Annotated in this window: 59 protein-coding genes and 1 tRNA gene (2 of these 60 cut by a window edge); 26 read left to right on the top strand and 34 right to left on the bottom strand. The window is 70.3% G+C overall.

Going from position 1 to position 56,389, the window contains the following annotated elements:
* From mfd to U5K29_07885, 5 genes are all read right to left on the bottom strand, one after another.
* On the bottom strand, window positions 1-1,288 hold the 5' end (the start) of the coding sequence (mfd, locus tag U5K29_07905; protein MDZ7678462.1) for a transcription-repair coupling factor. Its footprint begins 2,180 nt before the window's first position; 1,288 of the gene's 3,468 nt are visible here — the first part of the coding sequence; its start codon is at window positions 1,286-1,288; its stop codon lies beyond the left edge, outside the window.
* 3 nt (window positions 1,289-1,291) lie between these two features.
* Entirely contained in the window at window positions 1,292-1,924 is a 633-nt protein-coding gene (gene pth / locus U5K29_07900) for an aminoacyl-tRNA hydrolase (GenBank protein ID MDZ7678461.1), read from the bottom strand.
* Window positions 1,925-1,933: 9 nt separating this feature from the next.
* Window positions 1,934-2,596: a 50S ribosomal protein L25 gene (locus U5K29_07895; GenBank protein MDZ7678460.1), complete on the bottom strand. Its 663-nt coding sequence runs from the start codon at window positions 2,594-2,596 to the stop codon at window positions 1,934-1,936.
* 121 nt (window positions 2,597-2,717) lie between these two features.
* Window positions 2,718-3,698 carry a ribose-phosphate diphosphokinase gene (locus U5K29_07890; protein MDZ7678459.1) on the bottom strand — a complete coding sequence of 327 codons (981 nt, stop codon included), beginning with the start codon at window positions 3,696-3,698 and terminating at the stop codon, window positions 2,718-2,720.
* 18 nt (window positions 3,699-3,716) lie between these two features.
* Complete coding sequence (locus U5K29_07885) at window positions 3,717-4,844, bottom strand: NTP transferase domain-containing protein (GenBank protein MDZ7678458.1); 1,128 nt, start codon at window positions 4,842-4,844, stop codon at window positions 3,717-3,719.
* A gap of 92 nt (window positions 4,845-4,936) precedes the next feature.
* Between U5K29_07885 and U5K29_07880 the strand changes: the two genes are divergently transcribed.
* On the top strand, window positions 4,937-5,980 hold the full coding sequence (locus U5K29_07880) for a zinc-dependent alcohol dehydrogenase family protein (GenBank protein MDZ7678457.1): 1,044 nt from the start codon (window positions 4,937-4,939) through the stop codon (window positions 5,978-5,980).
* Window positions 5,981-6,038: 58 nt separating this feature from the next.
* Window positions 6,039-7,160 carry a sensor domain-containing diguanylate cyclase gene (locus U5K29_07875; GenBank protein MDZ7678456.1) on the top strand — a complete coding sequence of 374 codons (1,122 nt, stop codon included), beginning with the start codon at window positions 6,039-6,041 and terminating at the stop codon, window positions 7,158-7,160.
* 224 nt (window positions 7,161-7,384) lie between these two features.
* Here U5K29_07875 and U5K29_07870 read toward each other — a convergent pair.
* Window positions 7,385-7,457: transfer RNA gene (locus U5K29_07870), tRNA-Gln, on the bottom strand.
* Window positions 7,458-7,533: 76 nt separating this feature from the next.
* Here U5K29_07870 and U5K29_07865 point away from each other — a divergent pair.
* Complete coding sequence (locus U5K29_07865; GenBank protein ID MDZ7678455.1) at window positions 7,534-7,635, top strand: AURKAIP1/COX24 domain-containing protein; 102 nt, start codon at window positions 7,534-7,536, stop codon at window positions 7,633-7,635.
* Between the two features lie 24 nt (window positions 7,636-7,659).
* Here U5K29_07865 and U5K29_07860 read toward each other — a convergent pair whose 3' ends face one another.
* Complete coding sequence (locus U5K29_07860; protein ID MDZ7678454.1) at window positions 7,660-8,388, bottom strand: 4-(cytidine 5'-diphospho)-2-C-methyl-D-erythritol kinase; 729 nt, start codon at window positions 8,386-8,388, stop codon at window positions 7,660-7,662.
* A 50-nt stretch (window positions 8,389-8,438) separates the two neighbouring features.
* On the opposite strand from U5K29_07860, the gene U5K29_07855 reads away from it, so the two are divergent.
* Window positions 8,439-9,419, top strand: a complete 981-nt coding sequence (locus tag U5K29_07855) for an MBL fold metallo-hydrolase (GenBank protein ID MDZ7678453.1) — start codon at window positions 8,439-8,441, stop codon at window positions 9,417-9,419.
* A gap of 90 nt (window positions 9,420-9,509) precedes the next feature.
* Here the strand turns inward: U5K29_07855 and rsmA are convergent, their stop codons facing one another.
* The 4 genes from rsmA to metG form a co-directional block, all read right to left on the bottom strand.
* Complete coding sequence (rsmA, locus tag U5K29_07850; GenBank protein ID MDZ7678452.1) at window positions 9,510-10,343, bottom strand: 16S rRNA (adenine(1518)-N(6)/adenine(1519)-N(6))-dimethyltransferase RsmA; 834 nt, start codon at window positions 10,341-10,343, stop codon at window positions 9,510-9,512.
* A complete protein-coding gene (locus U5K29_07845) occupies window positions 10,313-11,107 on the bottom strand; it encodes a transglycosylase family protein (GenBank protein MDZ7678451.1) in 795 nt (264 codons plus the stop codon). Before U5K29_07845 ends, rsmA begins: the two co-directional genes overlap by 31 nt.
* A gap of 253 nt (window positions 11,108-11,360) precedes the next feature.
* Entirely contained in the window at window positions 11,361-12,125 is a 765-nt protein-coding gene (locus U5K29_07840) for a TatD family hydrolase (protein ID MDZ7678450.1), read from the bottom strand.
* Window positions 12,126-12,128: 3 nt separating this feature from the next.
* A complete protein-coding gene (gene metG / locus U5K29_07835; GenBank protein ID MDZ7678449.1) occupies window positions 12,129-13,658 on the bottom strand; it encodes a methionine--tRNA ligase in 1,530 nt (509 codons plus the stop codon).
* Between the two features lie 91 nt (window positions 13,659-13,749).
* On the opposite strand from metG, the gene gluQRS reads away from it, so the two are divergent.
* A complete protein-coding gene (gene gluQRS / locus U5K29_07830) occupies window positions 13,750-14,658 on the top strand; it encodes a tRNA glutamyl-Q(34) synthetase GluQRS (protein ID MDZ7678448.1) in 909 nt (302 codons plus the stop codon).
* Here gluQRS and murJ read toward each other — a convergent pair whose 3' ends face one another.
* From murJ to ychF, 4 genes are read right to left on the bottom strand one after another with little or no spacing between them, the layout of a single operon-like run.
* Window positions 14,659-16,308, bottom strand: coding sequence for a murein biosynthesis integral membrane protein MurJ (gene murJ / locus U5K29_07825; protein MDZ7678447.1), 1,650 nt, complete (start codon window positions 16,306-16,308; stop codon window positions 14,659-14,661). It lies immediately after the preceding gene.
* Between the two features lie 23 nt (window positions 16,309-16,331).
* Window positions 16,332-17,162 carry a 16S rRNA (cytidine(1402)-2'-O)-methyltransferase gene (gene rsmI / locus U5K29_07820; GenBank protein ID MDZ7678446.1) on the bottom strand — a complete coding sequence of 277 codons (831 nt, stop codon included), beginning with the start codon at window positions 17,160-17,162 and terminating at the stop codon, window positions 16,332-16,334.
* Window positions 17,159-17,488, bottom strand: a complete 330-nt coding sequence (locus U5K29_07815) for a DUF192 domain-containing protein (GenBank protein ID MDZ7678445.1) — start codon at window positions 17,486-17,488, stop codon at window positions 17,159-17,161. The genes rsmI and U5K29_07815 overlap by 4 nt, the downstream gene beginning before the upstream one ends.
* Window positions 17,489-17,533: 45 nt before the next feature.
* Entirely contained in the window at window positions 17,534-18,610 is a 1,077-nt protein-coding gene (gene ychF, locus U5K29_07810) for a redox-regulated ATPase YchF (GenBank protein MDZ7678444.1), read from the bottom strand.
* Window positions 18,611-18,782: 172 nt separating this feature from the next.
* Here ychF and U5K29_07805 point away from each other — a divergent pair, with 172 nt between their 5' ends.
* The 7 genes from U5K29_07805 to U5K29_07775 all read left to right on the top strand — a co-directional run bounded on the left by U5K29_07805 (window position 18,783) and on the right by U5K29_07775 (window position 26,099).
* Window positions 18,783-19,148 carry a DUF393 domain-containing protein gene (locus U5K29_07805; protein MDZ7678443.1) on the top strand — a complete coding sequence of 122 codons (366 nt, stop codon included), beginning with the start codon at window positions 18,783-18,785 and terminating at the stop codon, window positions 19,146-19,148.
* A gap of 125 nt (window positions 19,149-19,273) precedes the next feature.
* Entirely contained in the window at window positions 19,274-20,332 is a 1,059-nt protein-coding gene (locus tag U5K29_07800) for a BMP family ABC transporter substrate-binding protein (protein MDZ7678442.1), read from the top strand.
* 113 nt (window positions 20,333-20,445) lie between these two features.
* Window positions 20,446-21,969 (top strand): ABC transporter ATP-binding protein, encoded by a 1,524-nt coding sequence (locus U5K29_07795; GenBank protein MDZ7678441.1) that lies wholly within the window; start codon window positions 20,446-20,448, stop codon window positions 21,967-21,969.
* Window positions 21,966-23,099, top strand: a complete 1,134-nt coding sequence (locus tag U5K29_07790) for an ABC transporter permease (GenBank protein MDZ7678440.1) — start codon at window positions 21,966-21,968, stop codon at window positions 23,097-23,099. Before U5K29_07795 ends, U5K29_07790 begins: the two co-directional genes overlap by 4 nt.
* Window positions 23,096-24,424 (top strand): ABC transporter permease, encoded by a 1,329-nt coding sequence (locus U5K29_07785; protein MDZ7678439.1) that lies wholly within the window; start codon window positions 23,096-23,098, stop codon window positions 24,422-24,424. The genes U5K29_07790 and U5K29_07785 overlap by 4 nt, the downstream gene beginning before the upstream one ends.
* Window positions 24,425-24,426: 2 nt before the next feature.
* A complete protein-coding gene (locus tag U5K29_07780; GenBank protein MDZ7678438.1) occupies window positions 24,427-25,698 on the top strand; it encodes a thymidine phosphorylase in 1,272 nt (423 codons plus the stop codon).
* Complete coding sequence (locus tag U5K29_07775) at window positions 25,695-26,099, top strand: cytidine deaminase (protein MDZ7678437.1); 405 nt, start codon at window positions 25,695-25,697, stop codon at window positions 26,097-26,099. Before U5K29_07780 ends, U5K29_07775 begins: the two co-directional genes overlap by 4 nt.
* Window positions 26,100-26,118: 19 nt before the next feature.
* On the opposite strand, the gene U5K29_07770 is transcribed toward U5K29_07775, so the two are convergent.
* Window positions 26,119-26,754, bottom strand: a complete 636-nt coding sequence (locus U5K29_07770; GenBank protein ID MDZ7678436.1) for a DsbA family oxidoreductase — start codon at window positions 26,752-26,754, stop codon at window positions 26,119-26,121.
* 64 nt (window positions 26,755-26,818) lie between these two features.
* A complete protein-coding gene (locus tag U5K29_07765) occupies window positions 26,819-27,517 on the bottom strand; it encodes a maleylpyruvate isomerase family mycothiol-dependent enzyme (GenBank protein MDZ7678435.1) in 699 nt (232 codons plus the stop codon).
* A 48-nt stretch (window positions 27,518-27,565) separates the two neighbouring features.
* Between U5K29_07765 and U5K29_07760 the strand changes: the two genes are divergently transcribed.
* Complete coding sequence (locus tag U5K29_07760; GenBank protein ID MDZ7678434.1) at window positions 27,566-28,414, top strand: phytanoyl-CoA dioxygenase family protein; 849 nt, start codon at window positions 27,566-27,568, stop codon at window positions 28,412-28,414.
* Between the two features lie 16 nt (window positions 28,415-28,430).
* On the opposite strand, the gene U5K29_07755 is transcribed toward U5K29_07760, so the two are convergent.
* A complete protein-coding gene (locus tag U5K29_07755) occupies window positions 28,431-29,006 on the bottom strand; it encodes a YqgE/AlgH family protein (protein ID MDZ7678433.1) in 576 nt (191 codons plus the stop codon).
* Window positions 29,007-29,071: 65 nt separating this feature from the next.
* Here U5K29_07755 and U5K29_07750 point away from each other — a divergent pair, with 65 nt between their 5' ends.
* Window positions 29,072-30,145, top strand: a complete 1,074-nt coding sequence (locus tag U5K29_07750; GenBank protein MDZ7678432.1) for an adenosine deaminase — start codon at window positions 29,072-29,074, stop codon at window positions 30,143-30,145.
* A 9-nt stretch (window positions 30,146-30,154) separates the two neighbouring features.
* Window positions 30,155-30,613: an NAD(P)H-dependent oxidoreductase gene (locus U5K29_07745; protein MDZ7678431.1), complete on the top strand. Its 459-nt coding sequence runs from the start codon at window positions 30,155-30,157 to the stop codon at window positions 30,611-30,613.
* Between the two features lie 28 nt (window positions 30,614-30,641).
* On the opposite strand, the gene U5K29_07740 is transcribed toward U5K29_07745, so the two are convergent.
* The 5 genes from U5K29_07740 to deoC all read right to left on the bottom strand — a co-directional run bounded on the left by U5K29_07740 (window position 30,642) and on the right by deoC (window position 36,771).
* Entirely contained in the window at window positions 30,642-32,081 is a 1,440-nt protein-coding gene (locus tag U5K29_07740; protein MDZ7678430.1) for a M20/M25/M40 family metallo-hydrolase, read from the bottom strand.
* Window positions 32,082-32,101: 20 nt separating this feature from the next.
* Complete coding sequence (locus tag U5K29_07735; protein ID MDZ7678429.1) at window positions 32,102-33,331, bottom strand: peptidoglycan DD-metalloendopeptidase family protein; 1,230 nt, start codon at window positions 33,329-33,331, stop codon at window positions 32,102-32,104.
* 81 nt (window positions 33,332-33,412) lie between these two features.
* The gene (locus U5K29_07730) at window positions 33,413-34,288 is read right to left on the bottom strand and encodes an aldehyde dehydrogenase family protein (GenBank protein MDZ7678428.1); all 876 of its coding nucleotides are present in this window, start codon (window positions 34,286-34,288) and stop codon (window positions 33,413-33,415) included.
* Window positions 34,289-34,312: 24 nt separating this feature from the next.
* Entirely contained in the window at window positions 34,313-35,794 is a 1,482-nt protein-coding gene (locus tag U5K29_07725) for an aldehyde dehydrogenase family protein (GenBank protein ID MDZ7678427.1), read from the bottom strand.
* 8 nt (window positions 35,795-35,802) lie between these two features.
* Complete coding sequence (deoC, locus tag U5K29_07720; protein MDZ7678426.1) at window positions 35,803-36,771, bottom strand: deoxyribose-phosphate aldolase; 969 nt, start codon at window positions 36,769-36,771, stop codon at window positions 35,803-35,805.
* Between deoC and upp the strand changes: the two genes are divergently transcribed.
* From upp to U5K29_07695, 5 genes are all read left to right on the top strand, one after another.
* Window positions 36,761-37,453, top strand: coding sequence for a uracil phosphoribosyltransferase (upp, locus tag U5K29_07715; protein ID MDZ7678425.1), 693 nt, complete (start codon window positions 36,761-36,763; stop codon window positions 37,451-37,453). The two genes, deoC and upp, sit on opposite strands and share 11 nt — an antisense overlap.
* Window positions 37,454-37,525: 72 nt before the next feature.
* Window positions 37,526-38,224: a phosphoadenylyl-sulfate reductase gene (locus tag U5K29_07710; protein ID MDZ7678424.1), complete on the top strand. Its 699-nt coding sequence runs from the start codon at window positions 37,526-37,528 to the stop codon at window positions 38,222-38,224.
* A 31-nt stretch (window positions 38,225-38,255) separates the two neighbouring features.
* Window positions 38,256-39,185 (top strand): sulfate adenylyltransferase subunit CysD, encoded by a 930-nt coding sequence (gene cysD / locus U5K29_07705; protein ID MDZ7678423.1) that lies wholly within the window; start codon window positions 38,256-38,258, stop codon window positions 39,183-39,185.
* 2 nt (window positions 39,186-39,187) lie between these two features.
* Complete coding sequence (locus U5K29_07700; protein ID MDZ7678422.1) at window positions 39,188-40,507, top strand: GTP-binding protein; 1,320 nt, start codon at window positions 39,188-39,190, stop codon at window positions 40,505-40,507.
* Between the two features lie 172 nt (window positions 40,508-40,679).
* On the top strand, window positions 40,680-41,522 hold the full coding sequence (locus tag U5K29_07695) for an SDR family oxidoreductase (protein MDZ7678421.1): 843 nt from the start codon (window positions 40,680-40,682) through the stop codon (window positions 41,520-41,522).
* 18 nt (window positions 41,523-41,540) lie between these two features.
* Here U5K29_07695 and U5K29_07690 read toward each other — a convergent pair whose 3' ends face one another.
* The 4 genes from U5K29_07690 to U5K29_07675 all read right to left on the bottom strand — a co-directional run bounded on the left by U5K29_07690 (window position 41,541) and on the right by U5K29_07675 (window position 45,619).
* Entirely contained in the window at window positions 41,541-43,211 is a 1,671-nt protein-coding gene (locus tag U5K29_07690) for an LCP family protein (protein MDZ7678420.1), read from the bottom strand.
* Between the two features lie 99 nt (window positions 43,212-43,310).
* Window positions 43,311-44,492, bottom strand: a complete 1,182-nt coding sequence (locus U5K29_07685; protein ID MDZ7678419.1) for a Coenzyme F420 hydrogenase/dehydrogenase, beta subunit C-terminal domain — start codon at window positions 44,490-44,492, stop codon at window positions 43,311-43,313.
* Between the two features lie 73 nt (window positions 44,493-44,565).
* Complete coding sequence (locus U5K29_07680; protein ID MDZ7678418.1) at window positions 44,566-44,880, bottom strand: hypothetical protein; 315 nt, start codon at window positions 44,878-44,880, stop codon at window positions 44,566-44,568.
* Window positions 44,881-44,896: 16 nt separating this feature from the next.
* Complete coding sequence (locus U5K29_07675; protein ID MDZ7678417.1) at window positions 44,897-45,619, bottom strand: uracil-DNA glycosylase; 723 nt, start codon at window positions 45,617-45,619, stop codon at window positions 44,897-44,899.
* 50 nt (window positions 45,620-45,669) lie between these two features.
* On the opposite strand from U5K29_07675, the gene U5K29_07670 reads away from it, so the two are divergent.
* The 4 genes from U5K29_07670 to U5K29_07655 all read left to right on the top strand — a co-directional run bounded on the left by U5K29_07670 (window position 45,670) and on the right by U5K29_07655 (window position 48,167).
* Complete coding sequence (locus tag U5K29_07670) at window positions 45,670-46,314, top strand: MSMEG_4193 family putative phosphomutase (GenBank protein ID MDZ7678416.1); 645 nt, start codon at window positions 45,670-45,672, stop codon at window positions 46,312-46,314.
* A 2-nt stretch (window positions 46,315-46,316) separates the two neighbouring features.
* Window positions 46,317-46,919: a DUF3090 family protein gene (locus tag U5K29_07665; protein MDZ7678415.1), complete on the top strand. Its 603-nt coding sequence runs from the start codon at window positions 46,317-46,319 to the stop codon at window positions 46,917-46,919.
* Window positions 46,920-46,934: 15 nt separating this feature from the next.
* Complete coding sequence (locus U5K29_07660) at window positions 46,935-47,636, top strand: SCO1664 family protein (GenBank protein MDZ7678414.1); 702 nt, start codon at window positions 46,935-46,937, stop codon at window positions 47,634-47,636.
* 84 nt (window positions 47,637-47,720) lie between these two features.
* Window positions 47,721-48,167, top strand: coding sequence for a nitroreductase family deazaflavin-dependent oxidoreductase (locus U5K29_07655; GenBank protein ID MDZ7678413.1), 447 nt, complete (start codon window positions 47,721-47,723; stop codon window positions 48,165-48,167).
* A 24-nt stretch (window positions 48,168-48,191) separates the two neighbouring features.
* Here U5K29_07655 and U5K29_07650 read toward each other — a convergent pair whose 3' ends face one another.
* The 7 genes from U5K29_07650 to U5K29_07620 all read right to left on the bottom strand — a co-directional run bounded on the left by U5K29_07650 (window position 48,192) and on the right by U5K29_07620 (window position 54,474).
* Window positions 48,192-48,524 (bottom strand): hypothetical protein, encoded by a 333-nt coding sequence (locus U5K29_07650; GenBank protein MDZ7678412.1) that lies wholly within the window; start codon window positions 48,522-48,524, stop codon window positions 48,192-48,194.
* A gap of 43 nt (window positions 48,525-48,567) precedes the next feature.
* Window positions 48,568-50,142 carry a molybdopterin-dependent oxidoreductase gene (locus tag U5K29_07645; GenBank protein ID MDZ7678411.1) on the bottom strand — a complete coding sequence of 525 codons (1,575 nt, stop codon included), beginning with the start codon at window positions 50,140-50,142 and terminating at the stop codon, window positions 48,568-48,570.
* 64 nt (window positions 50,143-50,206) lie between these two features.
* A complete protein-coding gene (locus tag U5K29_07640; protein MDZ7678410.1) occupies window positions 50,207-51,454 on the bottom strand; it encodes a HAMP domain-containing sensor histidine kinase in 1,248 nt (415 codons plus the stop codon).
* A complete protein-coding gene (locus tag U5K29_07635; GenBank protein ID MDZ7678409.1) occupies window positions 51,451-52,182 on the bottom strand; it encodes a response regulator transcription factor in 732 nt (243 codons plus the stop codon). Before U5K29_07635 ends, U5K29_07640 begins: the two co-directional genes overlap by 4 nt.
* Before the next feature lie 72 nt (window positions 52,183-52,254).
* Window positions 52,255-52,596, bottom strand: coding sequence for a ferredoxin family protein (locus U5K29_07630; protein ID MDZ7678408.1), 342 nt, complete (start codon window positions 52,594-52,596; stop codon window positions 52,255-52,257).
* A gap of 117 nt (window positions 52,597-52,713) precedes the next feature.
* A complete protein-coding gene (locus U5K29_07625; protein MDZ7678407.1) occupies window positions 52,714-53,682 on the bottom strand; it encodes an electron transfer flavoprotein subunit alpha/FixB family protein in 969 nt (322 codons plus the stop codon).
* 12 nt (window positions 53,683-53,694) lie between these two features.
* The gene (locus tag U5K29_07620) at window positions 53,695-54,474 is read right to left on the bottom strand and encodes an electron transfer flavoprotein subunit beta/FixA family protein (GenBank protein MDZ7678406.1); all 780 of its coding nucleotides are present in this window, start codon (window positions 54,472-54,474) and stop codon (window positions 53,695-53,697) included.
* On the opposite strand from U5K29_07620, the gene U5K29_07615 reads away from it, so the two are divergent.
* Both U5K29_07615 and U5K29_07610 read left to right on the top strand, forming a co-directional pair.
* Window positions 54,377-55,498, top strand: coding sequence for a diacylglycerol kinase family protein (locus U5K29_07615; protein MDZ7678405.1), 1,122 nt, complete (start codon window positions 54,377-54,379; stop codon window positions 55,496-55,498). The two genes, U5K29_07620 and U5K29_07615, sit on opposite strands and share 98 nt — an antisense overlap.
* Window positions 55,499-55,553: 55 nt before the next feature.
* Window positions 55,554-56,389: the 5' portion of a nitronate monooxygenase gene (locus tag U5K29_07610; GenBank protein ID MDZ7678404.1), read on the top strand. The gene runs 619 nt beyond the window's last position; only the first 836 of its 1,455 coding nucleotides appear in the window; it begins with the start codon at window positions 55,554-55,556; its stop codon lies off the right edge, out of view.

Below are 56,389 nucleotides of genomic sequence, written 5' to 3'. Positions count from 1 at the left end.
CCGGCACCAGGCTGTCGGCCGACTCCGGGTCGACCGACGCGAGGTGCACTCCGTGGTCGGCCATGAGGTGACCGAGACGCTCGGCCGACCCGGACCCGTCGGCACACACCACCACTCGGTGGCCGCCGGCCAGCAGTTCGCTGACCTGGTCGATCAGCCGCTGCCCGTCGCCGACGACCGGGTCCCAGCCACGCGCGTCGACCGCGGGGACCTCGGGGCCCTCGGGGCTGGTGGTGAGCGTCGACACCGACGCCTCGGTGCGGCCGAGGAGCCGGTCGAAGGGCACGTGCAGGCTCGGGAAGCGGTCGTCGCCGGACTCGTCGTCGCCGATCGCGCCCCAGGTGCGCGCCAGGGTCGTCGCCAGATCGAGCTCCTCGGCCGCCAGATCGGTAGCGCGGTCACGCATCCGGCGGGGGTCGACCAGCAGGATCTGGGCATCGGCGCCCAGCAGGTCGAGCACCACCTGCTCCTCCTCGCTCAACCAGGGGAGCCACGACTCCATGCCGTCGAAGACGAGGCCCTCGGCCAGTCGCTCCCAGTGCTCGCGGCCCCACGGTTCGGAGGCCACGAGGCCCGCGGCCCGGTCGCGCACCTCGTCGGTGGGCAACAGCTCGCGGGCGGGGAAGATCGCCACCTCGGAGCGGTCGATCGTGGACCGCTGGTCGGCGACCGAGAACTCGGTGAGCCGGTCCACCTCGTCGCCCCACAGATCGATCCGGATCGGGGCCCCACCGGTGGAGGGGTAGACGTCGACGATCGAGCCCCGCACCGCCACCTCGCCCCGCAGCTCGACCTGGTACTCGCGCCGGTAGCCGGAGGCCACGAGTGCTTCGATGAGGTCGTCGGAGTCCACCCGGTCGCCGACGCCCACCACGACCGGCTCGACCTCGGCGGCGCCGGGCCCGAGGCGCTGGACCAGTGCGCGGACGGGGGCCACCAGCACCTGCGGGGCCCGTTCGGGGTCCTGGAGGTGCCACAGCACCCGCAACCGCTGGCCCATGGTCTCGACGCTGGGACTGACCCGCTCGAAGGGCAGGGTCTCCCACGCGGGGAACACCTCCACCTGGTCGGGCCCCAGGAACGTGGACAGGTCGGCGGCGAGGCGCTCGGCATCGGCGGTCGTGGGGACACACACCACGAACGGCCGGCGCTCACCGAGGGTCGCCAGGCCGCCGACGGCGAACGCCTGGGCCGCTTCGGGGACCGCGAGCACCGCGTTCGGGGTCCCCAGGGTGCGGACCACCGCCGGTTCGTCGCGAAGCTGTTCGAGCAGTGAGCGGAACGGCACGAGTCAGTCTGCCTCAGGCGCGGTGTTGTAGCGCCCCATGGCTGCCTCGATCCCTTCGACCAGGATCATCTCCACCGCGTCGGCCGCCTCCTGGACCACGATGTCGAGCTCGTCGCGCTCACGCTTGGACGGCGGCTTCAGCACGTGGTCGGCGCCACGCTCGGCCGACGGGGGTTTGCCGACACCGATGCGCACCCGGACGAAGTCGGCGGTCTTCAGATGGGCACGGATCGAGCGGAGCCCGTTGTGGCCGGCCAGCCCACCCCCGAACTTGACCTTGAGGCGCCCGACCGGAAGATCGAGCTCGTCGTGCACCACCACCAGGTGGGACAGGTCTTCGATGCCGTAGCGGCGGACGAGCAGCCCGACCGAGTCGCCCGAGTTGTTCATGTAGGTGGTCGGGAAGGCAAGCGCCACGCGGCGACCGTCGACGCGCACCTCGTCGACCAGCGCCAGCTCCTTGCCCTTGCGGAGCCGGCCGTCGTGACGCTCGGCGAGCAGCTCGACGACCTCGGCTCCCACGTTGTGGCGTGTGCGCCGGTACTGCCGGCCAGGGTTGCCGAGCCCGACCACCAACAGGTCGGCCGGGGTCCCGGTCCGAGCGGCGTCAGTGCGCCGACGCCCCACTGGGCTCATGACCGGCGATCAGGACTCGTCGTCGTCCTCGGCCGAAGCGGCCTCGCCACCCTCGGCAGCCTCGCCGCCTTCGGCAGCCTCCTCGCCCTCGGCACCCTCTTCTTCCTCCTCGATCGCGGCCCGGGTGACCGACGCCGAGACGATGGTCTCCTCGGGGTCGGCCTCGGTGCGGGCACCGGGAGGCAGCGTGATGTCAGAGACCTGGAGGGTGTCGCCGACGGTGAGGTCGGAGACGTCGAGGGTGACCTCGTTGGGGATGGCGTTGGGCTTGGAGTACACCGACAGCGTGTAGGCGACCTGGTCGACCACGCCCTGCTCGTCGAGCACCTGCTTGGCCTCGCCCTCGAGCACGATCGGCACCTCGACGAGGATCTCCTCGTCGACGTTGACCCGCACGAACTCGACGTGGACCACGTCGTGGCGCACGGGGTGACGCTGCAGGTCGCGGACGATGCACAGCTCGTCGGTGCCACCGACCTTCAAGGTGATGATGGCGTTGAGCGCGGCATCGGTGGTGAGCGCCTGGCGCAGCTCGCGGTAGTCGACGGCGAGGGTGACCGGATCCTTGCCCAGGCCATAGAGCGAGCCGGGGACCAGCCCCTCGGCCCGGAGCCGTCGCGACGGCCGGGTTCCGGTGGTGCGGCCGGTGGTGGCCGTGAGGGTGACATCCATGGTGAGAGGCGCTCCTGGGCGACACGAGAACAGGTCGGGACCGCGACACGGCCCCGAGGCAGTCGGCCAGTGTACGCGGTCGAGCGACCCGATCACCAACCCGCCGGTGGGCCAGGCCGGTTCAGCTCTGGTTCTGGCCGTCGAATATCTCGCTGACCGACGTGTCCTCGAACACCGCGTCGATGGCGTCGGCGATGATGTTGGCCACCGACACCACCTCGATCTTGTCGAGCTGCTTGTCGGCGGACAGCGGCAAGGTGTTGGTGACAACGATCCGCTCGATCGCCGAGTTCTTCAAACGGTCGATGGCCGGACCCGAGAACACGCCGTGGGTCGTGGCCGCCACGACCCGGGCCGCGCCCTTCTCGTGGAGCTGCTCGGCGGCGGCGACGATGGTGCCCGCGGTGTCGATCATGTCGTCGATGAGCACGCAGGTGCGGCCGGCGACGTCGCCGATCACGTCGCGTGCCTCGACCGCGTTCTTCGCGTCCTTGAGTCGACGCTTGTGGATGATGGCGAGGTCGGCGTGCAACGTGTTGGAGTAGCGCTCGGCGACCTTGACCCGACCGGCGTCGGGCGACACCACGACCAGGTCCTCGCCCAGGGTCTTCATGTAGTCGACCAGGACCGGCATGGCGGTGAGGTGGTCGACCGGGCCGTTGAAGAAGCCCTGGATCTGACCGGAGTGGAGGTCGACCGACATCAGCCGTTGCGCGCCGGCGACGGCGAACATGTCGGCGATCATGCGGGCGGTGATGGGCTCGCGCCCTGCCGACTTGCGGTCCTGACGGCCGTAGCCGTAGAAGGGCATGACGACGGTGATGCGCTTGGCCGAGGCCCGCCGAGCGGCGTCGACCATGATCAGGTGCTCCATGATCGTGTCGTTGACGCTCATGCCCTCGTAGCTGAGGTGGCTCTGCATGATGAACACGTCGGTTCCCCGCACCGACGATTCGATCTTGCAGTGCAGCTCTCCGTTGGCGAACTCGGAGCAGTGCGCGTCGAGCAGCGGGGTCCCCAGGTGGGCGGCCACCTCCTCGGCCAGCTCGACGTTGGCTCGGCCGGCGATCAGCGCCAGCTTCTTCTTGGTGACCAGCTCCATGGTGTTGTGCCTTGTCTGTCAGCTGTCGTCGAGCACGGCGGGGCTCGGTGCCTCGCTGTCGCCCGCAGTGTAGAACGCGCCGGTGACCGCGCCAGCCGGGATCTGTGCTCCGGGCTCGAGCACCGCGAACGGGCCGACGCGCGCCCCGTCGCCGATCTCGGCGTCGCGGGCCACCGTCTGGTCGATCGAGACGCCTGTGCCCACGACGCAGTCCACCAGGCGCGTACCGGGACCGATCTCGGAGTTGGGGCCGACCACGGTGCGTCCCTGGACCACGACACCGGGGAACAGCGTCACGTCGGCCGCCAGTTCGACGGTCGCGTCGACGTAGGTGTCAGCGGGGTCGACCATGGTGACCCCGCGCCGCAACCAGGCCCGGTTGGTGCGGGCCCGCAGCTCGGCCTCGGCGGCGGCCAGCTGCATCCGATCGTTCACACCGTGGGTCTCGGCCGCGTCGGGTGCCACGAAGGTGGCAACCGGGTGCCCCGCCTCGGCCAGCACCGACACCACGTCGGTGAGGTAGTACTCGCCCTGGGCGTTCTCGGGACTCAGCCGGCGCAGCGACGGGGCGAGCAGGCTGCGCCGGAAGCAGTAGATGCCGGTGTTGATCTCGTCGATGGCCAGCTCGTCGTCGGTCGCGTCGGACTGCTCGACGACGCGGCGGACGACGTCTTCCTTGCCCCGCACGATGCGGCCATAGCCGGTGGGATCGTCGAGACGGGCGGTGAGGATCGTGCAGGCGGCACCGCTCGAACGGTGCGCGTCGACCAGAGCGGCGAGGGTCTCGGGGCGCAGCAGCGGCGTGTCGCCCGGCAGCACGAGCAGGTCGAGGTCGTCATCGATGACCTCGTCGCCGAAGGCGGTGAGCCCAACGCTGACCGCGTCGCCGGTGCCCCGCTGCACACGCTGCTCGACGAAGTCCAACATGAGGTCGGGACCCTGCTCCTGGAGCTTCTTGGTCACCTGCTCGGCGCCGTGGCCCACCACGACCACCGCCCGGCCGATGTCGCACGCGGCCAGCGCGTCGATCACATAGAGCAGCATCGCCTTGCCACACAGCAGGTGCAGGGGTTTGGGCCGATCGGAGCGCATCCGGGTGCCCTCTCCCGCAGCGAGGATCACAGCGGACAGGCGAGGAGTGCTCATGGGTTCATCGTGTCACGGACGGTGGTGTGAAGCGAGGAGCGTTCGGGTAAGAGCAGGCGATCAGAAACCATCCCACCTCGGGGAGATCCACCATGCGAGCCATCGTCTACCACGGCCCGGGCAACAAGGCATGGGAGGAGGTCCCCGACCCTGGCCTCGAGGCCGACACCGACGCCGTGGTGAGGGTCGACGCGGTGACCATCTGCGGCACCGACCTGCACATCCTCAAAGGCGATGTTCCCGCGGTGACCGACGGCCGCGTCCTCGGCCACGAAGCGGTCGGCACGGTCGAGCAGGTCGGCTCGGCGGTGAAGAACGTCGCCGTGGGCGACCGGGTGCTGGTCTCCTGCATCACCGCCTGCGGCGCGTGCCGCTACTGCCGCGAAGGAAGCTATGGGCAGTGCATCGGCGGTGGCGGCTGGATCCTCGGCCACCTCATCGACGGCACCCAGGCCGAACGGGTGCGGGTCCCCTTCGCCGACACCTCGACCTACCCGGTGCCCGAAGGCGTCAGCGACGAAGAGGTGTTGATGCTGGCCGACATCCTTCCCACCGGCTATGAGGTCGGCGTGCTCAACGGGGCGGTCTCACCCGGCGACACCGTGGCGGTGGTCGGTGCCGGCCCCATCGGGCTGGCCGCCATCATGGGCGCTCGCCTGTTCAACCCGTCCCACATCGTCGCCATCGATCTCGCCGACAACCGCCTCGAGGCAGCCAAGCAGTTCGGGGCCGACGTGACGGTCAACAACTCGAACCAGGACCCCCACGAGGTCGTGAAGGGCCTCACCGACGGCCTCGGCGCCGACGTGGCGATCGAAGCGGTCGGCATCCCCGCGACCTTCGAGCTGTGCACCCAGCTCATCCGTCCCGGTGGCCGGGTCCCCAACATCGGAGTGCACGGCGAGCCGGCGACCCTGCACCTCGAGGAGCTGTGGATCCGCAACGTCACCATCACGACCGGCCTGGTCGACACCTACTCCACGCCGACCCTGCTGCGCCTGATCACCGGCCACCAGGTCGAACCGGGACAGTTCGTGACCCACCGCTTCGCCCTCGACGACTTCATGGAGGCCTACGACGTGTTCGAACGCGCCGGCGAGACCGGTGCATTGAAGGTCGTGCTCACCCGGTCCTGAGCGCGAAGGGTCCGAATGGCCCACGAAACTGGCAGTTGAGGAGCCGATACTGTGACCGATGGAGGATTCGTGGCCACGGCGCAGCAGTGCACCTGAGGTCGATCTGACGCTGACGGGGGTGGTGGAGACCGCCGTCGACCGGGTCTTGTCGCTACTGGCTCGTCGACTCGGGCTGGGCCTGTGGCTGGTCACCCGAACGGGTGGGGAGACGATCGCTGTCCGCATGATCGACCGGACCCAGCACGGCGAGGTTGGCGACGAGGTGTTGGGTTGGGCGGAGTCGTTCTGCGCGGCGGCGCTGTCCGATGCCGTACCGGCGGTCGCCCCCGACGTGTCAGCGGCGCCTGAGCTCGCGGCGGCGGCCACCGCGAGCGAGTTCGTGGTGGGTTCGTTCGTGGGGACCCCACTGCGGGTGCCCTCGGGCGAGGTCCTGGGTGTGCTGTGTGGGATCGACCCCGAACCCAGCGATCCGTCGCTGGTCGACGAGCTCGAGACGGTCGAGGTGTTGGGCGGATTGGTGGGATCGCTGCTGGCGTTGCAGGAGGCGAGCGACCAGGCCCAGATCCAGGTGCTGGAGGCGGTGGAACAGCGCCAGCGAGACGGCATGACCGGCGTGTTGAACCGGGCCGGATGGGACGAGGCCATCCAGCGGGAGGCGATGCGGTGTCGGACCCTGGACCAGGCGGCGTCGGTCCTGGTGATCGATCTGGACGACCTGAAGGAGACCAACGACCGGCTCGGGCACGCCTACGGGGACGAACAGATCCGGTCGTTGGCCCGCTGCATCAGCACCACCGCCCGAGCCGATGATGTTGTCGCCCGCCTGGGTGGAGACGAGTTCGCCCTGCTGGCCCCAGGTTCGGCACCCGGCACCGGCGAAGGGCTGGCTGCGCGTCTCAGGGCGAGCGTCGACCAAGCGGGGTTGGCGGCCTCGATCGGAGCGGCGGAGTGCCCTCCGGGTGGAGATCTGCACGAGGCGTGGCGGCGAGCCGACCTGGAGATGTACGCGTCGAAGCGACTGCACCGGACCGAGGCGCAGCACGCGGACCCATCCCCACCACGGCCACCCGGCGGGCTCGGCGACGAGATCGACGCGGTGGTGGACGCCGCGTGCACGCTGGCGACCGCGCCGCTGCGGGTCATCAGCCGTGTGACCCGTCGACACGATCATCGTCGGTGAAGCCCAACCGGCTTCGCGCTGCGCAGCACGCCGAGTAGCGGGTTGGGCCGGGCGGCAGGCCACCGTTCGAACGATGCCCACCGCCCGGTCTCCCAACCCAACAAGCATGCGCACCATTGGGGGGAGCGCACCACGCCACCCAGGGGGAAGCTGTTGTGGCGTGGATCCCTGAGGTTACCGCCCGTCGCTACCCAGTCAATGGGCCGAACGGCTCCGTGCTCGAGCTCGCGGGGGAGGGCTCGAACCTCCAACCTCCTGATCCAAAGTCAGGCGTTCTGCCGATTGAACTACCCGCGATCGGTCCCCCGACGCTACCGCCTCTGCGAGCTCGGTTCGCACGATCGGTCCGCTGACCGCTACCGTGCACAGCCTCATGGGATCGCTGGTCAAGAAGCGCCGCAAGCGCATGCGCAAGAAGAAGCACCGCAAGATGCTGAAGCGGACTCGCTTCCAGCGTCGAGCCAAGGGCAAATAGCCCCTACCGGCTCGGTTCGGCGTGTTATACGACCGCCCCACGCGGGCGGTCGGTTCGCGCGACGACACGCTCAGGGCCGGGGAATGCTCCTTCGACGAACCATGTCGAGCCGCTGCCGGCGAGGACCGGGGTCCGCCCCGTCGCCTCGCCGAGACGGTCGCGCCACTCGGCGAGTCGCGGTTCGACCGACAGCGCGGCCGGCTCCAGGTCGTTGGGTCCCTCCCCCGTCGGTCCTCCCAGCGCGTCCCACTCGGCGTACACCGCGGGGGTCGAGCACCCGAACGGCGGGGTGCAGAGGGTGAAGGTGCGGGATTCCAACGGCAACGGGTCGACCACCTCACCGATCCCGCGCACCCTGGCGCGGCCGCCGACGAGACAGAACGGCACGTCGGCACCGATGCCCGCCGCCGCGTCGAGGTCGTCGAACCCGGCCCACCGCAGGATCGCGGCGGCATCGGCCGACCCACCCCCGAGTCCGGCCCCCGCCGGGATCCGCTTGGTGAGCTCGACCGCAGCGGTGCGACCCGCCAGCGCCAGTGCCCGAGCCACGAGGTTGTCGTCGTCGACGGGGACCTCACCCCCCGACTCGCCCCGCACCACGATCCCGTCGCCGGGACCGACCACGAGCGTGTCCGCCAGGTCCAGGGTCACCATCTCGGCGTCGATGAGGTGATAGCCGTCGGCGCGGACACCGGTGACCCGCAGCGAGACGGTGAGCTTGGCGGGGGCGGTCAGGACCTCGGTGTCAGGCATCGGAGGTCAGAGTAGGTTCTGACCGGGACCACAGCTGCCAGGGAGACACCATGAGCTACACGGCCGCAGCGCTCGGGATCATCGACTACACCCGAGGCTTGCACGAAGTCGGTGACCACACCTGGGCGTGGCTGCAGCCCGACGGCGGCTGGGGATGGAGCAACGCCGGCCTGATCGTCGACGGCGAAGCGTCGCTGCTGGTCGACACGCTCTATGACGTGCCCCTCACCGCGACCATGCTCGATGCCATGCGCGCCGCGGCTCCCTCGGCGTCGCGCATCGACACCCTGGTGAACACCCACAGCAACGGCGACCACTGCAACGGCAACGAGCTGGTGACCGGCGCCGAGATCGTCGCGTCGGAGTCCTCGGCGTCGGCGATGGCCGACGAGAGCCCCGAGATGATGGCCGGTTGGTTGGCGGCGGCACCCGAGATGGGCGAGGTCGGCGAGTTCGTGACCCGCTGCTTCGGGGCCTTCGACTTCGCCGGGGTCACCAAGACCCTCCCCACCCGAACCTTCAGCCGGCGCCTCGACCTCACGGTGGGCGACACCGAGGTCGAGCTGATCGAGGTCGGGCCCGCCCACACCACCGGCGACGTGCTCGTGCACGTGCCCGAGCGCAAGACCGTCTTCACCGGCGACATCCTCTTCATCGGCGGGCACCCGATCGTGTGGGAGGGACCGGTCACGAACTGGCTGGCAGCGTGTGACCTGATCGAAGCGTGGAACCCCGACACGGTGGTGCCCGGCCATGGGCCGGTGACCGACCTTCGGGGGGTGCGGGCGGTGAACGACTACCTCGAATGGCTCACCGCCGAGACCCGCCAACGCTATGACGACGGCATGGACGCGGCCACGGCGGCCACCGACATCGTCGGTCGCGAGCTCGGGACCAGCCGGTTCTCCACCTGGGGCGACGCCGAGCGGATCGTGATCAACGTCGACACGTTGTTCCGGGAGTTCTCCGGCGCCGAGGAGAAGACCAACGTCGTCGAGCTCTTCGGCCAGATGGCGGCCCTCGCCCGCTAGCGTGCATGGGCGTCGGTGGTGTCGCCAGAGCTGCACGTCGGACGCCCATGCAGCCCCCGGGTCGACTCGGGCCTGTGGCCGGCGGGTCAGCTAGCGCTCGGCCAGCCGGCCCCAATCCTCGATCGACAGCTCCTCGGCCCGGGCCTCGGGCCGCACACCAGCTCGTTCGAAGCCCCCGGGTTCGACCAGCCCGGCCAGGGACCGACGAAGCATCTTGCGCCGTTGCCCGAACCCGGCCCGCACCAGCGCGAACAACCGGTCGGGGTCCGCCTCGACGGCGGGGACGGGACGCCGCTCGATGCGCACCAGCACCGACTCGACGCGTGGGCGCGGCACGAACACCGACGGCGGCACCCGACCCACCAGCTCGGCGCTGGCCCAGTAGGCGACCTTCACCGAGGGGATGCCATAGGCCGGATCACCGACCCCGGCCGCCAGCCGCTGGCCCGCCTCGAGCTGGACCATGACCAGCATCCGCTCGATCGCCGGAACGTCGTCGAGCAGATCGAGCACCAGGGGTGTCGCCACGTTGTAGGGCAGGTTGGCCACCAGCACCCACCCGCTGGCCCCGCCCAGCACCTCGGCCCAGTCGAGGTCGCCGGCGTCACCCTCGATCACCTCGACCCCGAGGGTATCGACCTGCTCACGCAGCACCGGGACCAGGTGGCGGTCCACCTCGACCGCGGTGACCGCGGCCCCGGTCTCGGCCAGCGCCCGGGTGAGCGATCCCAGACCGGCCCCGATCTCGACCACGTGGTCGCCACGACCCACCTCGGCGAGTCGGGCGATCCGGCGGACGGTGTTGGGATCGGCCACGAAGTTCTGACCCAGGGCACGGCTGGGCGAGAGCCCATGCGCCTGCAGGATCGCAGCGATGTCGGCCGGTGAGTGGGTCAGCGCAGATGAACGCCGCAGTGCGGCCACGGGCGGCTTCCACGACGCTGGTAGAGCGCCTGGGCCATGGCGTCCTGGTCGGCGGGCGCCGCGTGGTCGGGACGGACGCCCACCAGGTCGCTTCGGCCGGCGTGGCGTGCGGTGCTGTCCCAGGTGCCGGGATAGAACTGGTAGGCACCGAAGTAGAGACCGTTGCCGCTGACGGCCTGGTAGTTGTTGGCCGATTCGCACATGCGCAGCGAGTGCCACTGCTCGGGGGTCGGTCCACCGGAAGCGGTGGTGCCGGACCCGGCTGCGGCGTCGGCTTCGGCCCGGGCCTGGGCATCGGCCTGTGCCGCCGCCTCTTCGGCCGCCCGGCGCTCGGCCTCGGCCCGACGCTGGGCACGCTCGGCTTCCTCGGCGGCCTCCTGCTCGGCGAGGCGGCGCTGGCGCTCCGCCTCGGCCTGTCGGGCCGCTTCCTCGGCGGCCTCGGCTTCGGCCTGGGCACGCAGGGCGTCACCGTTGGACAGGGTGGAGACCAGACGGGGGGCGGCCAGGTCGTCGCCGGTGATCGAACCGACCGAGCGGGGCTGGCCGAGCGCGGAAGCGGATCCGGCCATCCCGATGTCGAAGCGGTCCGGGGGGGCGACCATCGCAAGCTCGTCGACGACGAAGGCGGCTAGCTCGGAGTCGGGCGACGCGTCCGCCCCCGGGGCGACCTCGACCAGCAGCAGCGGTACCGCCATCATGGTGGAGATCACCGCGACGGCCAGGCGCCGCCGCTCCCGCCGACGAACGACGGGACCACGGACCACTGGGTCCGCGGCGGGCGAAGCGTCGGTGTCACCCGACTCGTGGCCGATGGGCCGATGGTCTCCTACCAGGACTCCGTCCTTCCCTGGGTTCGGATCTTGATGGCACCGTCGTCGGAGACATCGACTCGGGTGCGGAGTGCTGCCGGAACCTTAGGGAGCCCGTAACGAGAATGCAACCTCCTCGCGCTCGGATGGTCACAAGCGCACAAACTAGAGGCACGCTACAGACCCCACCCGGCGCGCGGGGTCGGGCTCAGGCCAACCGGTAGAAGCCACGCGCGGTGGCGCGGGACTGCGACGCGACGACCTCGACGGTCGCGCCCCGTGCCTCGGCCACCGCCTCGCCCACGTGCGGCAGCAGGGCCGGGCGGTTCTTGCGACCCCGGTGGGGCACCGGCGCGAGGTAGGGCGAGTCGGTCTCGACCAGGTACCGATCGGCCGGGCACAGCGCGGCCGCCTCGCGCACCCCGGGCGCGTTGGGGAACGACACGATCCCGCTGAAGGAGAGGTGCGCCCCGAGGTCGAGGCTGCGCCGCGCCTCGTCGGGCCCACCGGTGAAGCAGTGCATCACCGTGTGCTCGGGCGCACCTTCCGCGGCCAGCACCTCGAAGGTGTCGTCCCAGGCATCGCGCGAGTGGATGACAAGCGGCAGCCCGTGGCGATGCGCCATCGCGATCTGGGCGGCGAACACCTCGCGCTGAGTGTCACGGGGTGAGTGCTCGTAGTAGTAGTCGAGCCCGCACTCCCCCACCGCCACCACCTTGGGCGACCCCAGCAGTTCCTCGATCCCGTCGAGTCCGTCCTTGGCGTCGTGGGGATGCAGCCCGACGGTCGCCCACACCCCGTCGAACTGCCCGGCCATCTCGATCGCCAGGCGCGAGCTCTCCAGGTCGGTGCCGACGGTGACGAGGATGTCGACCCCGGCGTCGTTCGCCTCGGCCACCTGCTCCGACGCGGTGTCACGCCGCAGATGACAGTGCTGGTCGGCCCACCAGAGGCCGGCCGGCGACTCGGCCACCGATCAGGCCTCGGCCTTGATGCGGGGGAACAGCGGCGCGCCCTTCTCGACCGACAGGTCGCCGGGGTACTGACCCCATTCGGCGGCGGCGGGCAGACGCTGATCGAGCGGTGACCCGCCCAACCCGATGCGCTGCCAGATCGCCTCGCAGGTGCCCGGCAGCGCGGGGCTGGCCAGGATGGCGACGATCCGCAATGCCTCCAGGGCGTCGCCCATGACCGCATCGACCTCGGGACCGGGATCGGTCTTCCACGGTTCGTTGGCCTCGAGGTGGGCGTTGGTCTCGCGCACGATCCGCCAGGTGGCGTCGAGCGCGATCGAGGGGGCGACCCCCGCCCACGCCTCCGCCGCGTCGCGGTAGGCCTCGGCGACGATCTCGGCGAGGGGACCGTCGGGACGTGGTGCCGGTCCGACGCCGTCGCACTTCTTGGCCACGACCGTGGCGACCCGCGACAGCAGGTTGCCGAGGTTGTTGGCCAGGTCGGAGTTGTAGCGGGCGACCATGCCCTCGTAGGAGAAGTCGCCGTCGGGTCCGAACGGGGTGTCGCGCAGCAGGTGGTAGCGGAACCCGTCGACACCGAAGTCCTCGACCAGGCGTGCGGGTGCGATGTCGGTGAGCTTCGCCGGACCGTGCACGGTCTTGGACAGCTTCTCGCCGCCGAGCAGCAGGTAGCCGTGCACAGCCAGGCGCGGCATCGGCTCGATCCCCGCCGCCATCAGCATCGCCGGCCAGTACACGCAGTGGAACCGGAGGATGTCCTTGGCCAGCAGGTGCAGGGTGTGCGGCCACCATCGGGTGAAGCGCTCGTCGTCGGTGCCGTAGCCCACCGCGGTGGCGTAGTTGATGAGCGCGTCGTACCAGACGTAGAAGACGTGGTCGTCGTCCCACGGGACCTGCACGCCCCAGTCGAGTGACGTGCGGGTGATCGACACGTCGTCGAGACCGTGACGGACCAGACCGAGCGCCTCGCGGCGCTTGCCGTCGGGGATGACCGCCAGCTCGTCGGAGCTGAGCCACTCCTCGAGCCGCCCGGCGAAGGCCGAGAGCTTGAAGAAGTAGTTCTCCTCCTGGAGGAACTCGACGGGCCGGCCGTGGACCGGGCAGTTGCCGTCGAGGAGGTCGTCGTCGTTGTAGTAGGCCTCGCACGACACGCAGTAGAGACCCTCGTAGGTGCCCTTCTCGATCCACCCGTTGTCATAGACCGCTTGCAGCAACGCCTGCACCGCCCGGTGATGCCGCGGCTCGGTGGTGCGGATGAAGTCGTCGTAGGAGATGCCGAGGGCGTCCCAGGTCTCGCGAAAGCGGTTGGCGTTGAGGTCGGCCTGCTCCTGCGGTGTCACCCCCGCCTCGTCGGCCGAGCGCTTCACCTTCAACCCGTGCTCGTCGGTGCCGGTGAGAAAGAAGGTCTCGTCGCCGAGCAGGCGGTGCCAACGGGCGAGCGAGTCGGCGATCACCGTCGTGTAGGCGTGCCCGATGTGGGGCGCGTCGTTCACGTAGTAGATCGGCGTCGTCACATAGAAGCGGTCTGTCACGCTCCCCAGCCTACGGGCGCACCCTCGCCCCGACCGAACCGATTCCGTCCCGAGGTGCTCCGGGGCAGGAGCGTGGCAGGATGCAAGGGCCATGGCCGTCGGTCGCTTCGCCCCCAGCCCCACCGGGGACCTCCACCTCGGCAACCTTCGCACCGCGCTGGTGGCCTGGCTGTTCGCACGATCGGCGCGCAGCCGGTTCCTGATGCGGGTCGAGGATCTCGACGACCGCGTGTCGAACCGAGCACACGAGGCCCGGCAACTCGCCGACCTGGCCGCGCTGGGACTCGACTGGGACAGACCCGTCGTGCGCCAGTCCGAGCGCTTCGAGCAGTACCACGAGACGATCCGCAGGCTCACCGACGCCGGTCTGACCTACGAGTGCACCTGCACCCGACGAGAGATCCGCGAGGCCGCCTCCGCACAGCACGGCGAGGCTCCCGAGGGTGCCTACCCAGGGACGTGCCTGCGCCTCAGCGCCGCCGAGCGCGCCGAGCGCGCCGCCACGGGGCGCCCTGCCGCGATCCGGCTGCGGGCCCAGGTGCGCGAGGCCGAGGTCGTCGACCGGATCCACGGCACCTACCGGGGTCTGGTCGACGACGTGGTCCTGCAGCGCAACGACGGCACCCCCGCCTACAACCTGGCGGTGGTGATCGACGACGCCGACCAGGGCATCGAAGAGGTGGTGCGGGGCGACGACCTGTTGCCTTCGACCCCCCGCCAGCTCCACATCGCCGACCTGTTGGGGCTGCCCCGGCCCGCCCACGCGCACGTCCCGCTGGTGCTGGGAGCCGATGGCCAGCGCATGGCCAAGCGCCACGGCGCGGTCACCCTCGCCGACCGTCAGGCTCTCGGGGAGTCACCGAAGCAGGTGCTGTCGCTGCTCGCGGCCTCGCTGGGGCTGGCCGAGCCGGGCGAGCCGGTCACCCCTGCCGAGCTGGTGGCACGTTTCGATCCGACGCTGCTCCCCCGCGAGCCGTGGACCTTCGAGACCGACCGCTGATCAGCTCGCCGAGCGGGCACGGAGGCGGAAGGAGATGAGGCGGCGGGCGGTGGCGATCTCGTCGACCCGCAGCGCGATCAGGGCCGTGCCATAGACGACGACACCGACCGGGACACCGACCGCGATCTGGGCGACCGGGCCGGTCGAGGCGAGCGGCTGGGAGACCGCCCAGGCCGCGAGCCCGCACACGCCGGCCGCGAGCCCCATCCGCACCACGGGCCCGACGACCGACCGCAGGCCCAGCCCTCCGACCGCCTTGGACAGGGACCGGACCGCGAGCACGGCCCCCACCAGGTACGCCGCCGAGTAGGCCAGACCCAACCCCTGAACCCCCAGCCACACGACCAGCGGCACCGCCAGGGCCACGTTGAGCCCGTTCTCGGTGAGGTTGAGCAGGAACGGGGTCCTGGTGTTCTTGCGGGCGTAGAAGCCGCGGAGCGCGAACAGATAGACCGAGAACCCGAACAGGCCGATCGCCAGGGTGGCGACCACGCCGGCGGTGACCGAGGCGGGCGCCCCCCGCGTGATGGGCAACAGCGCGACGATCGGGAGCGACAGAGCCAGGTACCCCAACGACGCGGGCAGCAGCACCAGGGCCATGAGGCGCACCCCGAGGGTGAACCGCTCGCCGAACGCGGCGGCGTCACCGTCCTGTGCGGACCGGGTCAGCTCGGGCATGAAGGTGGTCATGATCGACACGGCGAACAGGCCGTGGGGCAGCTGGAAGAAGATGAAGGCCACCGTGTAGGCGGTCAGGTGCCCGGCCGGCTGGGTCTGGGCCAGCCACATGACCGTCAACAGCGCCATCTGGTTGGCGGCGACATAGCCGACAGTCCACCCCGACAGGCCGACGACGGTCTTCACCGCCGGGTGTCGGAAGTCGGGGTTGAACCGCAGCGGCACCCGCTGGCGCACCAGCGCCGGCACCATGGCGAAGGCCATGGCCACCACACCGGCGGTGGTGCCGAGACCGAGCAGCAGGAGCAAGGTGGTGTCGCCCACCGCCTGCACCAGCGCTCCGGGCTCGCCGACCCCGCGGCCGACCAGCGTGGGAAGCGACAGGAACATCGCCGACACCACCAGGTTGTTCAGCACCGGTGCGTAGGCGGGAGCGAGGTAGTGGCGCCGGGCGTGCAACATGGCGGTCACCACGGTGATCAGCCCGTAGAACAGCACCTGGGGCATGAAGAACCGCAGCAGAGTGGTGCCGACCTCGCGGTAGGAGGCAAGCTCGGCCGCCGACGGGTTCTCGAGCGCGAGGGCGAACCCGGCGATGATCCACGGGGCGGCGATGATGCCGACGACCGCAACCACCACGAGCACCAGCGCGGCGGTCGAGACCACCGCCGAGGTGCCGCCGTCCTCCTTCTTCACCCGTTCGGTGAAGACCGGCACGAGCGTGGCCGACAGGATGCCGCCGAGCAGCAGCTCGTACACCAGGTTCGGCATGGTGTTGGCGACGTTGTAGACGTCGGTGAGCCACGTCTGGTTCAGGGCGTAGAGCAGCGCGAAGACCCGGACCAGCCCGGTGACCCGCGACAGGCCGGTGCCCACCGCCACCAGCGCGCTCGACCGCACCAGCGCGCCGCGGGTCGGGGCGCCGCCGGACCCGCCGGCGGTCGCCTGGGTGGACTCGGACGCATCGGCCATCACGCCAAGTCAAGCAGCCACGTTCAGTCAGAGGTGGCGATGCCGTAGACCCGGCGGCGGGGAACGTCGAACCGCGTCGCGACCTCGCTCGACGCGTCGCGGGTCGACATGCCGGCCGCCATGAGCCGCGCCAGCTCTGCCCGCACCTCGTCATCGGACGCGGGCTCGGGCTCGGGGGCCCCGTCGACCACCACCACGTACTCGCCACGCGGCGCCACCTCGGCCAGGTGATCGATGGCACCCGCCAGGGTGCCGCGCCACACCTCCTCGTGCAGCTTGGTCAGCTCGCGGGCCAGCGCACAACGTCGGGTCGGGCCCAGGGCCTCGGCCAGGTCGGCGATGGTCCGGACCAGTCGGTGCGGGGCCTCGTAGAGCACCACGGTGCGCCGTTCACCAGCCAGTGCGGTCAGGCGCGCGGTGCGGGCCGAACCCTTCCGGGGCAGGAACCCCTCGAAGCAGAACCGTCCGGTGGGCAACCCGCTGGCCACGAGGCCGGCGACCAGAGCCGACGGTCCCGGCACCACCTCGACCACGTGCCCCGCGCCGCCCGCGGCCCGCACCAACCGCTCGCCCGGGTCCGAGATGCCCGGCATGCCCGCATCGGTCACCACCGCGACGGTCTCACCACGATCGAGGCGGGCGAGGACGTCACGGGTCCGGGCGGCCTCGGTGTGGTCGTTGACCGTGATGAGCGTCCTGGCAGCGACACCTGCGTGCTGGAGCAAGCGCCCGGTGCGGCGCGTGTCCTCACATGCGACGGCGTCGGCGGCGGCGAGCGCCTCGATCGCACGCGGCGCCAGGTCGCCGAGGTTGCCGATCGGGGTGGCGACGAGCACGAGACGACCGGCGCTCACCGCCGCACCTCCAGCGCGTCGCCGATCCCGAGGTTCCACGAGGCGAACGACCCGGCCTCGGCCTCGATCGCCCCTCGTGCCGGCCAGCAGGGCCGGGTGATCCGACCGGGCCGCATCGAGACGATCCTCGCCACGACGAGATCGGCGTCGACGAAGGCCACATCGATGGGGAACCGCATGCCGAAGGTGTGCACCGAACGGCACGGGGTCAGATAGATCGCGCCCTCGATGCCCTCACGACCGAGCAGTCCCCGCGAGCGGTCGCGGCGCCCGTCGGCGATCTCCAGCGATGCCAGCACCTCGTCGTCTCGCACCAACCACGCCACCGCGGCCTCCCGTGGATCGTCACACCATGGCCCGCATCGACGGGCTCAGACGTTGAAGCGGATCTCCACCACATCACCGTCCTGGACCTCGTAGTCCTTGCCTTCCACCCGCAGCTTGCCCACGTCGCGGGCCTTGGACCACGACCCGATCTCGAGCAGTTCGTCCCAGTGGATGACCTCGGCCCGGATGAACCCACGCTCGAAGTCGGTGTGGATGCGGCCCGCGGCCTGGGGCGCCTTGGAACCGGCCCGGAACGTCCACGCCCTGGTCTCCTTCTCGCCCGTGGTGAGGAAGGTGCGCAACCCCAGCGCGTGGTATGCGGCCCGCACGAACCGGGGAAGCGCGCCCTCGCCGAGGCCGAGCGCGTCGAGCACCTCGCGCCGTTCGTCGGGTTCCATGAGCGCCGCCTCGGCTTCGAGCTGCACGCAGGCGCCGATCACCTCGGCCCGCTCGCCGAGCTCGGCGACAACCGGGGCGACCACCTCGTCGACCCGCTCGATGTCGTCCTCGCCGATGTTGACCACCGCCAGCACCGGCTTGTTGGTGAGCAGGAAGTAGGGCCGCAGCAACCGGCGGGACGAGGCTGACAGGTCGCTGCGGTAGATCGGCGTGCCTTCGGCGAGGACCCCGATCGCCTCGTCGAGCGCCGCCACCTCGTCGGCCAGGCCCTTGTCGCCCTTGAGGGCCTTGCGGCGCTTGGTGACCTGGGACTCGACGGTCTCGAGGTCGGCGAGGGTCAGCTCGATCTCGATCACCCGGAGGTGCTCGAGCGGGTCGGACGGACCGGGAACGTCGGTGTCGGCGAAGGCCCGCAGCACATAGACGATGGCGTCGACCTCGCGGATCCCGCCCAGGAAGCGGTTGCCGAGCCCCTCTCCCCTGCTCGCCCCCTCGACCAGCCCCCCGATGTCGGTGAACTGCACGCTGGCCGGCACGACGCTTCTCGAGTTGCTCATGGTCGCCAACGCGTCGAGCCGCTGGTCGAAGACCTTGGCCACCCCCACGTTGGGATCGGTGGTGGCGAAGGCGTAGGGCGCGGCGAGGGCACCGCCGCCCGCCAGCGCGTTGTACAGCGACGACTTCCCCGCGTTGGGGAGGCCGACGAACCCGAATCGTTCCATCGGCCAGAGCGTACCGGTGACCGGCGGAGTCGCCGGACGCGCCGCCGGCCCGGTAGGGTCGCACCCCTATGTCGAAGAAGACCTCCAAGAAGCGCGCCAAGGCCCGCCGCAACAAGGCCAACCACCGCCGCAAGCCCAACGCCGGCCGCTAGCCCACCCACGGCGACCCAGCGTGCTGATCTTCGACGGCGACTGCGGGTTCTGCACCACCTCCGCCCACTGGATCGAACGCCGGCTCCCCGACGACGTCGAGGTGGTGGCCTGGCAGTTCGTCGATGACCTCGGCGCGCTCGGCCTCACCGTCGACGAGGCCAACGCCAAGGTGTGGTGGATCACCCCCGACGGCCGGCGTCACGGCGGACACCTGGCCATCGGCCATGCCCTGCGCAGCACGGGTGGATTCTGGGGTCTGATCGGGACGATGCTGGTCACCCCGCCGGTCTCGTGGCTGGCCGCTCCCGTCTACGCGCTCGTCGCCCGCTACCGCCACCGCATGCCGGGCGGCACTCCGGCCTGCCGGATCGACCCGCCAGGCTGACCGATCCACCACCACGAACCGCTCACGGGGACTACGGTGTGCTTCCACGGACATCCGGGGAGATCCCCGACCCGGTGACAACGAGCGGGCGCCCATCGTGGGTGCCTCGGCACGATGGAGGATGCATGCGCACCAACTCTCGGGGCCTCCGGCTCCTGCTTGCCCTGATGGCGGTGTTCGCCCTGGTCGCAGTCGGCTGCGGCGACGACGGCGATGGCGATGGCGACGACACCGCTGCCGATGGCGGCGACTCGGACCTGCGGGTCGGCATGGTCTATGACATCGGCGGCCGTGGCGACCAGTCGTTCAACGATGCCGCGGCCCGGGGCCTCGACCAGGCCGCCGACGAGTTCGGCATCGAGACCCAGGACCTGGAACCGAGCGGCACCGGCGAGGACCGCGAAGAGCTGCTGCGCCTGCTCGCCGACGAGGGCTACGACCTCATCATCGGTGTCGGGTTCGCCTTTGCCGAGCACATGGAGGCGGTGAGCCAGGACTTCCCCGACACCACCTTCGCCATCGTCGACGCCGTGGTCGACCAGCCCAACGTCGCCTCACTGACCTTCGCCGAACACGAGGGTTCGTTCCTGGTCGGCGCCGCGGCGGCACTGACCAGCGAGACGGGGCACATCGGCTTCATCGGCGGCGTCGAGAACCCGCTGATCCAGAAGTTCGAGGCGGGATATGTGGCCGGCGCCCAAGAGGTGAACCCCGACATCACCGTCGACATCAGCTACATCTCCCAGCCGCCGGACTTCTCGGGCTTCAACGACCCGGCCCGGGCCAACGAGATCGCGGCGTCGATGTACCAGGACGACGCCGATGTCGTGTACCACGCCGCCGGCGGATCGGGCAACGGCCTGTTCGAGGCGGCATCCGACGCCGGAGAGCAAGGTGAGGTGTGGGCGATCGGTGTCGACTCGGACCAGTACGAGATCGTCGGCGAGCCGCTCAACCAGTACATCCTCACCTCGATGCTCAAGCAGGTCGACAACGCGGTCTACCTCACCATCGAGTCGTTCGTGAACGGCGAGGACGTCTCCGGCCAGCTGGTGTTCGACCTCGAGTCCGACGGCGTCGGCTACTCGACCTCGGGCGGGTTCATCGACGACATCACCGGCGAGCTCGACGACTACGCCGACCAGATCATCGCCGGCGACATCGAGGTCCCCGACACCCCGTAGCGGGTTCGCCCCACGAGTACCCCGAGCCTCGGCGGGTCCCCGGCTAGCATCGCCGCGGGACCCGTCGAGGTCCGTTCCCATCACCGCACCTCACAGGGGACGAGGACGACCGAGTGGAAGCATCCAACGCCGTCGAGCTGCGCGGGATCACGAAGCGGTTCCCCGGCGTGGTGGCCAACCACGATGTCGACCTCACCGTGTCCCGCGGCGAGATCCACGCCGTCGTCGGCGAGAACGGGGCCGGCAAGTCGACCCTGATGAAGGTCCTCTACGGCATGCAGCGGCCCGACGAGGGGACCGTCGCCGTGAACGGAGCGCCGGTCCAGCTCCGCACTCCCACCGATGCCATCGACGCCGGCATCGGCATGGTCCACCAGCACTTCATGCTCGCCGACAACCTCACCGTGCTCGAGAACGTCATCCTCGGCGCCGAGCCGCGACGGGGCGCAAGCCTCGACCGGGCCGAGGCCCGGCGCCAGATCGACTACCTGGCCGAGGCCTACGGGTTCCGGATCGATCTCGACCGACTCGTCGCCGACCTCGGTGTCGGTGAGCGCCAGCGGATCGAGATCCTCAAGGTGCTGTTCCGTGGGGCCCGGATCTTGATCCTCGACGAGCCGACCGCGGTGCTGGTCCCCCAGGAGGTCGAGGACCTGTTCCACAACCTGAGGGGACTCAAGGACGACGGGGTGACGATGATCTTCATCTCGCACAAGCTCGACGAGGTCCTCTCGATCGCCGACACCATCACGGTGATGCGGGCCGGGACCACCGTCGCCACCGTCGAACCCGGCGACGTCACCGCCCGCGACCTCGCCGAGCTGATGATCGGCAGCGAGCTGCCCACACCCGAGACCCGCGAGAGCACGGTCACCGACACCGCCCAGCTCGAGGTGTCGGGCCTGGGTGTTCGCGACCAGTCCGGACGGTCCCTCATCGAGGAGGTGAGCTTCACGGTCCACCGTGGCGAGATCGTCGGCATCGCCGGGGTCGAGGGCAACGGTCAGCACGACCTCATCGATGCACTGCTCGGCATCGCCGCGCCGACCGAGGGACGCATCATCCTCGGCGGCCGCGACATCACCGACGACCCCACCCGGGACCGCCGCGAGGCCGGGCTCGGCTACATCCCCCAGGACCGCCACCGCGAGGGCCTCCTGCTTCCGGCGCCGCTGTGGGAGAACACCATGCTCGGCCACCAGCGCCAGGCGCCCTTCGCCCGAGGGCCGTGGATCGACCGAACCGGGGCGCGGGAGCGCACCGAGGAGGTCCTCGAGACCTTCGACGTGCGCGCCCCCGGCGTCGGCGTTGCCGCCCACGCCCTGTCCGGTGGCAACCAGCAGAAGCTCATCGTCGGCCGGGAGATGGCCGCGCGCCCGGCGATGCTCATCGCGGCCCATCCCACCCGCGGCATCGACGTCGGGGCCCAGGCCGCGGTGTGGGAGGAGCTGCGCAACGCCCGCGGCGACGGGCTGGCGGTGCTGCTCATCTCCGCCGACCTCGAGGAGCTCATCGGCCTGTCCGACACGCTCCACGTCATCTACGGCGGACGCCTCGTCGCCCACCTCGACCCGGCCACGGTCACCGCGAAGGAGCTCGGCGCCCACATGACCGGCACCGGACGGGACGCCGCGTGACCCTGGTCCGCCGCGCGGGACTCGCCCTGGTGGCGCCGGTGCTGGCACTGGCCTTCTCCGTTGCACTGTCGTCGGTCTTCCTCCTGCTCGCCGACGCTCCCCCACTCGACGCCTATCGCGAGATGTGGGCATACGGGACCCGCAGCGACTCGCTGGTGTCGATGGTGAACCGGGCGGTGCCGCTCTACCTGTCGGGCCTCGCGGTCGCGATCGGCATCAAGATGGGTCTGCTCAACATCGGCGTCGAGGGTCAGTACCGCATCGCCGCCGTCGCCGCCGCCGCGGTCGGCTCGTGGATCGTGCTGCCGGCGCCGCTGCACGTCGCGGTCATCCTGCTCACCGCGATCATCGCCGGCATGGCCTGGATCACCATCCCCACCGTGTTGAAGGTGACCCGCGGTGTCCACGAGGTGATCTCGACCATCATGTTGAACTTCATCTCCATCGGGCTCACCGCATGGCTGCTGGCCAACTTCCTCGACACCCGGTCATCGGCATCGGACCTGCTGCTGGCGACCGACACCATCCCCGAGTCCGGCCGGTTCCCGTCGCTCAACCCGGTGCTCGAGGCTCTCGGCCTCGAGCTGCGAGCCGGCACCGAGCTCCACGGCTTCGTCATCATCGCCGCGCTCATCGGCATCGGCTTCTACCTGGTCATCTGGCGCACCCGCTTCGGGTTCGACCTGCGCGCCGCCGGGGTCAACCGCCAGGCTGCGCTGGTCAGCGGCGTCGACTCCAAGGCGATGATCGCCAAGGTCCTGCTCATCTCTGGCGGTCTGGCCGGGCTGGTGGGCATGTCCCAGCTCCTCGGCTTCTTCCACCGCTACACCGTCGACTTCCCCGCCCAGCTCGGCTTCACCGGGATCGCCGTCGCCCTGCTGGGTCGCAACCACCCCGCGGGCATCGCCATCGGCGCCCTGCTCTTCGGCTTCATGGAGCGTTCGGCCCAGATCCTCGATCTCGAGGGGATCCCCAAAGAGATCGTCGTGATCATGCAGGGGATCATCGTGATCTCGGTCGTGGTCGCCTACGAGCTCGTGCGGCGTTTCCGTGAAGCCCAGGAGCAGCGCGAGGTGAGCCGCGAGATGGCCGATGCGACCCAGAGCTCGACAGGGGGTGCGACCACATGACCGCACCCGAGACCCCGAACACCGCCGACGAGGCCCTCGTCGAGCCGAGCCCGACCGGGATCCGTCCCTGGCAACGGTTCCGCGACCTGCACCCCTGGCAGCGCGGCCTGCTCATGGCCAGCGTCGGCATCCTGTTGCTGTCGGTCACCCGGATCATCGCCGACACCTCCGAGCTGACCTCCTCGGGAACGTGGGGGGCTGCGCTGCGCCTCGGCGTCCCGATCGGTCTCGCCGGACTCGGCGGCGTCTTCTCCGAGCGGTCCGGCGTCATCAACATCGGGCTCGAGGGCATGATGATCCTCGGCACCTGGTTCGGAGCCTACGGAGCATGGCAGTTCGGCCTCTGGTGGGGAGTGGTGCTCGGACTGCTCGGCGGAGCGATCGGTGGCCTGCTCCACGCGCTGGCCACGGTCACCTTCGGTGTCGACCACATCATCTCGGGCGTGGCGATCAACATTCTCGGTGGAGGCATCGCCCGCTACCTCTCGGTGATCACCTACACGCCGGGCACCGGAGGCGGAGCGACCCAGTCCCCCGCGATCACCGACAGCATCAGCACGGTCAGCATCCCGTTCCTCGCCGGCGGCAAATTGCTGGGGTGGGACAGCCCCGACCTGTTCGGATGGTTCGAGCAGCACGGCTGGTTCTTCGTGTCCGACGTGGCCGGGATCCTCAAGGGGCTCACGGCCAACCTCTCGCTGTTCACCGTGCTCGCGGTCGCGCTCTTCCCGTTGGCGTTCTGGGTGCTCTGGCGCACCGCATTCGGGCTGCGCGTGCGCGCCTGCGGCGAGAACCCCGAGGCGGCGGAGTCGCTCGGTGTCGCCGTCTACAAGATGAAGTACGCCGCCATCACCATCAGCGGTGGCCTCGCCGGTCTCGGCGGGGCGTTCCTCGCCCTGGTGGCATCCAACCTCTACCGGGAGGGCCAGACCGGCGGTCGGGGGTTCATCGGGCTCGCCGCCATGATCTTCGGCAACTGGCGTCCCGGCGGTGCCGCGGTGGGTGCCGGGCTGTTCGGGTTCACCGACGCCCTGCAGCTCCGCAGCAGCGAGGCCATCCAGGGGCTGTTGCTCTTCATCGCCCTGCTCGCCGCCGCGTTCGCCCTCCGCTCGCTGATCCAGCAGCGCGGGCTCCTGACGACGATGCTCCTCGCCGCCACCTCCATCGGGTTCCTGGCCTGGTACATCGTCTCGGACGAGGTCCCCAGCCAGTTCGTGAACTTCACCCCCTACGTCGTCACCCTGCTGGTGCTGGCCTTTGCCGCCCAACGATTGCGGCCCCCGGCGTGGATCGGTCGCGTCTACCGCAAGGGTGAGGTGCACTAGCCGTGGATGTCGTCGACATCATCCGGGCCAAGCGCGACGGGCACCGCCTGAGCGACGAGCAGATCGACTGGTTCATCGGTGCCTACACCGATGGCGAGGTCGCCGACGAACAGGCATCGGCGCTGCTGATGGCCATCGTCTTCCGGGGCATGGAGGCCGACGAGCTGGCCCACTGGACCGCGGCGATGATCGCCTCCGGCACCCGGCTCGACCTGTCCGGCGTGGGGCGGCCCACCGTCGACAAGCACTCCACCGGCGGGGTGGGCGACAAGGTGTCGCTCATCCTCTGCCCGCTGGTCGCAGCCTGCGGCGCGGCGGTGCCACAGCTGTCCGGCCGCGGGCTCGGCCACACCGGTGGAACCCTCGACAAGCTCGAGTCGATCCCCGGGTGGGGGGCGACGGTCTCCACCGACGACATGATCCGGATCCTGCGCGACATCGGCGGGGTCATCTGCGCCGCCGGCGGCGACCTGGCACCGGCCGACCGCAAGCTCTACGCCCTGCGCGACGTCACCGGCACCGTCGAGGCCATCCCGCTCATCGCGTCGTCGATCATGTCCAAGAAGATCGCCGAGGGCACCGACGCTCTCGTCCTCGACGTCAAGGTCGGCAGCGGCGCGTTCCTGCCCGAGCGCGAGATGGCCGACGAGCTGGCCCGCACCATGGTCGGCCTCGGCGAGGCCCACGGGGTGAGGACCTCGGCGCTGCTCACCGCGATGGACACTCCTCTGGGGCTCACCGCCGGCAACGCCCTGGAGGTGCAGGAGGCGGTCGACGTGCTCGCCGGGGGCGGCCCCCCGGACCTCATCGAGGTGACCCTGGCCCTGGCCACCGAGATGCTGGCGCTGGCCGGCATCGACACCGATCCCGCCGTCGCCCTTGCCGATGGTCGGGCGATGGACACCTGGCGGGCGATGATCTCGGCTCAAGGTGGCGACCCCGACGCTTCCCTCCCCCGGTCCCGACACACCGGGACGATCACCTGTCCCACCGACGGCGTGCTGCAACGTCTCGACGCCCGTGCCGTGGGCATCGCCGCCTGGAGGCTCGGTGCCGGGCGGGCCCGCAAGGAGGACCCGGTCAGCGCGGCCGCGGGCGTGATCATGCACGCCAAGCCGGGCGACACCGTTCGGGCCGGCCAACCACTGCTCGAGCTGCACACCGACGACCCGACCCGCCTGGAGCACGCCGAGGCGGCGCTCGAAGGGGCTCTCGACATCGGTGCCCACCCACCCGAGGCCATGCCGCTGATCATCGATCGGATCGGACCGTGAACCCCCTCACCGACGCCGCCATCGACCGCCTCGTCGCCGAGGCCCGGGTCCACGGCGAACGGGCACGGGTGCCCTACTCGTCGTTTCGGGTCGGCGCCGCCGTGCTCACCGCCGACGGGGTCACCGTCGGCGGGTGCAACGTCGAGACCGCCAGCTACGGGCTGGCGATCTGCGGTGAGCGGACCGCCATGTTCTCCGCTGTCGCCGGCGGCCACCACGACCTGGTCGCGCTGGCGGTGAGCTGTCTCGACGGAGACGTCGGTCGCCCCGCCACCCTGATGCCGTGCGGGGCCTGCCGACAGGTGATGGTCGAGCTGCTCGGCCGCGACGCGCTGGTGGTCATCGATGGTGTCGGCCGGTTCGAGCTCAACGAGCTGCTCCCCCATCCGTTCCGACTCTGAGCCTCCCCCAGCCCCACGGTCACGCCCGGTCGAGGACCCGGCCGATCAGGTTGACGAAGGTGTCGGTGTCCTGGGCGCCGGGGATGACGAACGCCTCGTCGAGCACGAAGGCGGGCACACCGGCAATGCCGTGCTCGCGGGCCTGGACCAGGTCCGCCTCGACGGTGGCGAGGTGGTCGCCGCCGGCCAGCATCGCCGCGGCGGCGTCGCCGTCGAGGCCAACCTCGGTGGCCGCACCCGCCAGCGTGGCATGGTCTGCGACGTTGGCCCCTTCCTGGAAGTAGGCCCGGAACAGCACCTCGACCAGGGCGGCCTGCACGGCAGGGCCATCGGTCGCCAACGACCAGGCCACCAGGCGGTGGGCATCGATGGTGTTCACCCGCTTGGCCAGGTCGAACCGGTAGTCGATCCCGTCTGCTTCGCCGAGCGCGCCCAGACGCCGCGTCATCTGGTCGAACGCCCCCGAGCCGTACTTGGCCTCGATCGAACGCTTCAGATCGCCGGGCTCGGTGGTGGCGGTGGGGTCGAGCTGAAAGGCCCGCCACCGGACCTCGACGCCATCGAGGCCGCCGAGGCGTTCGACCGCCTGGTCGAACCGGCGCTTGCCGAGAAAGCACCACGGGCAGATGACGTCGGACCAGATGTCGATGCGCACACCTTCTCCAACACGCGAGCGTCCCGCGAGCTTCCCGGCCGGCCACCTCTGGCCGGGATGGCGGTCAGGCCCGGGGGGAGTCGACGACGTCGATCGATGCGGGACCGAACACCGGGATCGCCGCGATCCAGGGCGCGGGGTCCGCTGCCGACCACTGGAGACCCAGCATCTGGTCCCGGCTACGCCGACCCAGCATGACGCGGCCCAGCTCGAACCGGGTGGTGGTGAGGGTGCCGTCCGGTTCGTCGCCACCAGCGACCCACTCGTCGTCCTCGACCACGATCCGTAGCGGCGGGACGCCTCGCTCGGACCATCCACGACCGATCCCCCGGCGGGCGGCACGGTCGAGGAACCGCTCGGCGGCGCCTCCGTCGGGGAGCGGAACCTGAAGCGCCGAACGCATGTCGACCTCGTGGCTCCAGATGTCGATGACCAACGGGAGCGGGGCGTCGCGTCCCAGCTCGGCCAGCACGTCCTCGAGCTGGGGTCCGACGGTGCTCCACTCGTCGAGGACCGCCGCGAGCGAGCAGCCGGCCCGGTCGTCGACCTGACGGGCGGTGACCGCATCGTCGGGAGGGCCGGACAGCCCGCCCGCACACACATCGGCTGCCAGCCCCACGAGATGGGAGAACGTGTCCTTGACGGTCCAGCCGGGCAGCGCCGGCACCGGGGTGGCCGCCTCGGCTCCATCGAGGGTGGATCCCCAGGTCGTGAGGCGCCGGCGCCCCTCGCGGTAGGCGTCGTGAACCGTGTCGCTCCCCATGAGCATCGAACCTACCCGCCGTCGGTTCACGGCACCTACCCTGGGGGTGTGATCAGCGACGACCAGGCCCGGGCCTACGAGCGCGACGGGTTCCTCGTGATCGAGGACTTCGTCGACCCCGACACCTGCCGGCGACTCATCGACCGGGCCAACCACCTGGTCGACACCTTCGACCCCGACGCCGAGGCCAGCGCGTCGATCTTCTCCACCGTCGAACAGACCCGCACCGCCGACGACCACTTCCTCTCCTCCGGCGACCGGGTGAGCTTCTTCTTCGAGGAGGAGGCGTTCGACGACCACGGCGAGCTCCGCCAGGCCAAGGAGCTGTCGATCAACAAGATCGGCCACGCCCTCCACGACCTCGACCCGGTGTTCGAGCCGTTCTCGCACTCGTCCCGGCTCGGCGAGGTCGCCACCGGCATCGGCATGGTCGATCCGGTCGTGCTGCAGTCGATGTACATCTTCAAACAGCCCAACATCGGCGGCGAGGTCGTCTGCCACACCGACCACACGTTCCTGTGGACCGAACCGATGTCGGTCACCGGGTTCTGGTTCGCCCTCGAGGACGCCACCACCGAGAACGGGTGCATGTACGCGCTGCCGGGCGGCCACCGCATGCCGGTCAGGAAGCGGTTCGTGCGGGCTCCCGGCGGCGGCACCGACTTCGAGGTCTTCGACCCCGACGACTACCCCCTCGACGGCATCGTTCCGCTCGAGGCGCCCGCCGGCACCCTCATCGTCCTGCACGGCCTGCTGCCCCACCTGAGCGGCCCCAACCGGTCGCCCCGGTCGCGCCACGCCTACACGCTCCACGCCATCGAACGGGGTGCGAGCTATCCGGCCGAGAACTGGCTGCAGCGCCGGGCGGAGATGCCACTGCGCGGGTTCGCCGCCTGAACCGGCGACGCTCGACTCAGTTCCAGCTCGGGTCGACCGGATAGAACGACCACCGCCGCAGGGGCTCGGGTTGGCGGCGGAGCACCGCCGCCCAGAGATCGTCGGGATCGTCGGTGAGGGGGTCGGTCGGGTCGGCGTCGACGATCCACCAGGCGGTGGCCAACAGCTCGGACTCGAGCTGGCCAGGCCCCCACGAGGCATAGCCCGCGAACAGACGGATGCCTTCGACGGTGCCGACGGCCTCGACCGGTTCGGCGCTGAGGTCGATGACCCCCACCGGCCCGACGGTGACCTGGAAGGGACCGTCGAGCTCGCGCTGGGTGCGACGACCCAGACCGATGATGCCCTCCTGTTCGACCGGCCCACCGGCGAACACCACACCGGGATCGACGGTGAGGTCGGACCACCCGGGCAGGATCTCGGCGGCCGACAGCTCCGAGGGACGGTTCAGGACCAGGCCGAGGGAGCCGTCCTCGTCGTGGTCGAGCAACAGCACGACGGAACGTTCGAAGTTCGGATCGCCGATGGCGGCCGTGGCCACCAACAGCCGACCCGCGTGGGACACGAACGACATGGCCCCATCTTCGCTCATCTGAACGACCCCGTCCCCCCACCTGCGCAGATACCATCGGGCCAACGCCGGCCCCGAGGAGCTCCGTGCCCGAACCGCCCACTCTGGAATCCATCCGTGAGGCGCCCAAGGTGCTGCTTCACGACCACCTCGACGGCGGGCTGCGGCCACGGACCATCGTCGAGCTGGCCGAGGAGTACGGCTACGAGAGGCTTCCGACCACCGACGTCGACGAGCTCGGCGCCTGGTTCCACGCCGGCGCCGACCGCAAGGACCTGGCGCTGTACCTGGACACCTTTCAGCACACCGTCGCGGTGATGCAGCACCGAGACGCCCTGGTGCGGGTCGCCCGCGAGTGCGCTGAGGATCTCGCGGCCGACGGCATCGTCTATGCCGAGGTCCGCTTCGCCCCCGAGCTCCACCTGGAGCAGGGCCTGAGCCTCGACGAGGTGGTCGACGCGGTCCAGGAGGGCTTCCACCAGGGCTCGGACGGGCGGGCCATCACCGTCGGAACGCTTCTCACCGCCATGCGCACCGCCGCCAACTCCCGCGAGATCGCCGAGCTGGCCGTCCGCCACCGGGGCGACGGCGTGGTGGGGTTCGACATTGCCGGCAAGGAAGCGGGGTACCCGCCGTCGCGCCACCTCGATGCGTTCCAGTACGTGCAACGGGCCAACTTCCACATCACGGTCCACGCGGGCGAGGCCTTCGGGCTGCCGTCGATCTGGGAGGCCTTGCAGTGGTGCAGCGCCGAACGCCTCGGCCACGGGGTGCGGATCGTCGACGACATCACCGTCGCGGCCGACGGCGAGGCCCACCTGGGCGACATGGCTGCGTTCGTGCGGGACCGGCGGGTGCCGTTGGAGATGTGTCCCACCTCCAACGTCCACACCGGGGTGTGCGACACCATCGCCGAGCACCCCATCGGACTGCTGGCCAAGCTGCGGTTCCGGGTGACGGTCAACACCGACAACCGGCTGATGAGCAACATCTCGCTGTCCGAGGAGCTGGCCGGGCTGGTCGATGCGTTCGGCTACGGGTGGGACGAGCTGCAGTGGCTGACGATCAACGCCATGAAGAGCGCCTTCTGGCCCTTCGAGCGGCGTCTGGCGCTGATCAACGACGTGATCAAGCCCGGCTTCGCCCGCCTGGAGGGATAGCACCCGACGATGGCCCGCCTACTCGTCATCCACCACACCCCCTCGCCCCCCACCCACACGCTGCTCGACGCGGTACGCGACGGCGCCACGACCGACGAGATCGAAGGGGTCGAGGTGGTGCTGCGCCCCGCGCTGGCCCTGACCATCCCCGACGTGTTGGACGCCGACGGCTACCTGCTCGGGACACCGGCCAACTTCGGCTACATGTCGGGGGCGCTCAAGCACGCCTTCGACACCGTGTACTACCCGGTGCTCGACGCCACCCAGGGTCGGCCCTACGGCCTGTGGGTGCATGGCAACAACGACACCTCCGGAGCGGTGCGTGCCGTCGAGTCGATCACCACGGGTCTCGGCTGGGTCCTGGCCCAGCCGCCGCTGGAGGTGATCGGCTCGCCCGACCGCGACGCCACCGACGCCGCGTGGGAGCTCGGCGCAGCGGTCGCGGCGGGACTGATGCCCGACGGCTGAGGTCCCCTCAGCGACCTCGCACCGCCGATCAGCGTGAGGTGTTGGCCTCGAGGAGCAGGGCGACAGCGCTGGTGACCCGCTTGCCGGTGGGGACGTGCAGGAACTCGTTCGGTCCGTGGGCGTTGCTGCCCGGCCCGAGCACGCCGGTGACAACGAACTGAGCATCGGGGAACCGCTCGCCGAGCATCCCCATGAACGGGATCGAGCCGCCCTCGCCGATGTAGCGGGCATCGGCACCGAAGGCCGCCGTCGACGCCTGGTCGAGCGCCTCGGCCAGCCACGGCGCCTGCGCGGGCGCTTCCCATCCCGGTCCGCCCTCGACCACCTTCGCCCGGACGGTGGCGCCATGTGGCGGGTCGGCGGTCAACCGATCGACCACCGCGTCCATCGCCGAGGTGGGATCCACGCCCGGCGGCAACCGGAACGACAGCGCCACCGAGGTGAACGGCCGCAGCACGTTGCCGCCGTCGCGCACCGCCGGGATGCCGTCCATGCCGGTGACCGACAGGGTCGGCCGCCAGGTCTTGGCCAGCAGCGCCTCGAGCGGGTCGGTGGTGACCGGTCCGGTGTCGCCGGCCCACGGCCACGCGGTGGCGATCGCCCCACCCACCTCGGCCGCGGTGGCCCGCACCTGGTCGAGCCGGGCCGCGGAGGGCTCGCGGCGCAGCTCGGGTACGAGGATCTCGCCGGTGTCGGGGTCTTCGATCCGGTCGAGCAGCCGCCGCAGGATCCGAAAGCTCGACGGCACGATGCCGCTCGCCGCTCCCGAGTGGATCCCGTGCCGCAGCACCTCGACGGTCAGCACCACGCTGGCCACCCCTCGCAGCGAGGTCGTGACCCAGAGACGGTCGTAGTTCACGCACCCCGAGTCGAGGCAGATGACCAGGCTCGGCGAACCGATCCGATCGGCCAGCGCGTCGACGTAGGCGGGCAGGTCGGGGCTGCCCGACTCCTCGCTCGCTTCGATGAGGACCACGCAGCGGCTGTGCGGCCGGCCCTGGGCCTGCAGCGCCTCGATGGCGGTGAGCGCGGCGAAGGCCGAGTAGCCGTCGTCGGCCCCACCCCGACCGTAGAGCCGGTCGCGGTCGAGCACCGGAGTCCACGGGCCGAGCCCATCTCGCCAGCCGGTCATCTCGGGCTGCTTGTCGAGGTGGCCGTAGAGCATGACCGTGGCGCGGTCGTTGCCGTTGTCGCCGTCGGTGCCCTGCGATCCGTCCGAGGCCGGCACCTCCATGAAGACCAGCGGGGTGCGCCCCGGCAGCCGCACCACCTCGATCGAGAGGCCGGCGATCGAGCGTCGCTCGCCCCACGACACGATCAGCTCGACCGCAGCGTCGATGTGGCCGTTGGCCTCCCAGTCGGGGTCGAACGCCACCGACTTCGCGGGGATGGTGATGTAGTCGGACAGCGCGGGCAGGATCTCGTCGTCCCACACCCGCTCGCAGTGCTCGATCAGCTCGCCGGACATGGGGCGAGACTACGCCAGGTTCATCCGCAGGCGGCCTTGACCGTGGGGTAGGGGTTGATGGCGTTGCCGCGGCCACCGGGATGGATCTCGAAGTGCAGGTGGGGGATCCCCGCCGCGTTGCCGCTGTCGCCCACGTAGCCGATGACGGTCCCGGCGCTGACCCGACCCTCGGCGCCGTACTCGCTGAGGTGGGTGCCGTAGTAGTAGTTCCCGTCGTCACCGTCGAGGTGGTACGACAGGCCACCGATCGAGTTCCCCCGGTGGGTCACGGTGCCCGACACCGGAGCGACCGCCGGCGTCCCGATCTCGGCGAGCATGTCGACACCCTTGTGGGTCCGCCCACCCGATCGGGGGGCTCCCCAGCTGTCGGTGAACACCGACGCTCCCCGCACCGGACACAGGAACCCGCTGGTCGACCCGCCGTCGCCGTCGGGTTCGGTGGCGATCTCATCGGCGCTGGACGCCTCGGTCGTGGTCGTCGTGGGCGCCGTCGTGGTCGTGGTGGTCGACGAGCTGGTGGTGGTGGAGGACGAGGGGCTGGAAGCGGTGTCGGGCGGTGCGGTGGTGGTCGTGGTGGTGGCGGTGGTGGTCGGGGCTGCGGTGGTGGTGGTCTCCGCGGCGGCCTCGGCAGCAGCCTGGCGACGCTCGGCCTCGAGACGAGCCGCCTCGGCCTCGGCCTGGCGCTGCAGCTCGGACAACTGGCCCAGCTGCTCGTTCAGCTCCTCGAGCCGGTCGGCGAGGCGCTCACGGGCGGCGGCCTGGTCGTCGAGACGATCGGCCAGCGCGTCGCTGGCGGCTTCGAGGCGCCCGCTGGCGTCCTCGTAGGCGGCCATCGTGGTCTCGGACTCGAGCTGCACCGCGCTCATCATCACGTCGATGCGCTGGTGTTCGTGCAGGTCGTCGCTGTAGGTGAGGGGACCGTTGCCGGCCGACATGTAGCGCTGCACCGCGATCTCGGCAACCTCGTCCTCGAGCGCGGCCAGCTCCGAGCGAACCGCCTCGATCTCTTCGTCGTGGGCGGCGATGTCGGATTCGAGGCGGGCGAGGTCGGTCTCGATGGCCGACAGCTCCTCGGCGGTGGCGGTGGCCTCCTCGCGAGCCGACGCCAGCTCCTCGGCGATCGTCGGCTCGGCTCCGCTGGTGGTCGTGGGAACGAGGACCGCCCCGACCACGACCGCGACGAGGGCGGCGACGAGGCGCCGTGCGGGTCGTGCTGGTCGAGCGGGATGTCGTGTGTACGTTGGCGCCACGCGCCGTACCTCCAAGCGGTCTCCGCCCGCTTCACGATCCTACGGCCTCCCATCGGCCGAAACCAGGCACCGCTGAGGACTTCAGCGTCCCTTGGGGTGCCACACCGTCTTGATCTCGCACGACGCGAGGATGAGGTCGGGTCGCTGAGAGGCGTCGTGTGACCAGTCGGTGTCTGCCGGCCGCGGACGGATCACCCGAGTGACCGAGTCGGCCGCAGCCCGTTCGGCGTCGGTGCGCAGGCCGGAGTCGTCGACCCCGATCAGGTCGAGCACGTCGACGTCGCGGTGTGCCGCGGCGTGGGGCACCAGCTCGGCCCTGCGGCCGGTCAACACGTTCACCACGCCACCGGGGAGGTCGCTGGTGGCGAGCACCTCGCAGAAGGTGAGCGCCGCCAGTGGCGCCGTCTCGCTCAGGATCACGACGGCGCTGTTGCCCGACACGATCGCGGGGGCGAGGCGCGAGACCAGTCCGAGCAGCGGTGGATCGTCGGGGGCGACGACGACCGCCACCCCGGACGGTTCGGGTACGGACAGGTTGAAGTACGGCCCGGCCACCGGGTTCGCGCCGCCGGCCATCTGGGCGATCTTGTCGGCCCACCCGGCGTACCAGACCCACCGATCGATGCTGGCACGGACCTCCGCCGCGGGGTCGACGCCGGTGGCCCCGGCTCCGCGGGCGAGCTCGTCGATGAACTGAGCGCTGCGCCCCTCGAGCATCTCGGCGATGCGATAGAGGATCTGCGCCCGGTTGTAGGCGGTGCGTCCGGCCCAGCCACCCTGGGCGGACCGGGCGGCGGCGACCGCGTCGCGCAGATCCTTGCGCGACCCCAGCGGCGCGTGCGCGAGCGTGGCCCCGTCGTGGCCCTCGACCGCGAAGGTGCGACCGGACTCGGACCGGGGGAACGCTCCCCCGATGTAGAGCTTGTAGGTCTTGCGCACGTCGAGACGATCGGTCACCGCGGCGAGCGTACCGTGCCGAACTCAGGTGGCGACGAGGTCGGTGAGCTCGAGGTAGGGCTCGAGGCCGTGGCGGCCGCCCTCGCGGCCGAACCCGCTCTCGCGGTAGCCGCCGAAGGGGCTGGTGGGATCGAGGCGGTTGAAGGTGTTGGCCCACACCACACCGGCCTTGAGCTGGTCGGCCATCCAGAGGATGCGCGACCCCTTCTCGGTCCAGATCCCTGCCGAGAGCCCGTAGGGCGTGTTGTTGGCCTTGGCGACCGCTTCGTCAGGCGTGCGGAAGGTGAGCACCGACAGCACCGGCCCGAAGATCTCCTCGCGGGCGATGCGGTGCGACAGCGACACGTCGGTGAACAGCGTCGGCCGGTGGAACCAGCCCCGTTCGGGCAAGGGGCAGTCGGGTTGGTAGAGCTGGGCGCCCTCGGCGACACCCGAGGCCACCAGCTCTTCGATCTTGTCGAGCTGGGCGAGCGAGTTGATGGCACCGACATCGGTGTTCTTGTCGAGCGGGTCGCCCACCCGCAGGGTGTCGAGGCGACGCTTGAGCTTGTCGAGCAGCAGGTCGGCCACCGACTCCTGCACCAGCAGGCGTGACCCCGCGCAGCAGACGTGGCCCTGGTTGAAGTAGATCCCGTTGACCACGCCCTCGACCGCCTGGTCGATGGCCGCGTCCTCGAACACGATGTTGGCCGCCTTGCCGCCGAGCTCGAGGGTGAGGCGAACGTCGCGGCCGGCGAGGGACCGCTGGATGTGCTTGCCGACCTCGGTGGAGCCGGTGAAGGCCACCTTGTCGATGCCGGGATGATCGACCAGCGCGGCTCCGGTGGCACCGGCACCGGTGATGATGTTGACCACGCCCGGCGGCATCCCGGCCTCCTGGAGCACCTCGGCCAGCAACAGGGCGGTGAGCGGGGTGGTCTCGGCCGGTTTGAGCACCACGGTGTTGCCGGTGGCCAGGGCGGGGGCCAGCTTCCACGAGGCCATCAGCAGCGGGAAGTTCCAGGGGATGATCTGGGCGGCGACGCCCACCGGCGACGGACGCTGTCCGGGGAACGCGTAGCCCAGCTTGTCGGCCCAGCCGGCGTAGTAGAAGAAGTGGGCGGCGGCGAGGGGCACGTCGACGTCGCGGGACTCCTTGATCGGCTTGCCGCCGTCGATCGACTCGAGCACGGCGAACTCGCGACTGCGCTCCTGGAGCAGCCGGGCGACGCGGTAGAGCACCTTGGCCCGCTCGCGACCCGGCCAGCTCGACCACTGGTCGAACGCCGCGCGCGCGGCGGCGACGGCCCGGTCGACGTCGTCGGCACCGGCCTCGGCGATCTCGGCCAGGGGCTCCTCGGTGGCGGGGTTGACCGTGGTGAAGGTCGCCTCGCTGCGGGGCTCGACCCAGTCTCCCCCGATGAAGAGCGAGTACCGCTCGGCGATCGACACGATGGAGGTCGACTCGGGCGCGGCGGCGTAGTCGAGGTCGAACGGGGTGGGAGTCGTCGGTGAGCTGTCGGCCATGTCCACCCTCAGTCGTTGGTGAAGTCGGTGGGTCGTTGGTAGGCGCCGGTGCGGAGCTTGGCGATCTGCATGAGCACGTCGTTCAACAAGCTGGACGCACCCAGACGGAAGCGCTCGGGTGTGAGCCAGTCGGCGCCGAGGGTCTCTTGGACCAACACCAGGTACTGCCAGGACTGCTTCGCGGTACGGATCCCGCCGGCGAGCTTGAGACCGACGGCGCGACCGGTCTGGTCGGCGAAGTCGCGGATGGCCTCGGCCATACACAGCGCGGTCGGTGGCGTGGCGTTGGTTCCGATCTTGCCGGTGGAGGTCTTGATGAAGTCGGCCCCGGCCACCATGGCGAGCATGCTGGCCCGCCGCACCTGGTCGTAGGAGCCCAGCTCGCCGGTCTCGAGGATCACCTTGAGGTGGGCCGATCCGCAGGCTTCCTTCGACGCCGCGATCTGGTCGAAGGCCTGCTGATAGCGCCCGGACAGGAACGCCGAGCGGTTCAACACGATGTCGATCTCGTCGGCCCCGGACTCGACGGCGGATCGGATCTCGGCGAGACGCACCTCGAGCGGGCCGAGCCCGGCGGGGAAGCTGCCGGCCACGCTGGCGACCCGGACCCCGGTGCCGTGCACCGCTCTGGCCGCTACCGGCACCAGCTCGGGGTAGACGCACACCGCTGCCACCGGTGGGATGCCGGCCATGGTGGGGTCGGGACGAGCGGCCTTGGCGCACAGCGCCGCCACCTTGCCCGGCGTGTCGGTGCCCTCGAGGGTGGTCAGGTCGATGCAACGGATGGCCAGGTCGAGGGCGGCCAGCTTGGAGCTGGTCTTGATCGAGCGGGCGCCCAACCCCGCCGCCCGCTCCTCGAGGCCCACGGCGTCGACCGGCGCGACTGTCACCGTGGAGCCGTCGGGCAGCGGCGGCAGCCACGACGCGTGCGACGCCGAGGGCACCGGTGCCGGATCGGGATCGGAGATGAGCGCCATGGCCCGACGCTACCGCCAGGTGGCGACACGCGTCCCGACGGTGCGAGATGATGCCGGGGTGCACATCAACGTGGTCGACCATCCCCTCGCCACCGAGCGCCTGGCCAGCCTCCGTGACGAATCCACCCCATCGGCCGGCTTCCGGCGGTCCTTGCACGAGTTGTCGGGGTTCGTGATCTACGAGGCCACCCGGTCGCTGGCGACCGAGCAGTACGAGCTGCGCACGCCACTGGCAGCCACCACCGGGCGGAGGGTGACCCCGCAACCCCTGCTGGTCCCGGTGTTGCGAGCGGGGCTTGGCATGCTCGTCGCCGCCCAGGAGATGCTGCCCGACGCCCCTGTCGGCTTCATCGGCGTGCGTCGCAACGAGACCACCCTGCTCCCCGATGCCTACCTGTCCACCGTGCCGCCGGATCTCGACGGCGCGCCGGTGCTCGTGCTCGACCCCATGCTCGCGACCGGCGGCTCGCTGGTCTACACCTGCGAACAGATCGCCGAGCACAACGCCGGGCGACTCATCGTGGCCTGCGTGCTGGCCGCGCCCGAGGGGCTCGACCACTTCGCCGCCGCGGGGTTCGACGCCGAGGTGCACACCGCCTCGGTCGATGAGCGGCTGAACGAGGTGGGCTTCATCGTGCCCGGCCTCGGCGACGCCGGCGACCGCCAGTTCGGAGCCCAGTAGCCGAGAATTGCCTGGTCGGAGGGATTCTTGGAAAAGTTGATCGGTTTAGTCAGTTATCGCTAGCCTGACGGAGTGCCCGAGTCGACCACCGCCCGCGTCAGATCCTCGACCCGACCGTTGAGCGACGGCGACCTCGCCGAGCTGAACCAGCGCTTCGAGACCGCCGACGCGTCCGAGATCGTGTCCTGGGCCGCCGACACCTTCGGCGGCGACCTCTGCGTGGCGTCCTCCATGGAGGACGCCCTGCTCATCGACGTGGTCACCCGGGTCGCTCCCGGCGTCGACGTCGTGTTCGTCGACACCGGCTTCCACTTCCCCGAAACCCTGGCGACCGCCGACCGTGTCGGCCGCCGGTACCCCATCGAGCTGCGGATCGTGAGCGAAGACGACGACCGCATCCCCGACCTCTGGAGGACCGACACCGACGCCTGCTGCGCCAAGCACAAGGTCGCCCCCTTCGAGCGGGCCCTCGGCCAGTACTCGGCCTGGATGAGCGGCCTGCGTCGCGTCGACTCGCCCGAGCGGGCCGACGCCCCCATCGTCACCCGCGACTCGCGGGGACTGGTCAGCATCCGGCCCCTCGCCAACTGGGACGACCACGCCGTCGACTCCTACGTCGCCGCCAACGACGTGGTGCTCAACCCGCTGCTGTTCGACGGCTACCCGTCCATCGGCTGCGCCCCGTGCACCCAGCGGGTCGCGCCCGGCGACGACCCCCGATCGGGTCGCTGGGCCGGCTCGTCCAAGACCGAATGTGGGCTCAACCTGTAATGGTCGCCCCGTTCCATCGTCAGGAGAGTCGATGACCTTGCTCGACAACGACCGGATCGCCGCCGGGCGCCTGGCCCACCTCGACGCCCTCGAATCCCATGCCATGTTCGTCATGCGCGAGGTGGCGGCCGAGCGCGAGCGGCCCGTCATCCTGTTCTCGGGCGGCAAGGACTCGGTCGTGCTCCTGCACCTCGCGGCGAAGGCGTTCGCACCGGGGCGGGTCCCGTTCACGGTCATGCACGTCGACACCGGCCACAACTTCGACGAGGTGATCGAGTTTCGCGATCGACGGGTTGCCGAGCTCGGCGTCGACCTCGTCGTCGCCTCGGTCCAGGACTCGATCGACCAGGGCCGCGTCGCCGACCCCGGTCCGGGCGGATCCCGGAACCGCCTGCAGTCGGTCACCCTGCTCGACGCCATCGCCGAGCACCGCTTCGACGCCTGCTTCGGCGGTGCCCGACGCGACGAGGACAAGGCCCGGGCCAAGGAGCGCATCTACTCGGTGCGCGACGAGTTCGGACAGTGGGAGCCCCGCAACCAGCGACCAGAGCTGTGGCAGCTCTACAACGGCCGTGTGCGTCCCGGCGAGCACCTGCGGGTGTTCCCCATCAGCGACTGGACCGAGCTCGACGTGTGGGAGTACATCGCCCGCGAGCAGCTCGAGCTGCCCTCGATCTACTTCGCCCACGAGCGCGAGGTGGTCGAGCGAGACGGCATGCTGCTGGCGGTCAACCAGTGGGTCGTCCCCGGGCCGGGCGAGACCCCCTTGGTCGAGAAGGTGCGCTACCGCACGGTGGGCGACGCCTCGTGCACCGGAGCGGTGCGTTCGCACTCCACCAGCGTGCCCGAGGTCATCGACGAGATCTGCGCCTCGGTGCTGACCGAACGCGGGGCCACCAGGGCCGACGACAAGTTCTCCGAGGCCGCCATGGAGGACCGCAAGCGCGAGGGGTACTTCTAGCCGTGGCCTCCGAGTCCGTGCCCGACCACCAGGACCACTCCCCCGGCACCGATCATGCCCTCGCACTGGCCGACACCGACCTGTTGCGCTTCGCCACCATCGGCTCGGTCGACGACGGCAAGTCCACCCTCATCGGTCGCCTCCTCCACGATGCCAAGACGCTCCTGCAGGACCAGATCGAGGCGGTGGCCACCACCAGCGCCCGGCGCGGACACGAAGGTCTCGACCTGTCGCTGGTGACCGACGGGCTGCGTGCCGAGCGCGAGCAGGGCATCACCATCGACGTGGCCTACCGCTACTTCGCCACGCCGACCCGCACCTTCATCGTCGGCGACAACCCCGGACACGCCCAGTACACCCGCAACATGGCCACCGGCGCATCCACCGCCGAGGTGGCCGTGGTGCTGGTCGACGCCCGCCACGGACTCACCACCCAGACCCGTCGCCACGTGACCGTCGCCGCGCTGTTGGGCATCCGCCAGTTCGCCCTCTGCGTGAACAAGATGGATCTCGTCGACTGGTCCGAGGAGCGCTTCGACTCGGTCGTCGCCGACTTCCTCGCCGTCACCGACCGGCTCGGGGTCGAGGCCGTCATCCCCATCCCCATGTCGGCGCTGCACGGCGACAACGTCGTCGACCGCTCGACCCGCACCCCGTGGTTCAGCGGGCCGGCACTGCTCGAGTACCTCGAGACCGTCAGCCCCGCTCCGGTGGGCGACGCGACCGGCGCCCGCATCCCCGTGCAACTGGTGCTGCGCGAGCCCGGCGACGGGCGCCCCACCCGGCTCTACGCCGGCATGGTGCACGGTGGGCCGCTGTGTCCCGGTGACCCGGTGGTGGTCCTCCCCTCCGGTCAGACGAGCACCGTGGAACGCATCGTCGTCGGCGACGACGAGCTGGTCGTCGCCCTGCCCGGCCGGTCGGTTGCGATCACCCTCGCCGACGACATCGACGTCGCTCGTGGCGATGTGGTCGCCAACTCCGCCAGCGCCCCTGCGGTGGCCCGCGAGATCGAGGCCACGGTCTGCTGGTTCAACGAGGACCCGCTCGGCGCCGGTGCCCGCCTCGTGGTCAAGCAGGGCACGCGGGTCGAACGGACCGTCGTCCGCGAGGTGGTGAGCCATCTCGACATCGAACGGCTCGACCACTCAGAGGACCTCGACGAGCTCGCCTTCAACGACATCGGCATCGTACGGTTCGCGACCGCGGGCCCGTTGGTCGTCGACCGCTACGACGACGACCGCACGCTCGGCGCCTTCGTGATCATCGACGAGAAGAGCGACCGCACCATCGGTGCGGGCATGATCCGCGCCTGGTCCTGATCACCGCCGGCTCCCCATCCACCTGTGCGGTCAGGGGGCCGATGCCACCGCGGGCGCGGTTCCTCCAGGTCCGGTCGCGATGAGGCTCGGCCACGGTGAGGGTGAGGGCCTACGATGCGAGTGCACTCGATGGACGTACGAACGCACTCGCATCGCTTCTCAGGGGGAGCTCATGGAACTGGCAGGCAAGGTCGCGATCGTCACCGGAGGTGGCAACGGGATCGGCGAGGCGATGTGTCGGGCCTTCGCCGCCGAGGGCGCCAAGGGTGTCGTGGTGGCCGATCTCGCCGGAGACGACGCGCAGCGGGTCGCCACCGATCTCACCTCGGACGGCGCGGACGCCTTCGCGGTGCAGATCGATGCGGGCGACGAGGCAGACGTGGCCGCCCTGGTCGCCACCACCGAGGAGCGCTACGGACCCGTCGATCTCTTCGCCGCCAATGCCGGGATCATGGTCATCGGCGGCGTCGACGTACCCGACGAGCACTGGGAACGGATCTGGAACGTGAACGTGAAGAGCCACATCTACGCGGCGCGCGCGGTCCTGCCGTCGATGCTCGAGCGCGGTGAGGGGTACCTGCTCCACACGGCGTCGGCCGCGGGCCTGCTCACCCAGCTGGGTTCGGCGCCCTACTCGGTCACCAAGCACGCCGTGGTGGCGCTGGCCGAATGGCTGTCGATCAGCCACGGCGACGCCGGGATCACGGTGTCGTGCCTCTGCCCGCAGGCGGTCGCCACCAACATGACCGGCGGTCGCCGGCGTCCTGTCGGCGAGGCCCCCACCAAGGGCTCCGCCGGAGCCGACGGAGTGCTCGAAGCCGAGGAGGTCGCCACCGCCGTCGTCGAAGGGCTGGCCCGCGAGGAGTTCCTCATCCTTCCCCACCCCGAGGTCGCGAGCTACGAGCAGCGTCGGGCGACCGACCGCGAGCGGTGGCTGCGCGGGATGCGACGCTCGAACGCGGCGATGATGGCCGCCTGGGCGGCCATGGCCGAACAAGCCGACGACGCGAGCTGACCTCGCCGGGGGCGCCGCTCACACGCACTGGACCGACGGGTCGGGGGCGACCCCGATCGGATCCGGTGACCGCGGTTCGTCCTGGCCGTCGTCGGGCCCAGCCGGATCGGCGACGGTCGAGGCGGTCTCCCCGGCTGGCGGCGGATCGAGGGGGCGGGCGTTGCGTCCGATGGTGGTGAAGTCCTCGCCGACCTCGAGGACCACCACGCCGTCGGCGAGCTCGCGGTCGACCGCCAGCTCGGCCCCGGCGGTGAGGTGCCGTTCGACCAGGTCGGCGTCGAGGACGGCGTCGGGAGCATGGCGGATCCGGGTCCGGCGGCGCGGACCCCCGTCGGTGTTGCCCGTCTCCTCCACGCCGAACCCCACCTGCTCGAGTGCGTCGGCCACCAGCGCCGCGTGACCGTCGATGCCGGTGCCGTTCAGGACCGTGACCCGCTCGACCTGCGCCGGCGCCAAGGCATCGGGCGGCAGCCCACGGAAGACGTTGAGCGCCGGTTGGGCCTCGGCGTCGAGGACCCGCTCGACCAGCGCCCCGCCGGTGGTGGTGAACGACTCGGTGGGGATCGTGTGGGTGCGCATCGCGTCGCTGTCGAAGTCGACAAAGTGCCGCATCAGTCTCCGCAGCTCGCTCAACCCCAGGCCACGATCGAGGGTGACGCTGTCGATCCCCACGTCGAGGAGGCGGTTCATGGTCGCCGCGTCGCCGATGCCGAGCCGCGCCACCTGGTCGACCGAACGGCGGAGGAACACCTGCTGACGGCTGATGCGGCCGAGATCGCCGGTTGGGTCGGTGCGCCATCTGCCGTCGTCGTCCTGGTACTGGAGGTGCCGGGCACGGGTGAACGCCAGCGCGCTCTCGGCGTCGAGCACGTGGCAGCCGGCGTCGGGAACACGCAAGCCGGCGTTGTCGTCGCGCACCGGGGTGTCGAACCACATCGGCACGCCGCCGACCGCCGACACCAGCTCGACGAAGCCCACGAAGTCGATCTCGACGTAGTGGTGGATGGGGAAGTCGAAGTTGGACTCGATGGTGTCGATCAGCCGTTGGGGGCCTGTGCCGTAGGCGGTGTTGATGCGTTGGCTGCGCCCGGTCCCATGGATCGGAAGCCACAGGTCGCGGGGGATGGACAGCACGTCGATCGATCCTGCTTCGGGATCGATCCTGACCACGATGATGGTGTCGGACCGCTGACCCGAGCCCTCGGCCCCGTCGCCCACGAACGCGCCCTCGGCGAGGGTGGTGGGCGAATCGTCGCCGGTCAGGCTGTCGCGGCTGTCGGAGCCGACGATCAGCAGGTTCCTGGCAGCCCCCGGCTCCGGCGCCTCGCTCAGCTCGACATCGAGGTAGGCGATCTGATCGAGCTTGTAGGAGAGATAGCCGCCGACCGCCGCCGCGCCACCGGCCATCGCGGTGGCCAGCACCAGCACCGACAACAGGATCCGCTGGGGCCAGCTCCGGCGGCCACGATGCGAGCGACGACCACGTCGCCTGTTCGCGCTCCCGCGCCCGCTCCGTCGGTGCCCACCGCCGGGGTCGCGGACCAGTGCCGGATCGGGTTCGGGGAGCTGGTCGATGAGGTCGCGTGCGTGGACCCCGGTCGGGGCTGACGGCTCGGGCTCGGGCCGCTCGGGGACCGGAAAGGGGCGACGCGAGCGGGACCGGTCCGATGGCGGGGGGTCCATCGACATGGCTCGTTCAGCGTAGTGGGTCGCAACACGACCGTAATGTCAGCGGCGGGCACCAGCGGGGGGTCGACGCAGCGTCCGGTTGCCCGGCGGCAGTGGCGTTCAGCTGGCGGCGGCGGCCTTGGTACCGATGCCGACCTTGGCCTCGGGGGCGGCCCAGTCGGGCCAGCGCTCGCGGCTCTTGGTCGCCAGCTTGTTCATCAGCGAGATGGCCCCCGGGTCGCTGTCGCCGGGGCGGGCCTCGATGGCCCCGGCCGAGATCATGCGACTGATGACCTCGCGGCCGAGCTCGGTGCGCACGATGGTGAGTGTCCAGTCGTTGTTCTCCCCGATACCTCCGGTGGAGATGTCGGCGTGCTCGGCCGCGAAGTCGGGGCAGTGGGTGCACCCTTCGCGGGTCCAGGCGTGGCACTCCTTGAGCGGCACCTCGTGATAGGAACCGTCGCGCATCCAGATCTGGAACACACCCTTGATGTTCATCTTGACCATCTCGGACTTCGACAGTCCGTACTTGGCCCAGAACAACTCCTCGAAGATCGAGTCATCGAAGGTCTTCGAGCACAGCAGCCCGATGTTGAAGATGAACGGCTTCCCGGTCTTGCCGACCTTGCGGCTCCACATCACCGGCGGCACCGACGACTGGCAGCTCATCCCCACCAGTGCCAGCTTGTCGATCCCGCGCTCCTTGGCCTGCTTCATCGCCAGGGTGTTCGCCGAGTAGGTGTAGCGGCTGCCAGCGCTCTCGAGGATCTCGTCCTTGGAGGTGGCCAAGCCCGGGACGGCCTTCCAGGTGTTGGCGGTGTCCTCGCCCCGTTCGACGAACGAGGTGAGGGCGCCGTCGATGTAGCCCTCGTCGAGGGCCCAGATCAAGATCGCCGAGACGAGGCCGCCATCTTGTCCCATCTGATGGACCATGTCGTCGGAGGCCCGGGTGAGCAAGATGTCCTGGTAGATGCCCGCAGGCTCGTCGGCCTCGCGGACCCGTGCAAAGAGGTGCTCGTCGGCCTGGGGCTCCCAGGCCCGGAACCGGGGGCAGGCCCTGGTGCAGGACGTACAGCCCTTCTGGCCGTGGACGCAATCGGTGGGGCCGAGCTCGTCCTCGAGGTGGAAGGGCTTGTAGTGGCCGGCTTCGTGGTTGTAGCCGATGACCTCGTGGGGGCAGGCGATCACGCACCCCGCGCAACCGGTGCACAGCCCGGAGGTGACGACCTCCTCGTAGAGCTCCTTCCACTGGTGCGTCCAGCGTTCGCGCTTGGGCTTGGTCCCGGTCGCGGTGTCGCTCATGGACCGAACCCTAGCCGCAGGGTCCGCCGAGTCCGAACCCGCCACCACCCGCAAGGAGCCTGCCGGATCCGGGTCAGGACCGGCTCGCGCTCACCTCGCGGATGCAGTCGAGGATGATCTGCGACACGTCGTCGGGGATGTCGGACTCGCCCTGCTGGAGCCGATCCTCGACGCTGCGGAACCGTTCGAACGGCAGCTCCTCGACGGCGGTCTCGTAGGTGCACTCGCACACCTCGACCAAGTCGGGGTCGCTGCCCTCCTCGACGCACCCGGCCATGAACGCCTCGCGCGTGGAGTCGTCGTAGTCGTCGGGCCCGCTGTCGCCACAGGCTGCGAGCATCATGATCAGCCCGAACAGGCTGACGGTGAGAGTACGGAGCTGGACCACAGCCCGAACCGTAGCCTCACGCAGGGGGCTCGACGGGCGCGAGGCCGGCGAGCGCTCGTGCCCGGGCGAAGACATCGTCGAGCATCGCCTCGGTGAGGCGCCCGGTGAAGGTGTTCTGCTGGCTCACGTGATAGGAGCACAGGACCCAGCGCCGCTCGTCGACCGACACCTCGAGCCCGTGGGCGAAGCGGGGACGAGGGCGGACCCCGAGCAGGTTGGCGACCGCCTGGTAGCCGAACGAACCCAGTGCGACGAAGACCCGCGCCGAACCCAACAAGGCGAGCTCTCGTTCGATGAAGGGGCGGCAGGTGTCGCGCTCGATGGGGGTCGGCTTGTTGGCCGGAGGAGCGCACCGCACCGGTGCGGTGATCCAGGCGCCGGTCAGTTCCATGCCGTCGCCGCGGTGGAGGCTCTGTGGCTGGTTCGCGAATCCCGCCCGCCACAGGGCGCGATACAGCCACTCGCCGGACCGGTCCCCGGTGAACATCCGTCCGGTGCGGTTCGCACCGTGGGCGGCGGGGGCGAGCCCCACGATCACCACCGAGGCGTCGGGGTCTCCGAACCCCGGGACCGGACGGCCCCAGTACGACTCATCGGCAAAGGCGGCCCGCTTCTCGGTGGCCACACGTTCGCGCCACTCGACCAGGCGCGGGCAGGCCCGACAGGCCACGATCTCCTCCTCGAGCCGGGCGAGGAGCTCCCGCCGGTCGCCGGGGCTGGCAGGTTGGGCCGAATCCACGACCCGCAGGGTAGGTTGAGTCCACCACCTGTTCCCCATCCCGGAGCCGTATGCCCCGCCGCCGAACACCACCACCCGCACTCGTGCTGCTGGTGCGTCACGGCCAGACCCCATCCACCGGCACCGTGCTCCCCGGACGCACGCCCGGCCTCCACCTCTCCGACCAGGGCAGATCCCAGGCCGAAGCAGTGGCGCGACGCATCACCGCGATGAAGAAGGTGGCTGCGGTCTACGCCTCGCCGCTCGAGCGAACCCGCGAGACGGCGGCACCCATCGCCAGGGAGCTCGGGATGCGCGTCCGCCGCGACAAGGGGCTTCTCGAGTGCGATTTCGGCGACTGGACCGGCCGCGACCTGAAGGACCTGGCCAAGCTTCCCGAGTGGAAGACGGTGCAGCAGGCACCGAGCCGGTTCCGGTTCCCCGGCGGCGAGTCCTTCGCCGAGATGCAGCTTCGGGTCACCACCACCGTCCAGCGCCTCGCCGGCCTCCATCGGGGCGAGACCGTCGTGGTGGTGTCGCACGCCGATCCCATCAAGGCCGTGGTCAACGAGGCCACCGGAGCCCATCTCGATGCGTTCCAACGGCTGGTGGTGTCCCCCTGCTCGGTGACCGCGCTGCTTGTCGGCGACCGATCCACGACCGTGCTCACCGTCAACAACCTCGGCGATGACCTGACCACGATGCGACCGTCTTGACCATGTCCCGCTCGTTTCATCTCACCGATCCCACCCACTTCACCGCCGGCACCGTCGGCACACCCGGCCGGCGCACGTTCTTCCTGCAGGCCGACGACGGTGGCGAGGTGGTGACCTTCAAGGTCGAGAAGCAGCAGGTGGCGGCTCTGGCCGAGTACCTGGCCGGAGTGCTGGCGGATCTGCCGGCGGTTCCCGAACCGGTCCCAGCCGCCCCCGAGCTCATCGAGCCGGCCGAGTCCGAGTGGACCGTCGGCAGCATCGGCATCGCGGTCGACGAGGACGCCGACCGGATCATCCTCGTCGTCCACGAGCTCGACACCGACTCCGACGATGACGAACAAGAGGGATCCGACGAGGTCGCCGAGCTCCTGGCCGAGCTCACCGGCCTCGATGTCGAGGACGACGAGGACGACGACGTCGACGACCTCGACGACGTGTTCGACGAGGACTCCGACGGCGCCATCGCCCGGCTCCGGCTCACCCGAGCCCAGGTTGCCGCCTTCGTGGTTCGCGCCGGCGAACTGATGTCGGCGGGTCGGCCGCTCTGCCCGTTCTGTGGGCTGCCGTCGGATCCCGAGGGCCACTTCTGCCCGAGGGCCAACTGAGGTGGCCGACCAACGGTGACCGAACAGCCCGATGCCCTGCTCACCGAGGGCGACATCGAGGTCGTCGGCCGCATGCCCTGGTCGTCGAACGCGACCATGCTGGTCACCCTCACCGACGGCGAGCACGAGGCCAGGGCGGTCTACAAGCCAGGGCGGGGTGAACGGCCGCTGCACGACTTCCCGTCGGGCATCTTCGTGCGGGAGATCGCCGCCTACGAGCTGTCCCGGTGGCTGGGCTGGGACCTCGTGCCGGCAACGGTGCTGCGACGCGACGCCCCGCTCGGCCCCGGCTCACTGCAACGCTTCGTCGAGGCCGACTTCGAGGCGCACTACTTCACCCTCTACGAGGACGAGGACCACCACGACCAGTTGCGCCGCATGTGCCTGTTCGACCTGTTGTGCAACAACACCGACCGCAAGGGCGGCCACTGCTTGCTCGATGCCAGCAGCCACATCTGGGCCATCGACAACGGCCTGTCGTTCCACCACCAGTTCAAGCTGCGCACGGTCATCTGGGACTTCGCCGGCGAGGCGATCCCCGAGGATCTGCTCACCGACGTCGCCCGCCTGCACGAGGACGGCCCACCTCCGGCGCTGGTCCCCCTCCTCGACGCCCTCGAGCTCGACGCGCTGACGGCCCGGGCGGGAGCGATCCTCGCCGAACCCTGCTTCCCGGTCGACACGACCGGCTACCGCTATCCCTGGCCGCCGATCTGAGCATCCGGGCCCGGACACGACGGTGGGCGGCCCCGAAGGGCCGCCCGGTCTGCGGAGGGAGGGTCGGCGACCTATGGTGCCTCCATGCCACTGCACGGAGAGTACGAACCGAGCCCGGTCGGATGGGTCCGCGACCAGGTCGCCGAGTACGAGGCCTCGGGGGGCGAGCGAGCCAACACGCTCCGCGACACCGGTCTGGCGGTGATCATCCTCACCACCAGGGGCAACAAGTCCGGCAAGCTCCGAAAGTCGCCCCTGATGCGGGTCGAGCACGATGGCGAGTACGCCCTCGTGGCGTCGATGGGCGGCCGCCCCACCAACCCCGTCTGGTACCACAACCTCGTCGCCGACCCGACGGCGGCAATGATCCAGGACGGGCCCGAGCCCTTCGACGTCACGGTTCGTGAGGTGACCGGTGACGAGAAGGCCACGTGGTGGGAGCGAGCGGTCGCCGCCTTCGCGCCCTACGCGGAGTACCAGGCGAAGACCGACCGGATCATCCCCGTGCTGGTCGCGACGCCGCGGGGCTGACGGCGACCTGCCCGCCGCCGGCGGTCAACCCATGTCGTCGTCGGACATCTCGTCGTCGGACATCTCGTCGTCCATGTCCTCGTCCATCGGCTCATCGGCGTCGTCGGACATCTCGTCGTCCATGTCCTCGTCCATCGGCTCATCGGCGTCGTCGGACATCTCGTCGTCCATGTCCTCGTCCATCGGCTCATCCATGTCGTCCTCGGACATCTCGTCGTCGGACATCTCATCGTCCATCGGCTCGTCGGTGTCGGTCTCCTGACCGGTGGTGGCCGGTTCGCCGTCGTCGTCGCCGCAGGCGGCGACCACGAACGTCAACGCCAGCAGACAGGCCAGCAGTGCAGTGAACTTGCGCATGGTGTGATACCTCGTGTGGTTGTCGTCGAAGCTGCCATCGAGATCAGGCCCGAACCCGGACCTGGACCTCGTGGTAGCCGGTTGCACCGTCGGGGCGGGGTGGCCGCTCCTCGGGGGTCTGGGTGTCGCCGGAGGCGTCGGTGGCGCGGACGCGGACGGTGTGGGCGCCGGGCGTGGCGTCCCAGCGATGCACCCACTGGCGCCAGGTGTTCCCCGAGTCGGCGTCGCTCAGCTCGGCTGGGCGCCACCGACCGTCGTCGACCTGCACCTCGACCGCGGCGATGCCCTCGATCGGGGCCCACGCCACGCCGGCCACCGCCGTCGGGCCGGGATCGACCTCTGCTCCCGAGCGGGGCACGTCGATCCGCGACTGGGTCTTGATGGGTGCCTCCTTGGACCATCCGCGGGGGATCCAGTAGGCGTCGAAGTCCTCGAAGCGAGTCAGCTCGATCTCGCTCAGCCACTTGGTGGCCGAGACGTAGCCGTACAGGCCGGCGACGATGAGCCGGGCCGGATAGCCGTGAGCGGCCGGTAGCGGCTCGCCGTTCATGCCCACCGCCACCATGGCGACCCGACCATCGAGCGCGATCTCGGTGGGAAACCCGACGGTGAACCCGTCGGTGGATCGACCAACGACCTGGGTGCCCTCCGGATCGACCCCGGCTCGTTCGAGCAGCGCGCCGAGGGGCACGCCGAGCCAGCGGGCGTTGCCCACCAGGTCTCCGCCAACCTCGTTCGACACGCAGGCGATGGTGACCGTCTCCTCGACCAGGTCCATGTCGAGGATCTCCTCCAGCGTCAGCTCGTAGGGTCGGTCGACCAGTCCGTGCACCTGCAGCCGCCAGGTGTCGGCGGCCACCTGCGGGATCCCGAGTGCAGTGTCGATCCGGTAGAACGCGTCGTTCGGGGTCAGGTACGGGCTGATGCCCTCCACCTGCGTCAGGGTTCCGGTGGGGGCGGTCGTCGGCGTTGAGCGGACCGGTTCCGGGAGCTCCAGTGCCGATCGCTCGGCCTCGATCGAACCCCGGCCCCTGAGCACTCGACCCGCGACGCCGGTGACCGAGGCCGCGCCGAGCATTCCGGCCACCACCAGGAACTGACGTCGAGCAGGCGCCGTCATCGTGGGGTCGTCACCCGGACCCCACCGAGATGTCTCGCTCGTCGCGGCGGGTGAGGTCCTGTGCGCGGCCGCCAGCACACCGATCCCGGTAGCGACGGCGACGGTCGCCGATCCCAGCGCCCACCCCACGCCCGAGGATGGATCGGTGGCGAGGGAGCCGAACCCGATCACGCCGAAGCCGACGAATCCCAGCGTGGCGATCCAGAAGCGGTGGCGGGCGACGAGGCCGAGGATCGCGCCGAGCGTCAGACTGGCGACCACAACGCCGACTACCAGGGCGACCTTGTCGTTCTGTCCGAACAGCGCGACGGCGAGGTCCTTGAGCGACGCCGCGAACCGGTCGACGAACTCGTTGGCCACCGCGGCGACGAGCCCCACCCGCTGCCCGGCGATCGCAGTGGGCAGCTCGCCGACCGCCAGGGCACAGGCGGCCGCCGCGAAGCCGGCGAGGGCGGACAGCGGCCCCGAGGGGGCGGTGGGTGTCGACCGGGATGGCACGGTGTCGAACCTACGGACGAGCGAACGACCTGTCAGCGGATCGAGCCGCTTGTTTCGCGAACCGTTAGGACCCGGTCGGGTGTCCCATCGAGATGGTGAACTCACAGCCTCCGGCTCGGTTCCGCACCGAGATCTCGCCCGCGCGAGCCTCGACCAGGCCCTTGGCGATGGCCAGGCCGAGGCCTCCCCCGCCGGTTCCACGGGTGCGGCTCGTGTCGCCCCGGTACGCCGCCTCGAACACTCGATCGAGCTCGTCATCGGGGATGCCGCCGCACTCGTCGGCCACCACCAACACCGCTCGACCGCGAGCGTCGACGACCGAGACGGTCACGGTGCCGCCGGCTCCGGTGTGGCGAATGGCGTTGTCGAGCACGTTGTCGAGGGCGCGACGCAGATCGGCCGCCACGACCAGCTCGGATCCGAACCCGTCGAGTTCGGCCACCAGCACCACCCCGGCGGCTTCGGCCCGAACGCGGGCAGCGTCGACCACCTCGGGCACCAGCTCGTGCACCGGGACGAACGGGACGTCGACCGCGATCGCCCCCGCTTCGATCCGTGCCAGCTCGAACAGGTCGTCGACGAGCTGGGCGAGCCGCTCGGTCTCCTGACGGATTCCGCGGTGGTAGTCAGCGACGTCGACGGGGTCGACGACGACACCGTCCTCGAGCGCTTCGGACATGGCGCGGATGGCGCCGATCGGGCTGCGCAGATCGTGTGACACCCACGCCACCAGCTCGCGCCGGGACGACTCGAGTCGTCGCGTCCGGGCTCTGGCGTCCAGCAGCTCGCGGTGGGCCTCGGCGACCGCCCGGGACAGCGCCTGCAGCTCGCCGGTGACGAGGTCGTCTCGTGGACCCACGGGTGTGTCGCTGTCGAGCAGGGAGACCTGGTCGCTGACCGCGGCGGCGCTGGCCCGGAACGCTGCGCCCAGGAGCCAGGCCGCGGCGGCAGCGACCGCGGCCGACAGCAACAGCACCACCGCGAGCACCCCGAGATCGTGGGCGGAGAGGAACATCGCCCACGCGGCCACGCCGACGCCCGCGGCGGTTGCGGCGATGGAGGCGAGGGCGACGCCGAACACCTGGGTGGCGAGGCCGCGGCGGCGGAGCGCACGGAGCAACATGGTGCTCGCCGCAGCCACCAGCGCCGAGCCGCCCGCGGCCATGCCCACCAGGACCAGCACCTCGCTCGCGGTGGCCCCGACCATCAACGCGACGGTCACCGCGCCCACCAGTCCCACCGCCACGATGGCCGACGCCACCGCCGCCGGGGCGCGCCCGTAGTCGCGACGGGTCGTGGTCGCCGCCGTCACGGATCGAACCGGTAGCCGACGCCCCGCACCGTGACCAGGTGGCGGGGCGAGCGCGGTCGAGATTCGATCTTCTCCCTCAGGCGCTGCACGTGGACCGTGACCGTCGCGGTGTCACCGATGTCGTAGCCCCACACCGCGGTCAGCAGCTCCGGGCGGCTGAAGGCGCGTCCCGGGTTGGCCATGAAGTGGGTCAACAGGTCGAGCTCCTTGGCGGTGAGGGCGATGGCCTCACCCTCCCGGCGCGCCTCGTGGGCCACCATGTCGACCTCGATCCCCCCACCCTCGAGCACCGACGAGCCGTGGGCGGTCAGCGAGCCCTGCGCCCGGCGGAGCACCGCCCGCACCCTGGCGATCAGCTCGCGGGGCGAGAACGGTTTGGCCAGGTAGTCGTCGGCGCCGAGCTCGAGGCCGGCCACGCGATCCTCCTCCTCGCCCCGGGCGGTCAGCATCACCACCGGGATGGGTGCGACCTGACGCAGCCGCCGACACACCTCCAAGCCGTTGAGCCCGGGAAGCATCAGGTCGAGCACGACCAGATCGGGGAGCGCATCGAGCGCGTGGGCCAGCCCGTCACGCCCATCGTGTTCGACGGTGACCCGGTAGCCCTCGTGTTCGAGATAGCGGCGCACCACGTCGGCGAGGTGGCGGTCGTCCTCCACCACGAGCACCCGTCCGGGCCCGGTCACGGGCGGCTCTGCCGGGCGAACCGGCTCTGGCCGTGGTTCCACACTCCGACGCTAGATCACCGCCGCCGGTCCGGCCCCGACAGCAGACGATGTTTACCGCGTCGTTAGCGTCGCTCAGCTCGTCGCGTCGGCGAACACGAAGCGGTTGACGTCGATGAACTCGGCCTCGCTCTCGGGAACCTGATCGCCAGGGAAGATCGCATCGACGGGGCACTCCGGCATGCACGCATCACAGGAGGTGCACTCGTCGGGATTGATGTAGAGCATCGAATCGCCATGCAGGAACTGCATCTCGGGGTGCGCCTCGTGGGTGTTGGCCACGTCGCCGTCGGCTTCGAAGCGCGACACGAGCATCCCGTCCTGGATCTCGTAGATGCACTGCACCGGACACACGTCGACACACGACTTGTCCTTGGTCTCCAGGCACGGGGATGTGATCACGTAGGGCTCGGCCATCGTCGACCTCCAAGGCGTCGCGTGGCTCACCCCTACCCACCAGGTCCACACCCGAAAACAGCTGATGACCCCGGCCGGAACCGGGGTCATCGGGCACAACTCGCAGCGGCGGTGTGCTCAGCGGTTCTGCAACGCCTCGATCAGCTTGGGCAGGACCTTGTGCACGTCGCCGACGATGCCGAGGTCGGCGATGCCGTGGATCGGTGCCTCGGGATCCTTGTTGATGGCGATGATGTTCTTGGATCCCTTCATGCCCACCATGTGCTGGGTGGCTCCGGAGATGCCGGCAGCGATGTAGACGCTGGGCTTCACGACCTTGCCGGTCTGGCCGACCTGGTAGCTGAACGGCACCCAGCCGGCGTCGACGATGGCCCGGGACGCACCGGGAGCCGCCTTGAGCAGCTTGGCCAGATCCTCGATCATCTGGAACTTCTCGGCGTCGCCCAGGCCCCGACCACCCGAGACCACGATCGCCGCCTCGTCGAGCTTGGGACCCGAGGCCTCCTCGACGTAGCGGTTGGTGATGCGGGCGGTGCCGGTGGCGCCGGTGTCGGGCACCGACAGCTCGGAGACGGACGCCGCGCCCCCACCGGAGGGCTCGGCGACGAAGGACTTGGGCCGCACCAACAGGATCTTGAGACCGTCGTTGGTGGCCTTGGTCTTGACGTTGGTGGTGCCGCCGAAGATCGGCTCGGTGCCCACCAGGGCGTCACCGTCGAGCTCGAGGTCGACGACGTTGGTGACCACCGGTACGTCGAGCTTCGCCGAGAGGCGACCGGCGACGTCACGACCGTCGTAGTTGGTGCCGATCAGCAGGGCGTCGGGGCCGTTGCCGGCCTCGACCGCGGCGGCGATGGCCGAGGACACGGGAACCCCCGGCAGCGAACCACCGAGATCGCCGGTGGTGTGCACCGCGGTGGCGCCGTGTTCGCCCAGCTCGCCGGCGATGGCATCGGCGTCAGCGCCGCCGTAGACGGCCTCGACGGTGTCGGCCAGCTCGCGAGCCTTGGCCAGCAGCTCGAGGGTGATGGTCGAGACCTTCCCCTCGTCAGCCTGCGCGTAGACCCAGATCTTGGACAATGTCATCTCCAGCTCCTCCTACAGGACCTTGAGCCCGTCGAGGAACTCGACGATCTTGAGGTGTGCTTCGCCGTCGTCCTCGATGATCTCGCCGGCCTCACGCTCGGGGGCGGCGGCGATGTCGACGATCTCCTGGCGGGCGCCGTCCCACCCGATGGCGGAGGCGTCGAGACCCAGGTCGGCGACGGTCTTTTCTTCGATGGGCTTGGACTTGGCCGCCATGATCCCCTTGAACGAGGGATAGCGGGGCTCGACCACGCCGGCGGTGACCGACACCAGGGCGGGCAGCGGGCACTCGACGTCGTCGTAGCCACCCTCGGTCTGGCGCTGCACCTTCACGGTGTCGCCGTCGACCTCGATGGTCTTGGCGAAGGTGATCGACGGGCGGCCCAACAGCTCGGCGAGCTGCTGGGGCATGGTGCCGGTGTAGCCATCGCTCGACTCGGTCGCGGTGAGGACCAGGTCGGCTTCGGCGTCTGCGATGACCGCCGCGAGCACCTTCGCGGTGCCGAGGGCATCGGTACCCTGCAGCGCTGGATCGCTCACCAACGTGGCCGATGCGGCACCCATGGCCAGCGCGGTGCGCAGGCCGGAAGTCTCGCTGTTCGGAACCATCGAGACGAGGGTGACATCTCCCCCGCCGGCGTTGGTGACGAGCTGGAGGGCCATCTCGACACCGTACGAGTCGGACTCGTCGAGGATGAGCTTCCCTTCACGCTTGAGGGTCTTGGTCGAGGGATCCAACGCACCCGGGTCAGCCGGGTCCGGGATCTGCTTCACGCAGACGACGACGTTCATGGCAGAGATTGTGGGCCGAGCGGCTGCGCCTGTCCAAATCCTCGAGCCGAGGCGGTACCGTCGCCATCGTCGACCGTTTAGCCCCTTCGTCCCGGGAGTCCTCCTGAAGCTGCTCCTCCTCGTCAACTCCTCCGCATCGTCGGTCACGGCCAGGAGCCGGGTGGTCATCCAGAAGGCCCTGTCTGCAGATCACGAGCTCCAGGTGGCCGAGACCAGCCGCCGCGACCACGCGATGCGGCTCGCGCAGGGTGCCGCGGCCGAAGGCGTCGACGTGGTGGTGAGCCTCGGCGGCGACGGCACCTTGAACGAGGCGGCCAACGGCCTGGTCGGCACCGGCACCGCGCTGGCGACCCTCCCCGGTGGGTCGACCAACGTGTTCGCCCGCACCATCGGCCTCCCGAACGACCCGATCGAGGCCACCAGCGTCCTGCTCGACAGCCTGGCGGCCGGCTCGATCCGCCCGGTCGGGGTCGGCACCGCCAACGGCCGCTGCTTCCTGTTCCACGTCGGGATCGGGTACGACGCCGAGGTGGTGCACCAGGTCGAGCGTCGCGGCACCATCAAGCGCTGGGCGGGCCATCCGCTCTTCGCGTGGTGTGCGGTCGACACGTGGTTCCGCCACTACGACCGGTCACGCCCGAGGTTCGCCGTGCGGTTCCCCGGCGGCGACGTCATCGACGACGCCTACTTCGGGATCTGCCTCAACACCGATCCCTACACGTTCGTCGGCAACCGACCGTTCCATCTCGCCCCGGGTGCGACCCTCGACAACGGTCTCTCGATGGTCGCGTTGCGCACCTTGTCGGTCGGCCCGCTGCTGCGACTGATCGCCTCGTCGCTCGGCGGTCGGCAGGGGCTGCGGTCCGGACGTGTCGTCGAGGTCCGCCACGACCTCGACGAGATCGTGGTCGAAGGCCACGGGCCGTTCCCACACCAGGTCGACGGCGACTACCTGGGCGAGATCGATCGGCTCGTCCTGCGCCACGAGCCCCACTCCCTCCGGCTGGTGCTGCCACCGCGCTGAGCTCGGGACCTTTGCCCCTACTGGCCCTACCTACCGGTAGGTAGGCTCGCGGCCCATGAGCTCTCGCGCCCCCTCCACCGGTCTCCCCACGATCATCCAGGGTGGCATGGGCGTCGGTGTATCGGGGTGGCAGCTGGCCCGAGCGGTGTCGGTGACCGGACAGCTCGGCGTCGTGTCGGGGACCGCACTCGACGTGGTACACGCCCGGCGCCTGGGCGATGGCGACCCCGGCGGCGAGCTGCACCGGGCCTATGCCGCCTTCCCCGTGCCGTCGATCGCCGAGAGGGTCCTCGACCGCTGGTTCATCGACGGGGGCAAAGAGCCCGACGAGGCCTACCGACCGGTGCCGATGTTCGACACCCGGCCGGTGCGGGCCCGACAGGCGCTGACGATCCTTGCCAACTTCGCCGAGGTCTGGCTGGCCAAGGATGGCCACGGCGGCAAGGTCGGGATCAACTTCCTCGAAAAGATCCAGATCCCGACACCCCATGCGGTCTACGGAGCGATGCTGGCCGGCGTCGACGCGGTGCTCGTGGGGGCGGGGATCCCGACGGCGCTGCCGAACCTCCTCGACCGCCTGTCCAGAGGCGACCGGGTCGCCTACCGGGTCGACGTCGAAGGCGACACCGGTACCACCGAGGTCCACCTCGACCCGGCCGAGTGGGTCCCGCCCGACCCGTCCTCCGCTGTGGGTTCCCGACTCGATCGCCCCGCGTTCCTCGCCATCGTCGGCTCCCACACCTTGGCCGCCTACCTCGCCAAGGATCCCGACACCCGACCCGACGGGTTCGTCGTCGAGGCTCCCGTCGCCGGTGGCCACAACGCGCCGCCCCGCGGTCGCATGACCCTCGACGACAGCGGCCAACCGGTCTATGGCTCCCGCGACGTCGT

The organism is Acidimicrobiales bacterium, from assembly GCA_034521975.1.
In the GTDB taxonomy this organism is placed as follows: Bacteria; Actinomycetota; Acidimicrobiia; order Acidimicrobiales; family SKKL01; genus SKKL01.
Note: the sequence above shows the minus strand (reverse complement) of the source record. Positions and strands in the feature narration are given on the sequence as shown.

What these genes read in the sequence shown, in the direction of transcription:
- U5K29_07890 (MDZ7678459.1), bottom strand. Translation starts at nt 3,698, where the DNA reads ATGGAGCTGGTCACCAAGAAGAAGCTGGCGCTGATCGCCGGCCGAGCC.
- U5K29_07785 (MDZ7678439.1), top strand. Translation starts at nt 23,096, where the DNA reads ATGACCGCACCCGAGACCCCGAACACCGCCGACGAGGCCCTCGTCGAG.
- U5K29_07740 (MDZ7678430.1), bottom strand. Translation starts at nt 32,081, where the DNA reads ATGTCCGGCGAGCTGATCGAGCACTGCGAGCGGGTGTGGGACGACGAG.
- ychF (MDZ7678444.1), bottom strand. Translation starts at nt 18,610, where the DNA reads ATGGAACGATTCGGGTTCGTCGGCCTCCCCAACGCGGGGAAGTCGTCG.
- pth (MDZ7678461.1), bottom strand. Translation starts at nt 1,924, where the DNA reads ATGAGCCCAGTGGGGCGTCGGCGCACTGACGCCGCTCGGACCGGGACC.
- U5K29_07880 (MDZ7678457.1), top strand. Translation starts at nt 4,937, where the DNA reads ATGCGAGCCATCGTCTACCACGGCCCGGGCAACAAGGCATGGGAGGAG.
- U5K29_07725 (MDZ7678427.1), bottom strand. Translation starts at nt 35,794, where the DNA reads ATGGCCGACAGCTCACCGACGACTCCCACCCCGTTCGACCTCGACTAC.
- U5K29_07620 (MDZ7678406.1), bottom strand. Translation starts at nt 54,474, where the DNA reads ATGAACGTCGTCGTCTGCGTGAAGCAGATCCCGGACCCGGCTGACCCG.
- cysD (MDZ7678423.1), top strand. Translation starts at nt 38,256, where the DNA reads ATGACCTTGCTCGACAACGACCGGATCGCCGCCGGGCGCCTGGCCCAC.
- U5K29_07755 (MDZ7678433.1), bottom strand. Translation starts at nt 29,006, where the DNA reads ATGAGCGAAGATGGGGCCATGTCGTTCGTGTCCCACGCGGGTCGGCTG.
- U5K29_07765 (MDZ7678435.1), bottom strand. Translation starts at nt 27,517, where the DNA reads ATGGGGAGCGACACGGTTCACGACGCCTACCGCGAGGGGCGCCGGCGC.
- U5K29_07745 (MDZ7678431.1), top strand. Translation starts at nt 30,155, where the DNA reads ATGGCCCGCCTACTCGTCATCCACCACACCCCCTCGCCCCCCACCCAC.
- U5K29_07630 (MDZ7678408.1), bottom strand. Translation starts at nt 52,596, where the DNA reads ATGGCCGAGCCCTACGTGATCACATCCCCGTGCCTGGAGACCAAGGAC.
- U5K29_07895 (MDZ7678460.1), bottom strand. Translation starts at nt 2,596, where the DNA reads ATGGATGTCACCCTCACGGCCACCACCGGCCGCACCACCGGAACCCGG.
- U5K29_07625 (MDZ7678407.1), bottom strand. Translation starts at nt 53,682, where the DNA reads ATGACATTGTCCAAGATCTGGGTCTACGCGCAGGCTGACGAGGGGAAG.
- murJ (MDZ7678447.1), bottom strand. Translation starts at nt 16,308, where the DNA reads ATGGCCGATGCGTCCGAGTCCACCCAGGCGACCGCCGGCGGGTCCGGC.
- U5K29_07670 (MDZ7678416.1), top strand. Translation starts at nt 45,670, where the DNA reads ATGCCCCGCCGCCGAACACCACCACCCGCACTCGTGCTGCTGGTGCGT.
- deoC (MDZ7678426.1), bottom strand. Translation starts at nt 36,771, where the DNA reads ATGGCGCTCATCTCCGATCCCGATCCGGCACCGGTGCCCTCGGCGTCG.
- U5K29_07865 (MDZ7678455.1), top strand. Translation starts at nt 7,534, where the DNA reads ATGGGATCGCTGGTCAAGAAGCGCCGCAAGCGCATGCGCAAGAAGAAG.
- U5K29_07615 (MDZ7678405.1), top strand. Translation starts at nt 54,377, where the DNA reads ATGAGCTTCCCTTCACGCTTGAGGGTCTTGGTCGAGGGATCCAACGCA.
- upp (MDZ7678425.1), top strand. Translation starts at nt 36,761, where the DNA reads ATGAGCGCCATGGCCCGACGCTACCGCCAGGTGGCGACACGCGTCCCG.
- U5K29_07650 (MDZ7678412.1), bottom strand. Translation starts at nt 48,524, where the DNA reads ATGCGCAAGTTCACTGCACTGCTGGCCTGTCTGCTGGCGTTGACGTTC.
- gluQRS (MDZ7678448.1), top strand. Translation starts at nt 13,750, where the DNA reads ATGGCCGTCGGTCGCTTCGCCCCCAGCCCCACCGGGGACCTCCACCTC.
- U5K29_07885 (MDZ7678458.1), bottom strand. Translation starts at nt 4,844, where the DNA reads ATGAGCACTCCTCGCCTGTCCGCTGTGATCCTCGCTGCGGGAGAGGGC.
- U5K29_07690 (MDZ7678420.1), bottom strand. Translation starts at nt 43,211, where the DNA reads ATGTCGATGGACCCCCCGCCATCGGACCGGTCCCGCTCGCGTCGCCCC.
- U5K29_07800 (MDZ7678442.1), top strand. Translation starts at nt 19,274, where the DNA reads ATGCGCACCAACTCTCGGGGCCTCCGGCTCCTGCTTGCCCTGATGGCG.
- U5K29_07860 (MDZ7678454.1), bottom strand. Translation starts at nt 8,388, where the DNA reads ATGCCTGACACCGAGGTCCTGACCGCCCCCGCCAAGCTCACCGTCTCG.
- U5K29_07695 (MDZ7678421.1), top strand. Translation starts at nt 40,680, where the DNA reads ATGGAACTGGCAGGCAAGGTCGCGATCGTCACCGGAGGTGGCAACGGG.
- U5K29_07655 (MDZ7678413.1), top strand. Translation starts at nt 47,721, where the DNA reads ATGCCACTGCACGGAGAGTACGAACCGAGCCCGGTCGGATGGGTCCGC.
- U5K29_07685 (MDZ7678419.1), bottom strand. Translation starts at nt 44,492, where the DNA reads ATGAGCGACACCGCGACCGGGACCAAGCCCAAGCGCGAACGCTGGACG.
- U5K29_07665 (MDZ7678415.1), top strand. Translation starts at nt 46,317, where the DNA reads ATGTCCCGCTCGTTTCATCTCACCGATCCCACCCACTTCACCGCCGGC.
- U5K29_07855 (MDZ7678453.1), top strand. Translation starts at nt 8,439, where the DNA reads ATGAGCTACACGGCCGCAGCGCTCGGGATCATCGACTACACCCGAGGC.
- U5K29_07875 (MDZ7678456.1), top strand. Translation starts at nt 6,039, where the DNA reads ATGGAGGATTCGTGGCCACGGCGCAGCAGTGCACCTGAGGTCGATCTG.